The organism is Streptomyces sp. NPDC059037 (genome assembly GCF_042740015.1).
GTDB lineage: Bacteria > Actinomycetota > Actinomycetes > Streptomycetales > Streptomycetaceae > Streptomyces.
Genome location: NZ_JBHYIG010000022.1, coordinates 16,294 through 56,671, shown reverse-complemented (window position 1 = coordinate 56,671; position 40,378 = coordinate 16,294). Strand labels below are relative to the sequence as shown.

40 protein-coding genes, 1 tRNA gene and 1 pseudogene are annotated in these 40,378 nt (G+C 70.5%); 14 read left to right on the top strand and 28 right to left on the bottom strand.

Features of this window, described 5'->3' with window-relative positions; translation table 11 throughout:
• Positions 1-150 precede the first annotated feature (150 nt).
• Positions 151-2,145, top strand: coding sequence for a squalene--hopene cyclase (gene shc, locus ACFWY6_RS07660; RefSeq protein WP_384687332.1), 1,995 nt, complete (start codon positions 151-153; stop codon positions 2,143-2,145).
• Entirely contained in the window at positions 2,145-2,831 is a 687-nt protein-coding gene (locus ACFWY6_RS07655) for a 1-hydroxy-2-methyl-2-butenyl 4-diphosphate reductase (protein WP_384687331.1), read from the top strand. Before shc ends, ACFWY6_RS07655 begins: the two co-directional genes overlap by 1 nt.
• A gap of 86 nt (positions 2,832-2,917) precedes the next feature.
• Here ACFWY6_RS07655 and ACFWY6_RS07650 read toward each other — a convergent pair whose 3' ends face one another.
• Complete coding sequence (locus ACFWY6_RS07650; protein WP_384687330.1) at positions 2,918-3,478, bottom strand: DUF4383 domain-containing protein; 561 nt, start codon at positions 3,476-3,478, stop codon at positions 2,918-2,920.
• A 129-nt stretch (positions 3,479-3,607) separates the two neighbouring features.
• Positions 3,608-4,981 (bottom strand): hypothetical protein, encoded by a 1,374-nt coding sequence (locus ACFWY6_RS07645; protein ID WP_384687329.1) that lies wholly within the window; start codon positions 4,979-4,981, stop codon positions 3,608-3,610.
• On the opposite strand from ACFWY6_RS07645, the gene ACFWY6_RS07640 reads away from it, so the two are divergent.
• On the top strand, positions 4,914-5,078 hold the full coding sequence (locus tag ACFWY6_RS07640) for a hypothetical protein (protein ID WP_384687333.1): 165 nt from the start codon (positions 4,914-4,916) through the stop codon (positions 5,076-5,078). The genes ACFWY6_RS07645 and ACFWY6_RS07640 overlap by 68 nt on opposite strands.
• Before the next feature lie 238 nt (positions 5,079-5,316).
• Positions 5,317-5,388 (top strand) — tRNA-Val (locus ACFWY6_RS07635).
• A gap of 51 nt (positions 5,389-5,439) precedes the next feature.
• Here the strand turns inward: ACFWY6_RS07635 and ACFWY6_RS07630 are convergent.
• The 5 genes from ACFWY6_RS07630 to ACFWY6_RS07610 form a co-directional block, all read right to left on the bottom strand.
• Complete coding sequence (locus ACFWY6_RS07630; RefSeq protein ID WP_384687328.1) at positions 5,440-5,817, bottom strand: peptidase inhibitor family I36 protein; 378 nt, start codon at positions 5,815-5,817, stop codon at positions 5,440-5,442.
• Positions 5,818-5,889: 72 nt separating this feature from the next.
• Entirely contained in the window at positions 5,890-6,405 is a 516-nt protein-coding gene (locus ACFWY6_RS07625; protein WP_384687327.1) for a hypothetical protein, read from the bottom strand.
• Between the two features lie 6 nt (positions 6,406-6,411).
• Complete coding sequence (locus tag ACFWY6_RS07620; protein ID WP_384687326.1) at positions 6,412-6,792, bottom strand: hypothetical protein; 381 nt, start codon at positions 6,790-6,792, stop codon at positions 6,412-6,414.
• Between the two features lie 124 nt (positions 6,793-6,916).
• Positions 6,917-7,222: a hypothetical protein gene (locus ACFWY6_RS07615; RefSeq protein WP_384687325.1), complete on the bottom strand. Its 306-nt coding sequence runs from the start codon at positions 7,220-7,222 to the stop codon at positions 6,917-6,919.
• A gap of 40 nt (positions 7,223-7,262) precedes the next feature.
• Positions 7,263-7,610, bottom strand: coding sequence for a hypothetical protein (locus ACFWY6_RS07610; protein WP_384687324.1), 348 nt, complete (start codon positions 7,608-7,610; stop codon positions 7,263-7,265).
• Positions 7,611-7,804: 194 nt separating this feature from the next.
• On the opposite strand from ACFWY6_RS07610, the gene ACFWY6_RS07605 reads away from it, so the two are divergent.
• Positions 7,805-8,032 carry a DUF2277 domain-containing protein gene (locus tag ACFWY6_RS07605; protein ID WP_266867472.1) on the top strand — a complete coding sequence of 76 codons (228 nt, stop codon included), beginning with the start codon at positions 7,805-7,807 and terminating at the stop codon, positions 8,030-8,032.
• A gap of 21 nt (positions 8,033-8,053) precedes the next feature.
• Here the strand turns inward: ACFWY6_RS07605 and ACFWY6_RS07600 are convergent, their stop codons facing one another.
• Complete coding sequence (locus tag ACFWY6_RS07600) at positions 8,054-8,686, bottom strand: VTT domain-containing protein (RefSeq protein WP_361825539.1); 633 nt, start codon at positions 8,684-8,686, stop codon at positions 8,054-8,056.
• A 263-nt stretch (positions 8,687-8,949) separates the two neighbouring features.
• On the opposite strand from ACFWY6_RS07600, the gene ACFWY6_RS07595 reads away from it, so the two are divergent.
• Entirely contained in the window at positions 8,950-9,510 is a 561-nt protein-coding gene (locus ACFWY6_RS07595; RefSeq protein WP_384687323.1) for a superoxide dismutase family protein, read from the top strand.
• Between the two features lie 76 nt (positions 9,511-9,586).
• Here the strand turns inward: ACFWY6_RS07595 and ACFWY6_RS07590 are convergent, their stop codons facing one another.
• The 4 genes from ACFWY6_RS07590 to ACFWY6_RS07575 all read right to left on the bottom strand — a co-directional run bounded on the left by ACFWY6_RS07590 (position 9,587) and on the right by ACFWY6_RS07575 (position 14,606).
• Complete coding sequence (locus ACFWY6_RS07590; protein WP_384687322.1) at positions 9,587-10,036, bottom strand: DoxX family protein; 450 nt, start codon at positions 10,034-10,036, stop codon at positions 9,587-9,589.
• Positions 10,037-10,095: 59 nt separating this feature from the next.
• On the bottom strand, positions 10,096-12,066 hold the full coding sequence (locus ACFWY6_RS07585; protein WP_384687321.1) for an FAD/NAD(P)-binding protein: 1,971 nt from the start codon (positions 12,064-12,066) through the stop codon (positions 10,096-10,098).
• Positions 12,067-12,249: 183 nt separating this feature from the next.
• A complete protein-coding gene (locus ACFWY6_RS07580) occupies positions 12,250-13,890 on the bottom strand; it encodes an alkaline phosphatase D family protein (protein WP_384687320.1) in 1,641 nt (546 codons plus the stop codon).
• A 68-nt stretch (positions 13,891-13,958) separates the two neighbouring features.
• On the bottom strand, positions 13,959-14,606 hold the full coding sequence (locus tag ACFWY6_RS07575; protein WP_360762640.1) for an HNH endonuclease family protein: 648 nt from the start codon (positions 14,604-14,606) through the stop codon (positions 13,959-13,961).
• 502 nt (positions 14,607-15,108) lie between these two features.
• Here ACFWY6_RS07575 and ACFWY6_RS07570 point away from each other — a divergent pair.
• Both ACFWY6_RS07570 and ACFWY6_RS07565 read left to right on the top strand, forming a co-directional pair.
• The gene (locus ACFWY6_RS07570; protein ID WP_384687319.1) at positions 15,109-15,687 is read left to right on the top strand and encodes a TMEM165/GDT1 family protein; all 579 of its coding nucleotides are present in this window, start codon (positions 15,109-15,111) and stop codon (positions 15,685-15,687) included.
• A gap of 207 nt (positions 15,688-15,894) precedes the next feature.
• Positions 15,895-16,560: an HAD-IA family hydrolase gene (locus tag ACFWY6_RS07565; RefSeq protein WP_384687318.1), complete on the top strand. Its 666-nt coding sequence runs from the start codon at positions 15,895-15,897 to the stop codon at positions 16,558-16,560.
• Positions 16,561-16,665: 105 nt separating this feature from the next.
• Here ACFWY6_RS07565 and ACFWY6_RS07560 read toward each other — a convergent pair whose 3' ends face one another.
• A complete protein-coding gene (locus ACFWY6_RS07560) occupies positions 16,666-17,475 on the bottom strand; it encodes a peptidoglycan-binding protein (protein WP_384687317.1) in 810 nt (269 codons plus the stop codon).
• A gap of 152 nt (positions 17,476-17,627) precedes the next feature.
• On the opposite strand from ACFWY6_RS07560, the gene ACFWY6_RS07555 reads away from it, so the two are divergent.
• Positions 17,628-19,694 (top strand): DHA2 family efflux MFS transporter permease subunit, encoded by a 2,067-nt coding sequence (locus tag ACFWY6_RS07555; protein ID WP_384687316.1) that lies wholly within the window; start codon positions 17,628-17,630, stop codon positions 19,692-19,694.
• 26 nt (positions 19,695-19,720) lie between these two features.
• Here ACFWY6_RS07555 and ACFWY6_RS07550 read toward each other — a convergent pair whose 3' ends face one another.
• From ACFWY6_RS07550 to ACFWY6_RS07520, 7 genes and pseudogenes are all read right to left on the bottom strand, one after another.
• Positions 19,721-20,266, bottom strand: a complete 546-nt coding sequence (locus ACFWY6_RS07550) for a GNAT family N-acetyltransferase (protein WP_384687315.1) — start codon at positions 20,264-20,266, stop codon at positions 19,721-19,723.
• Between the two features lie 13 nt (positions 20,267-20,279).
• Complete coding sequence (locus tag ACFWY6_RS07545) at positions 20,280-20,927, bottom strand: LysE family translocator (protein ID WP_384687314.1); 648 nt, start codon at positions 20,925-20,927, stop codon at positions 20,280-20,282.
• Positions 20,915-21,070: pseudogene (locus ACFWY6_RS07540) on the bottom strand (antibiotic biosynthesis monooxygenase family protein); the annotation flags it as partial. The gene ACFWY6_RS07545 and the pseudogene ACFWY6_RS07540, both read right to left, overlap by 13 nt.
• A gap of 426 nt (positions 21,071-21,496) precedes the next feature.
• Complete coding sequence (locus ACFWY6_RS07535) at positions 21,497-21,751, bottom strand: PLD nuclease N-terminal domain-containing protein (protein ID WP_384687313.1); 255 nt, start codon at positions 21,749-21,751, stop codon at positions 21,497-21,499.
• A gap of 116 nt (positions 21,752-21,867) precedes the next feature.
• Positions 21,868-23,157, bottom strand: a complete 1,290-nt coding sequence (locus ACFWY6_RS07530) for a VanZ family protein (RefSeq protein WP_384687312.1) — start codon at positions 23,155-23,157, stop codon at positions 21,868-21,870.
• Positions 23,154-23,726 (bottom strand): HAAS signaling domain-containing protein, encoded by a 573-nt coding sequence (locus tag ACFWY6_RS07525; protein WP_384687311.1) that lies wholly within the window; start codon positions 23,724-23,726, stop codon positions 23,154-23,156. Before ACFWY6_RS07525 ends, ACFWY6_RS07530 begins: the two co-directional genes overlap by 4 nt.
• A 13-nt stretch (positions 23,727-23,739) precedes the next feature.
• Entirely contained in the window at positions 23,740-24,093 is a 354-nt protein-coding gene (locus ACFWY6_RS07520) for a PadR family transcriptional regulator (RefSeq protein WP_384687310.1), read from the bottom strand.
• Between the two features lie 897 nt (positions 24,094-24,990).
• On the opposite strand from ACFWY6_RS07520, the gene ACFWY6_RS07515 reads away from it, so the two are divergent.
• Positions 24,991-26,013, top strand: coding sequence for a hypothetical protein (locus tag ACFWY6_RS07515; RefSeq protein ID WP_384687309.1), 1,023 nt, complete (start codon positions 24,991-24,993; stop codon positions 26,011-26,013).
• Positions 26,014-26,480: 467 nt separating this feature from the next.
• On the opposite strand, the gene ACFWY6_RS07510 is transcribed toward ACFWY6_RS07515, so the two are convergent.
• Both ACFWY6_RS07510 and ACFWY6_RS07505 read right to left on the bottom strand, forming a co-directional pair.
• On the bottom strand, positions 26,481-26,798 hold the full coding sequence (locus ACFWY6_RS07510) for an antibiotic biosynthesis monooxygenase family protein (protein ID WP_384687308.1): 318 nt from the start codon (positions 26,796-26,798) through the stop codon (positions 26,481-26,483).
• A 31-nt stretch (positions 26,799-26,829) separates the two neighbouring features.
• Positions 26,830-27,237 carry a DUF1992 domain-containing protein gene (locus tag ACFWY6_RS07505; RefSeq protein WP_266867495.1) on the bottom strand — a complete coding sequence of 136 codons (408 nt, stop codon included), beginning with the start codon at positions 27,235-27,237 and terminating at the stop codon, positions 26,830-26,832.
• A gap of 159 nt (positions 27,238-27,396) precedes the next feature.
• Here ACFWY6_RS07505 and ACFWY6_RS07500 point away from each other — a divergent pair, with 159 nt between their 5' ends.
• Positions 27,397-27,789 (top strand): hypothetical protein, encoded by a 393-nt coding sequence (locus ACFWY6_RS07500; protein ID WP_384687307.1) that lies wholly within the window; start codon positions 27,397-27,399, stop codon positions 27,787-27,789.
• An 84-nt stretch (positions 27,790-27,873) separates the two neighbouring features.
• Here ACFWY6_RS07500 and ACFWY6_RS07495 read toward each other — a convergent pair whose 3' ends face one another.
• A complete protein-coding gene (locus tag ACFWY6_RS07495; RefSeq protein WP_384687306.1) occupies positions 27,874-28,542 on the bottom strand; it encodes an O-methyltransferase in 669 nt (222 codons plus the stop codon).
• Between the two features lie 179 nt (positions 28,543-28,721).
• On the opposite strand from ACFWY6_RS07495, the gene ACFWY6_RS07490 reads away from it, so the two are divergent.
• Positions 28,722-29,831: a serpin family protein gene (locus ACFWY6_RS07490; protein WP_384687305.1), complete on the top strand. Its 1,110-nt coding sequence runs from the start codon at positions 28,722-28,724 to the stop codon at positions 29,829-29,831.
• 140 nt (positions 29,832-29,971) lie between these two features.
• On the opposite strand, the gene proP is transcribed toward ACFWY6_RS07490, so the two are convergent.
• Positions 29,972-31,375, bottom strand: coding sequence for a glycine betaine/L-proline transporter ProP (proP, locus tag ACFWY6_RS07485; RefSeq protein WP_384687304.1), 1,404 nt, complete (start codon positions 31,373-31,375; stop codon positions 29,972-29,974).
• Between the two features lie 436 nt (positions 31,376-31,811).
• Between proP and ACFWY6_RS07480 the strand changes: the two genes are divergently transcribed.
• The gene (locus ACFWY6_RS07480; protein ID WP_384687303.1) at positions 31,812-33,872 is read left to right on the top strand and encodes a bifunctional glycosyltransferase 87/phosphatase PAP2 family protein; all 2,061 of its coding nucleotides are present in this window, start codon (positions 31,812-31,814) and stop codon (positions 33,870-33,872) included.
• On the opposite strand, the gene ACFWY6_RS07475 is transcribed toward ACFWY6_RS07480, so the two are convergent.
• The gene (locus ACFWY6_RS07475; protein WP_384687302.1) at positions 33,826-35,457 is read right to left on the bottom strand and encodes a hypothetical protein; all 1,632 of its coding nucleotides are present in this window, start codon (positions 35,455-35,457) and stop codon (positions 33,826-33,828) included. The genes ACFWY6_RS07480 and ACFWY6_RS07475 overlap by 47 nt on opposite strands.
• 143 nt (positions 35,458-35,600) lie before the next feature.
• On the bottom strand, positions 35,601-36,845 hold the full coding sequence (locus ACFWY6_RS07470) for a cytochrome P450 (RefSeq protein WP_384687301.1): 1,245 nt from the start codon (positions 36,843-36,845) through the stop codon (positions 35,601-35,603).
• 281 nt (positions 36,846-37,126) lie between these two features.
• Between ACFWY6_RS07470 and ACFWY6_RS07465 the strand changes: the two genes are divergently transcribed.
• On the top strand, positions 37,127-38,296 hold the full coding sequence (locus ACFWY6_RS07465; protein ID WP_384687300.1) for a steroid 3-ketoacyl-CoA thiolase: 1,170 nt from the start codon (positions 37,127-37,129) through the stop codon (positions 38,294-38,296).
• A gap of 151 nt (positions 38,297-38,447) precedes the next feature.
• On the opposite strand, the gene ACFWY6_RS07460 is transcribed toward ACFWY6_RS07465, so the two are convergent.
• Together ACFWY6_RS07460 and ACFWY6_RS07455 are read right to left on the bottom strand one after the other, a co-directional pair.
• Positions 38,448-38,927, bottom strand: coding sequence for a transglycosylase SLT domain-containing protein (locus ACFWY6_RS07460; RefSeq protein WP_384687299.1), 480 nt, complete (start codon positions 38,925-38,927; stop codon positions 38,448-38,450).
• Between the two features lie 321 nt (positions 38,928-39,248).
• The gene (locus tag ACFWY6_RS07455) at positions 39,249-40,109 is read right to left on the bottom strand and encodes an ECF transporter S component (RefSeq protein WP_384687298.1); all 861 of its coding nucleotides are present in this window, start codon (positions 40,107-40,109) and stop codon (positions 39,249-39,251) included.
• Positions 40,110-40,378: the final 269 nt, after the last annotated feature.

Here is a 40,378-nt window from a genome sequence, read left to right as displayed (position 1 = left end):
GGCGCGCGCCCCTATTTGGTGTTCTAAATACTGCTAGAATCACTACGGGGGGTATCGCCCGCCCGGGCGCGGCCGGGCGTTTCGGGGCGCCCGACGGCGGACCCACAGCAGACATAGCCACTGCACAGTGCACTGCACGAAGGGGAAGCCATGACAGCGACGACCGACGGAAGCACCGGAGCGGTGACGCCCCGCGCAGCCTCGGCCAGCAGGACCATCGGCACGACCGCCGCGACGGCAGGGGCGCTCGACGCCGCCACGCGCGCCATACAACGCTCCACCGAGTTCCTGCTCGCCCAGCAGGACACCCAGGGCTGGTGGAAGGGCGACCTCGACACGAACGTGACGATGGATGCCGAGGACCTGCTGCTCCGGCAGTTCCTGGGGATCCGGGACGAGCGGACCACCCGCGCGGCCGCGCTCTTCATCCGCGGCGAGCAGCGCGACGACGGGACCTGGGCCACCTTCCACGGCGGACCCGCCGAACTCTCCACCACCGTCGAGGCGTACGTCGCGCTGCGGCTCGCCGGGGACGCCCCGGACGACCCGCACATGGCGAAGGCCTCCGCGTGGATCCGGGACCAGGGCGGCATCGCCGCCAGCCGGGTCTTCACCCGCATCTGGCTCGCCCTGTTCGGCTGGTGGAAGTGGGACGACCTGCCCGAACTCCCGCCGGAGCTCATCTACTTCCCCAAGTGGTTCCCGCTCAACATCTATGACTTCGGGTGCTGGGCCCGGCAGACGATCGTGCCGCTCACGATCGTCTCCGCCAAGCGGCCCGTGCGGCCCGCGCCCTTCCCGCTGGACGAGCTGCACAGCGACGCGCGCCGGCCGAACCCGGGCAAGCCCCTTGCCCCCGTGGCGAGTTGGGACGGCGTCTTCCAGCGCCTGGACAAGGCGCTGCACCTTTACCACAAGGTCGCCCCGCGCAAGGTGCGCAAGGCCGCGATGAACACGGCCGCTCGCTGGATCATCGAGCGGCAGGAGAACGACGGCTGCTGGGGCGGCATCCAGCCGCCCGCGGTCTACTCGGTCATCGCGCTGCACCTGCTCGGCTACGACCTGGAGCACCCGGTCCTGAAGGCCGGGCTCGCCTCGCTCGACCGGTTCGCCGTCTGGCGCGAGGACGGCGCCCGGATGATCGAGGCGTGTCAGTCGCCGGTCTGGGACACCTGCCTCGCGACCATCGCGCTCGCCGACGCGGGCGTGCCCGCCGACCATCCGCAACTGGTCAAGGCCGCCGACTGGATGCTCGGCGAGGAGATCGCGCGCCCCGGTGACTGGGCGGTGCGCAGGCCCCGACTGGCCCCCGGCGGCTGGGCGTTCGAGTTCCACAACGACAACTACCCGGACATCGACGACACCGCGGAGGTCATCCTGGCCCTGCGCCGGGTCGAGCACCCCGACCGCGCACGCCTGGAGAACGCGATCGGCCGTGGCATGCGCTGGAACCTGGGCATGCAGTCGAGGAACGGCGCCTGGGCCGCCTTCGACGCCGACAACACAAGCCCGTTCCCCAACCGGCTGCCGTTCTGCGACTTCGGCGAGGTCATCGACCCGCCGTCCGCCGACGTCACCGGACACGTCGTCGAGATGCTCGCCGTCGAGGGCAAGGCACACGATCCGCGCACCCGGCGCGGCATCGAGTGGCTGCTCGCCGAACAGGAGGCGGACGGCGCCTGGTTCGGCCGCTGGGGCGTCAACTACGTATACGGGACGGGCTCCGTGGTCCCGGCGCTCACCGCGGCGGGCCTGCCGGCCTCGCACCCGGCGATCCGCCGCGCCGTCGGCTGGCTGGAGTCGGTGCAGAACGACGACGGCGGCTGGGGCGAGGACCTGCGCTCCTACCGCTACGAGGAGTGGCGGGGCCACGGCGCTTCCACCGCCTCGCAGACCGCCTGGGCACTGCTCGCGCTGCTCGCGGCCGGTGAGCACGACGGCAAGGCCGTGGAGCGGGGCATCGCCTTTCTCGCCGAGACCCAGCTGCCCGACGGCTCCTGGGACGAGCCGTACTTCACCGGCACCGGATTCCCCTGGGACTTCTCGATCAACTACCACCTGTACCGGCAGGTCTTCCCGCTCACCGCGCTCGGCAGGTACGTCAACGGAGACCCGTTCGCGGCGCTGTCCGGCAAGGGGAGCTGATGGCCAAAGCCCCGGCCCGTCCGGACCCCGCACCGCTGCTGATCGCCTGCGCGCTCGGCATCGAGCGCCTCGCCCTGCGCACGGGCGAACGCGGCGGCGCCCAGGGACGGGTCACCGTGCTCCGTACGGGCATGGGCTCCAAGAACGCCGAGCGGGCCGTCACCGGTGCGCTCGGCAAGGAGTCGCTGCACGACGCGTCCGTGGTGGCCACCGGCTTCTGCGCCGGGCTCGCCCCGGGCATGCACCCAGGTGACCTGGTCGTCGCCGAGGAGACCCGGTCCGCGCACGGCCGCACCCCGTGCGTCGGAACCGGACTCCTGGTCAAGGAGCTGGTGCGGGCCCTGCCGGGCCGCACCGTGCACACCGGACCGCTCATCGGCTCCGACCATGTGGTCCGCGGGCACGAACGCGCGGACCTGCTGGCCACGGGCGCGATCGCGGTGGACATGGAGTCCGCCGCGACGCTGCACAGCGCGGTGCGGGCCGGGCGGCCGCCCCCCCGCGCCCCCCCCCGCGCCCCGGGCCCGGCGCAGCACGCCGAGCGCGTCGACGCCGCTGAGGGAGACCTCGACGAGCGGTACACCGGATTCGACGAGTGCCATGACCGTCCGGAAGGAGCCCTCCGCGTCGCTGCCGCGCACGATGGCGACCAGGCGCCGGGCCCGCAGGGCGGCACTGAATGCTGAGGTGAGGTCGGGCATGGCCCCAGGCTCGCACAGGGGTTCAGGCGGCCGCCCGCGGGGTGACGTCCCTGCTCAGGGGTGCCGTGCGGTCAGTGCTTCGGGTTCGGATTCGCGTGCTCGGCGTGGCGTTCCGCCTCGGGGTGGCGCGACTTCCAGTACGGGTTGTCGTGTGGCAGGGCCGAGCCGACACGGCCGTACATCCCGAAGAGCATCAGCAGGACGCCGACCACAAAGCTGAACAGCACGTTCTGGATCTCGAAGGCGAGGAAGTTGTAGTCGCTCTCCAGCAGGGCGAGATTGACGAAGCCGCTGAGGACGAACAGGACGCCGAGGCTCATGTTCAGCGTCGAGGCGAAGTTGCCGCCGATCACCATGCCGACGAAGAGGAGCAGCCCGACACAGATCGACAGGACGCTCAGCGCGCCGTTCGTGTTCAGGGTGGCGACGGTGTCGCCCTCGGTGTCGAAGAACCCGATCCTGTCGATCAGGCCGAGGATGCCGAACGCGAGCAGGACGAGCCCCATCAGGCCGGCGCCGACGCGGTAGACGGTGCTGAGGCGGTGGTCGACGGGCAGATGCTCGTTCAGCGTCACATGCCGCCTGGGCTGCTTCGTCCCTTTCGTCCCCGGGTGAAGTACATGCGTGGCCATGTCCGCCTCCTTGGTGTGCGGGGAGGCCGCTTCGTACGTGGCACTGCGTGCGGATCGCCGCGTGCGTACATCCAGGATCCGCCTTCGGCGGCCGGACCGCCAACCACGGCTGCCGCCGCCCCGGGGCGGCTACGCCCCCTGCCCCCGCTCCTCCCGGATCTGCGTGACCACGCGGGCCACCGTCTGCCGCACGGCCTCGGTCTCGGTCAGGAAATGCCAGTAGTCCGGGTGGCGGCCCTCCAGGGACGCCACCGCGCGGTCCAGGCGGGCCACGGACTCGTCCAGCGGGCGGGCGTGCCGCTGCTCCGGGGTGTGGCGGCCCGCCATGGCCAGGCGCTGGGCGTCGCGGATCGCGAAGCGGGTGCGCTCGATCTCCTGCTGGGGGTCCTTCGCGACCGCGTTGAGCCGCCGCAGCCGGTCACCGGCGGCCGAGACCGCCTCGTCCGTCGAGTTCAGCAGGGCGCGGACCGTGGAGAGCAGCGATGTGGCGTCCGGCCAGCGCTGCTCGTCGCGCGCCTGCCCGGCCTCCTTGAGCTTGGCCTCGGCCTGCCGCACGTTCTCCGCGGCCTGGTCCGGTACGCGCTGCAGGTCCTGCCAGCAGGCCGCGGTGAACCGGCGGCGCAGCTCGCTGAGGATCGGGTCGACCTGGCCGCTGCGGGTGGTGAGCGCCTGCGCGCGCGTACGCAGCGACACCAGACGCCGGTCTATCTCGGCGGCCCGCTCGGGCAGCCGCTCGGCCTCGGCGCGCACGGCTTCGGCGTCCCGAAGGACGCGGTCGGCGCGCTGCAGCGTCTCCGGTACGCCGTGCTGTCCGGCTCCCTGATTGAGCTTGGTCAGCTCCGGCCCGAGGGCGGCGAGGCGAGCGGCGAGATCATCGGCCTTGAGCCCGGCGCCCCGTACGGCATCCAGCGCGTTGCTGGCGGCGAGGAGGGTCTGCCGGGCCCGCTCGACGGCCGGGGCGAGCCGGGCGAGCTGGGTCTCCGCCTTGTCGAGCAGCGGCCCGAGCCCCTGCTGGAACCGGTCGAGGTCCTGCTTGGCCTTGCCGAGATCGTCCTTGGCCTGCGTCAGCTCGGCCCGCGCACGGGCGGCGACTCCCGCTTCGAGATCATCCCGGTCGAGATCGTGCGCGTCCACGGCGCTGATGTACTGATGACTGACCTCGTCGATCCGCCGCCCCATGGCCTCGAAGTCCGATACGGCGCGCTGTGCGGCGGGCGACGAGTCGACGGCGACGATCGTCTCGATGGAGATCCGCAGATCGCGCTGGGCGGTGTCCAGCTCGTAGAACGCGGCGGCCGCCGCGTCCTTGGCGGCCTGCGCATCGGCACGCATGCTCTCGCCCCGCCCGCCGAACCACCGCCGGGTGCCGCCGCCGGCGAAGGCGGCGGGGAGGGCGATGGCGACAAGGGGGAGGGGCAGGAGGGCGAGAGCGACGATGTCACGGAGGGCGCGGCGGGAGCTTCGAGGGGAGGACGCCGGTCGGGAGTCCGGCCGCGGCCACACGCTCCCGCGGCGACGACGCGCGTGCGGCGTGCTCGACCTGCTGGACGTACTAGGCGTGCTCGGCGTACCCGGCGTGCTCGGCCTGCTGGACGTATAGGACTTGCTAGACGTGTCTGGCGTGTACGGCTGCGATGGTGTCGCCGTCACTATCCCTCTCCCGTGCTGTCGTCCGCCTTGCCCGGTGTCACATTCTCCCACCGGTTAATGACGAACACACGGGTCGGTTAGTTCGCGTCGCACCCCGTGACTTTGCCGCCTTCGCTGCGGGCGGACACCGGCCGCGGAACGCGTTTGGGAGGCACCCCCACCGGCAAGGTAGGCTGTCGAAACCTTCCGGGCGCGTAGCTCAGGGGTAGAGCGCTGCCCTTACAAGGCAGATGTCGGCGGTTCGAAACCGTCCGCGCCCACCGGGAAGAAGACCCCCAGCCGATCATGGCTGGGGGTCTTCGGGTTTCTGGTCAGCACTCCATCGTCCAAGTGTGGGAGTCGCCGCTGTCGTTGGCCCAGCCGCTGGGGGTGCCGATTTCCTGGCCGGGGGACAGGCAGACCGTGCCGAAGCCGACCAGGCCCGGGTTTTCGTAGACCCGGACGTGGTCCTTGATGCCGGGGCCGGAGATGCCGTGGTTCGCCCAGGAGGAGTCCTGGTCCTGGATCGGGTCCTCCCAGTCGTGGTCGTCGCCCGACCAGTTGGTGCGCTGGCCGCCGAAGCCGGCGTCCGTCCAGGCGCAGAACTGGCCGCTCGGGCACGAGGCCGCCTGCGCCGCGGTCGACGTGGTCACGGCCGTGCCGATGGCCAGGAGCATGGCGGCGAGCAGGGCCGTGGGCTTGCTGATCATGTGGGGGTTCTCCTTCTGAGGTGCTGAGGTTCTGAGGTGCTGACGTGCTGACGGTCGCTTTTCGTTGTGGTGTCAGGTGGACAGTTGGGTCGTGGCGTGGCGCAGGGCCCGTTCGCGCATGCTGTGCCAGTCGGACAGTTCCGTACGGTGCCGGGCGCGGACCCAGGCGAGGCTGCGGTGGCGGTGGGCCGCCTCCGGCTTGAGGTTGTTGGCGATCGTCGAGACCTGGAACCAGCGCCGCTGGTCGCCGTAGAGCGTGCGCTGTGCCGCGGCCAGGCAGCCGTCCGTGTGGGCGCGTACGGAATAGCCGGTGGGGAGCGTGAGTGAGAGCTCCGTTCGGCCCGCGCCGAACAGGGCGTCCGCAACGCGTTGGGAGTTCCTTCTGTCGGCCGGCGTCGCTGCCTGGCGTTCGCCCGCGCGGGGCGGGGTCAGGCCCTGGCGTTTCAGGCAGCGGTCCGTCAGTTGTTGTTGGGCCGCCTTGATGACGTCCTCGGGCGGCATCGCCGGGCGGGTGGGCGTGGTCGCGCAGCCGCCGAGCAGGAAGGTGCAGAGGAGCACGAAGAGGGGGCAGATGTGCCTCGTACGCATGGTCTGTCAGCCCGGCTCGCAGCCCAGCTTCTCGTGGCTCACGCCGTCGAGTCTGGTGGCCCAGGCCGTCCAGTTCTCGTCGTAGTCGTCCTTGCGGATCTCGCGGTAGACACAGCCCGCTCCCGGGCCGTAACTGATGGCGTAGACACTGCTGTTGGCGCGGGACTCGAAGGAGTAGGCGTTGCGCTGCGTGCCGTTCTCGGCCTCCGCGTAGCCGGGCGGGCCGTAGCACCAGCCCTGGCCCATCATGCCGGGCTTGGTCCAGAAGCAGACCTGGCCCGGTGCGGCGGCGGCTCGTGACGTGGGTGGTTCCGCGACGGCCGACGGCGTGAACGTGGTGCAGAGGGCCGTGAAAGCGGCGGTGACGGCGGCGGTCTTGAAGCGCATGCGGGTGGCTCCCCGAGGGCGGTCGATGCGTTGGGCATGACCTCAATCCCCGCCGTTTTCGCAGGTAAGCGCTGTGTCAGAGAGATAGACCCTGATAGGTGAACCGGTGAACCGGTGAGCGGCGTCAGCGGCCCGAGCCCGGATGCGTCCTGCGATACCTGCGGTCCCAGCGCTCCTGGCGTTCCTTGCGGAGGCGGTAGTCGCGGTACGTCTTCGGGTAGCCCCCTCCGCCTCCTCCGCCGCCGGAGTTCCCTCCAGCACCGCCCCCGCCGCCCGAGCTCCCTCCGGAGCCGGAGCCGCTCTTGGAGCCCGCGCGGTCGTACTGCTGGAAGATGAAGAAGACGAGTGCCGCTGCGGCCAGCCACAGGAGCGGTTGGTTGAAACCCAGGCCGATCAGGGCCAGGAGCAGGACGACCAGCAGCAGATTCATGGCAGCACCTCCTCGGCGTAGGGGGAGTCAACGCCCGCTGTCACCCCGTGTCAATGGCTTTCTCATGGACGTGTTTGAGGCGTGCGCGGGCCGCCACCGCGTCCGGTCCCGTCACCTCGTCCCAGAAGCGATGACAGGTGACAAAAACCGCCAACTCCCGCTCCCGCTCGCGGAGTTTCTCCACCTCCGCCTGTTCGTCCGGGGTCCAGCCCGGGGATGCGGGGCGCTCCACCTTGCGCCAGCCGTGGTCGTCGCTGAAGCCGTCCAGGGGCGTGACCGACCAGGGGAGCCGCTTCAGCAGGGCCAGGAGTTCGGCCCGGACCTGGTGCAGCTCCTCCTGTCCGGCGAGGAGGTCGCTCGGGAAGTCGTACGCAGGGGTTGCAGGCACGGCGTAATGGTACTCCTGTTCGATTTTCAGGGGCGAGTGATGCCACACGGGAAACGGGGGAACTTCCGGGCCGAGCTTCAGGGCCGAGCTTCAGGGCCGAGCTTCAGGGCCGAACTTCAGAGCCGAGCCGGGACGAACCAGGCCGATCTTCCGGGCCCTCGCCTCGACCGCCCCGGACGCGGCAAGCTGTAGGCATGTGCCGCAGCATCAAGACGCTCCGTCCGCCCGCCATCCCCGAGGACGCCACCGAGGAGGAGATCCGGGCCGCCGCGCTTCAGTACGTGCGCAAGGTCTCCGGATTCCGCGCCCCGGCCGCGCACAACCGCGAGGTGTTCGACCGCGCCGTCGACGCCGTCGCCGAAGCCACCGCCGAGCTGCTCGAAGGGCTCGAGATCCGCGGGGCGAGCAAGGCGAGCGCCTAGCCCCGCCTCAACGGCCCACTCCTAGTGCGCGGCAGCCCGCGGCCGCCGCACCAGGAACGCCGCCCCCGCGCCCGCGCCGAACAGCGCGACCAGGGAGACGCCCGTGGCCAGCCACGTCGCGCCGAGCCACTGCCCGCCGAAGTAGCCGAGCGCCACGCTGTACCCGGCCCAGGCCACGCCCGCAAGCGCCGACCAGGGCAGGAACTCGCGCACCTTGCGATGGGCCGCGCCGGCCGCGAGCGAGACGATCGAGCGGCCCGCGGGGGCGAAGCGCGCGAGGACCACGAGGGCGCCGCCGCCCCGTGAAAGGGCCGTGCCGAGTCGTTCCTGCGCGCTGGTGAGGCGGCGGGAGCGGGCGATGGCCCGGTCCAGACGCTCGCCGCCGCGCCAGGCGAGCCGGTAGACGGCGAGGTCGCCGATGACCGAGGCGGTGGCCGCGCAGAGCAGGAGGGCCAGGATGTCGGGGACCTCGTGCGTGACGTGCCCCGCGCCCGTTCCGGCCGCGCTCGTTCCCGCCGCTGCCGCCGCGGTGGCCGCCGTGATGACGAGGACGCCACTGGGCAGCACGGGGAGGACGATGTCGAAGAGCACGGAGAGTGCGACTACCGCGTAGATCCATGGGCTGCCGGTCAGTGCGCCCAGATTTTCCAGCACCGAAATTCCCCGTAACTCCCCGGTCGACGACTTGGCTGCCGCGACGTCGCGGGGGAGCGGCAGGGGCGGCTTGTGACAGCTGTACAGCGTACGCCGCGCCCTTCGCCGGAGATCCACGGGGGGCTCAGATGTTCGCTACATCACGTTCACCCGGCTGCCCCTCCCGGCGCGGCGCGCGGTGCCGAAGTCCCGTACGAAGGACCTGTATGGAGTGACATCGGCTGATGAGTACGAGAACTCATGGGTGCGGAAGGAGCTGGGTGATGGTGGCAGGAATGCTCGCCGGGACCGTGGCGGCGGCGGTGCTCGCCGCGGGCGGGGGCGTGGCGGGTGACGGAGCGGCGCACTGCTACCGGGTGCGGGTCGACGGGCAGTTCGCGCCGCCCTCGGCGTTCGTGCCCTCGCCCGCGATCACGTACGACATGGATCTGGTGCCCGCGGCCTCCTGGATCGGCGTCGAGCAGCACGGGAAGCCGGGCGGCAGCATGACGGTCACCCTCCGGGTGAAGGGGCTGAAGCCGGGATATGCGTACGGCGCCCATGTGCACCAGAAGCCGTGCGGTACCGAGCCGACCGCGGCCGGTAGTCACTATCAGCACCGCAAGGACCCGGTGCAGCCGTCGGAGGACCCGGCCTACGTCAATCCGCGCAACGAGGTGTGGCTGGACTTCACCACGGGCCCCGACGGCGCGGGCCGGGCGAGCGCCCGCCACAGATGGGAGTTCCGGCCGGGCGGGGCCGGGTCCGTCGTGCTGCACCGCGAGCAGGGCGGTGCGGGGGACCGCCTCGCGTGCTTCACGGTGCCGTTCGCCCCGCGCGCCTGAGGGTGCCGCCGGACGCGACGGAGCCCCCTTCCCCGTACGCGTACCGGGAAGGGGGCTCCGTCGAGCCGTGCGCGAGTTACGCGGCCACCGGCGTCCGCTCCGACGCCGTGTCGTCCTTGCGCTCGCCGCGCGCGGCGAAGAGGCGGTCGATGCCGAGCGCGCCGGAACCGGTGAAGACGAGCAGGAGCAGGGCCCAGCAGAACATCGCCGAGGCCTCTCCGCCGTTCTCCATCGGCCACAGGGCCTCCGGCTGGTGCACCTTGAAGTACGCGTACGCCATCGATCCGGACGAGATGAACGCGGCGGCGCGGGTGCCGAGGCCGATGGCGACCAGGCCGCCGCCGACCAGCTGGATGACGGCCGCGTACCAGCCGGGCCAGGTGCCCGCGTCGATCGTGCCGCCGCCCATCGCGCCGCCGAGCACGCCGAAGAGCGAGGCGGCGCCGTGGCAGGCGAAGAGCAGGCCGACGACTATGCGGAACAGGCCGAGTGCGTAGGGCTGGGCGCTGTTGAGACGTCCGGTCATGGTGGGGACTCCTTCGGTTTGGGGACGTGAACCGAGCGGAGGCCCAAGGTTAGGGGAACCTAATCGATGCTTGCAAGTTCAACATCTGGCCATTCGGACGATTCCGCTTCCGCCACCGCCGCCATCGCCGGGGCCGTCGCCGCCGTCCGCAGCGCCGCCCGCGCCACCGCGTCCGCGTCCGACAGGGTCACGGAGTCGACACCGGGCCTGGCCCCCGCCGCCGTCACCCAGTGCACGCCCTCCGTGGGCACGCCGAACGCGAACCGCCGTGTGTGCGCCCGGCCTTGACGGTCGATCAGACGGTACGGGCGGGGTGTTACGTCGAGACCTCCGGTTTCGTAACCGTCGACTGCATGGGGGCGGCACTGCCCCGTCCGCACGAGCCGCCCGAGCAGTTCGTCCGCGGTGCGGCGCACGTCAGGCTCCGGGAGCCGTGCCTCGATCAGTGTGGTGACGCGCACATCGGACCCCGGAACGTCGGGCGAGTGCGCGCGGAAGGTCCCGTCCGCGTCGGCCCGCACGTCCAGGCGCGGACCGAGCACGTCGAGGACGCCCGCCTCGATCAGCGCCGTCATCTCCTCGATGCGCCGCCGGGGCGGTCCGATCGAGAGGAAGGCGTTGAGCGGCGTGTACCAGCGGTCCAGGTGGGTGCGCCGGGAGGGGCCCGCGATGCCGCCGTGGTCGACGATCAGGCGCAGTTCGTTGCGCAGGTCGCGCAGCACGTCGAGGGCGGACTTCAGGGGGCTCGCGACATTGCCGAGCGCGGCCTGCGCGGTGTCCTCGCGCAGATACGTCAGGAGCCAGCCGCGGAAGTCGTCCGGCGAGCGGAAGGCGCGATCGGCGCACGGCCGCGCGAGGCGGTCCCAGGACCAGCGCGCGGCCTCGGCGATCCCGAACTCGTCCAGGATCAGGGCCTCTTGGGGACTGCGGTGCGGTACGTCGAGGAACGCGGCACGGAAGGCGGCGGACCGCTCGGCGGGGCGGACGAGCGCCGCGTAGTAGACCGTCTCGACCTCCTTCGCGACCAACGGCCATATCTCGTCGAGGAAGTCGGGGGCGCCGCCGCTGTCCGCGCGCTTGCGGAAGCGGGCTATGACGTCCGGGGTGAGCACGGCGGGATCGTGCCGCCCGTAGGCGCCCTTCGCGTTGTCGCCGCGCGCCTGATAGGGGATGCCGCGCCGCGAACCGGCGTACAGCTTCGGCTCGTGCCCCGACGGCCGGTAGCGCAGGTCGCCCGACGGCGCGGTCACGAAGCGTCCGCCGCGGCCCCGGGTCAGCAGCGCCATGTGGTCGAAGAAGTTCAGGCCGAGGCCGCGCAGCAGCACGCGCTCACCGGGGGCGATCGCCGAGAGGTCGACATCGGCGGGGTTGGCGGGCGCGATGTGCCGAAGGCCGTGCCGGGCGGCGTGTCCGGCGAGGAAGAGACCGTCCCGGTCGTCGACGGTGGGCAGATGCCCCTGCGCGAGCACGACGGCACCCAGCCCGCGGATCTCGCGCCCGTCTTCGAGTACGAGCAACTGGGCGCCGTCACCCGGGTCCTCGCCGCCGCTGCCCCCGGCCGGGTCCGCGTCGAGCCGCACGGCCCGCGCCGCGTGCACCTCGACGCGGACCCGGCCGGGGGCGCCGCGCAGGGTCTCGGCGAAGACCCACTCCAGATAGCGGCCGTAGCAGGAGCGGGTGGGGTAGTCGTCCGGGCCGAGCCCCGGTGCGTGTCCCGCGGCGGCCCACTCGTGCAGGCTCGGCCCGCGCAGGACGGGGCCCGCGCAGTCGACGCTCTCGTCGGTGAAGAGGGTGACCTGCGAGGCGACCGTGTTCATCAGCAGCTCGGACGGCTGGGCGGTCCGCCAGACGCGCCCCGGGCCCGGCGGCGACGGATCGACGACGTGGACCGTCAGCCGTGCACCGGGCGGCAGGAGTTCGGCGGCCGACGCGCAGAGGCGTTCCAGAACGCTGGTGCCGCGGGGTCCCGCGCCGACGACGGCGACAGCGACGTCCTGGTCCGGTGCGGTCGCTGCGGGTGCTGCGGACAAGGGCGTGACTCCGGGACGTAGAGGAGCTGGAAGCGGATGGTCCGCCCCCTCGGAGGTCGCCGGAAGCGGATGGTCCGCCTCATCATGCCGCCGGAAGCGGGGAAGTCGAACCCCGATGCGGAGGATCGTAGTCCGGGTGTGGGCCGTGTCACGCGGGGCCCGTGGGACGGGGTTCGCCTTTGCCTAGGAAAGTCGTGACTCCTCCGTCTGCTCCAGGCGCACCGCCCCGCGCACCGTCCGCGCCTGCTCCAGGCGCACGCTCGCCGAACGGCCGCGCAGCGTCAGCGTCATGAGCTGGTTGCCGAACCAAGGGCCGCCCGTTTTGCGCCAGTTGATGGCCGCCCGTGCCGTTCTGCCGTGCCGTACGAAGCGGCGGCCGAGGGCCCGGCCGACCTTGCTCCAGCCGAAGTGGAAGCCCATCTTTATCGACGCGTGGATGGAGTTGTGGACGGGGGAGCAGGTCAGCTGCAGCACGCGCGCATCCGGTCCGCCGCCGCCCGGCCAGGTCGGTTCCGCTATGTACGCGTGATGGACGTCGCCGGACAGGACGCAGACCGTCGCCGGGGCGCCGGCGCCGCTGCCCGCCTCGGCGATCAGCGACGTCAGCTCCTCGAACGACGCGGGGAACGCCGCCCAGTGCTCCAGGTCCGAGCGCCTGCGCAGGTTCTCGCCGAAGCGGGCCCAGCGCTCGCCCCGTTCGCCACGGCACAGCGCGGCGTTCCAGCCCTCCGCGTCATGGATGAGATGGGGCAGCAGCCAGGGCAGCGATGTGCCGATCAGCAGGTGGTCGCAGCCGCCTTCGAGCGCCTGCTCGCGCAGCCAGCGCGCCTCGTCCGGGTCGAGCATCGCGCGGTTCTGCTCGTCAAGGACACGGGCCGCGCGGGTGTCGACCATGAGCAGGCGTACGCGGCCGAAGTCCCGGCGGTAGCTCCACCGGGTCGCCGTCGGGTCGGCGTCCGACGCGGCGGCGAAGGCGCGCAGGGCGTCGGTGCCGTCGGGCGCCCTGCACACCGCCGCGTACAGCTCGCTCCGTTCGAGCTCGGCGGGCGGCAGATTGCCGAGGTGCTGGTGGACCCAGTACGACATCAGGCCGCTCAGGACGCGCTCGCGCCACCAGGGGGTCGCGCGCATCTCGGCGAGCCAGGCGGCGCTGGTGTTCCAGTCGTCTATGACGTCGTGGTCGTCGAAGATCATGCAGCTGGGCACGGTGGAGAGCAGCCATCGCACCTCGGGGTCGAGCCAGGACTCGTAATAGAGGTGGGTGTACTCCTCGTAGTCCGCGACCTGGTCGCCCGGGGGATCGGCGAGGCTCCGGCGGGCGGCGAGATAGCGGCGGGTCGCCTTGGACGTCTGGTCCGCGTACACCTGGTCGCCGAGCAGCAGCAGCACGTCGGGGCGCTCGCCGTCCGGGTCGGCGGCGATCCGGGCGGCCAGGGTGTCCAGGGCGTCGGGACCCACCGGGTCGTGCTCATCGCTCGGCGGGGCCGCCCAGCGGCAGGACCCGAAGGTGACCCGCAGCGGCTCCTCGTCGCCCTCGCCCGGCGTGCGGATGGTGCTCGGCGGGAACGGCGAGTCCGGCAGCGGCCACACCGGAGCGTCGGCGGCGCCGAGCCGCACCTCGTACGCCGTCTCCGTACCCGGCCGCAGTCCCGTGACCGGGACGATCGCGTAGTGGTGGCCGTCGATCTGAAAGGTGTGCGCCGTGCCCTTCGCACCGTCCGCGCACCGCACTTCGGCGGTGCACGGACGGTCGGCCTCGACCCAGACCGTCGCCGTCGAACCGTCGACATACCTCAGCAGCGGACCCAGGCGCAGCCGTGCCACGTTGATCACTCCCCTCCGTCGCCCCGTACGGTACGGAACGACGGAGGCTCATGGGGAGGTTCCGGGGATCAGCAGCCGTTGAGGATCGAGGACAGGGCGCTCTTCTCCTCCGGGTTCACCGTGAGGTCGTAGTGGTGCTTCACGTCCACCCACATGCGGGCGTAGTAGCAGTGGTACGAGGTGGTGGGCGGCAGCCACTCGGCCGGGTCCTGGTCGCCCTTGCTCTGGTTGACGTTGTCGGTGACCGCGATGAGCTGCGGACGGGTCAGGTCGTTGGCGAAACCTTCCCGCTGGTCGGTGGTCCAGCCGCTCGCGCCGGACTTCCAGGCCTCGGAGAGCGGCACGACGTGGTCGATGTCGACGTCGGATGCGGCGGTCCAGGTGCCGCCGTCGTAGGGGGATTTCCAGGTGCCCGAGGTCGCCGCACAGCTGGAGTCCTGCTCGACGTCCGTGCCGTCCCGCTTCAGGACGACCTCGCGGGTGTTGCAGGCGCCGGACTGGGTGCTCCAGTGCGGGAACTTCTCGCGGCTGTAGCCGTCGGACGAGCCCTCGGCCTGCTCGGTGAGCTGGCCGAGATAGGTGCGGGCTGTGGCGGCGGAGACCGGTTCCGGGGGAGCGGCCTGGGCGGGGCTGCCGGTGAGGAATGTCGCACCGGCGGCGAGGGCGGTGGCGGCGGTGAGAGTGGCGAGGCGTCGACGCGCGTAGACAGCGGACATGCGAACTCCCTTGATGTGGGGGGAAGTTGACCTATGGGGTGGTCATGGTGACGCGGTGGGGTTTCCTGCGGATGTGCGTCAGGTGACAGGGTCGCGTCAATCAGGTGGTCAGTTCAAGGGTTCTGGCGCCGTGTCATGAGCGTTCATGTGTACGGGAGTTGGTGCGGCCCGTGGGCGGGGGGTGGCGCGGCACCGGAATTCGTGACCTGGATCACGGACTCCAAGGGCCGAAAGGCCCTGGCCCGGGGCCGTCGGACGTCACGTACGATGTATGACGCAGAAGGGGAGTAGCTCTTCGCCGGACCGTCGACATACTGCTCAGCTCGTCTGAGCCGGCGCCCGGAGGCAGGCCCCGTCATCGACGTGGTCGGCCAGCGAGACCTTCGGCAAGCAGTGCCCGGCGTACACATCCGTGTGCGTCTGTTGTGCGCTGCCGTGCCGAGGTGTCGTACGCGAAGTACCGAATGCTCTCGGCGGGGCGGCCCCGACCGATTGAGGAATCTTGATCAGCATCAGCGTGATGGCGCTCGTCTTCGGCGTCGTCTTCCTTGCCGAGCTCCCGGACAAGACAGCGCTGGCCGGGCTCGTCCTCGGGACGCGCTACCGCGCCTCGTACGTCTTCGTCGGGGTCGCGGCCGCCTTCGTCGTCCATGTCGTGCTCGCCGTCGCGGCGGGCAGCGTGCTGACGCTCCTTCCCCAGCAGCTGCTGCAAGCGCTCACCGGTGTGCTCTTCCTCGGCGGCGCGGCGATGCTGCTCCTGAAGGGCGGCGAGGACGAGGAAGAGGTCCGCGAGCCCAAGGACCAGAGCTTCTGGAGGGTCTCCGGCGCGGGCTTCATGCTCATCCTGGTCGCCGAGTTCGGTGACCTGACGCAGATCATGACCGCGAACCTGGCCGCCCGCTACGACGACCCGCTCTCGGTGGGCCTCGGCGCGGTGCTCGCGCTGTGGGCGGTGGCCGGGCTCGGCATCGTCGGCGGAAAGGCGCTGATGAAGCGGGTTCCGCTGTCGCTCATCACCAAGATCGCGGCGCTGCTGATGCTGGGGCTCGGGGTGTGGAGCCTGTATGAGGCGATTGCCTGAGGGGGTCCTCCGGGGGGTCCGTCGGGGGTCCCGTCCGGGGTCCCGCCGGGGGTCCTGTCGGGGGTGTGACCTGGGCTGCTGGCGATCGGCGCCCCCTTTTTGTATCGTGTGGGAACAAAGTGGCTCCGCCCGTATTCCCTGACCGGCGGGCGGAGCCGCCTTGACTCTTCCTCTGCGGAATCTCTCTCTGCGCTCTGGAGTACGTCGATGACGGCTGCGAATGCCACGGTTCTGACCGCTCGAGCCCTTCTCCTGGACATGGACGGGACCCTCGTCAACTCCGACGCAGTGGTCGAACGCTGCTGGCGGCGCTGGGCCGAGCGGCACGGGCTCGACTTCGAGCACGTCATCAAGATCGTCCACGGGCGGCAGGGGTACGCCTCCATGGCGGTGCTGCTGCCGGAGCGGTCCATGGAGGAGAACTACGCGGAGAACCGCGTGATGCTGGCTGAGGAGACGGCGGACATGGAGGGTGTCGTGCCGGTGCCCGGCGCCGGCGCCTTCCTGGAGTCGCTTGCCGGTCTTCCGCACGCCCTCGTGACGTCCGCCGACGTCCCGCTGTCCACCGGGCGGATGGCCGCGGCCGGGCTGCCGCTTCCCGCGGTGCGGGTGACCGCGGAGAACGTGGGCGCGAGCAAGCCGGATCCCGAGGGGTTCCTCAAGGGGGCCGCCGAGCTGGGCTTCGACCCCGCGGACTGCGTCGTCTTCGAGGACTCGGGGGCGGGGATAGCGGCGGGGCGCGCGGCCGGTATGCGGGTCGTGGGGGTCGGCCCGCGGGCCGGGGAGTTCGCACCGACGGTGCAGGTCGACGATCTGACGCAGGTACGGGTGACCGCCGTGCCCGGCGGGGGGCTTGAGCTCAGCTTCGGGTGAGCGGGGGCGGGCGACTGCGGGGTAATCGGGTGGGTGGGTGGGAGAGGCCGTCGCGGCGCGACGGGGATCTGCTCACCGCGGGGTGCCGAGGAACCGGGCAGAGGGCTAAGGCGTGGTCTCGGCCTCCAGCGCAGCCCTCGTGGCCGCGCCGTACACGCCCTCGCCGTCCGCCTCATCGGTGCCCCGCGCCACCTGGAACCGGGTCAGGGCCGACGCCACCGGCGCGTTGAAATTGCCGTGGGCCTCACCCTCGTACAGAGAAAGCTGCTGAAGCCGTTCCTGGAGGTCCACGACCTCGGCGCCCCGGTCGCCCCGTCGCAGCACCTGACCCGAAGCCGGCGCTTGAGGCTTCACGGAGCCCGTGGCCCGCGCCGTGGACCGCGTCGCGGACGGTGCGGGCGTCGAGGCCGACGACGTACGCGATGGCGAGGGATCCGCGCTGCGGGACGCGGACGCCGAGGCCGACGCGGACCCCGAAGGCGTCGCGGAACCGGACGGCACGTCCACCGCGCTCGTCGGCGCGTCCGGCAGCGCCCGGTCCCGCCGCGGCTCGTCGTCGGAGGAGAACACCCCCGCGGCGAGGACGGCGACGGTCACCACGGCCACCGCCGCGCCCACCCCGGCGTACCAGGCCGTACGGCCCCGACGCGGCTCCGGTTCGCCGTCAACGCCGTACGAAACCTCCGGCGGCGGCAGATCGCCCTCCGGCGCCCGGGACGCGAACAGGCCCACATCCGCCGACCGGGGCGCGTCCCCGACCGGAGGCGCCACCACGGGCATGGGTTCCGTGGCTCCCGCCGCGGACTCCGGCAGCGTCACATAGGGACGGATCCGCAACGGATCGAAGTCCTCCGCGGCCGCCGCGTCCGCCGATGTCTGTCTGCGGCCGCCACGGCCGTCTGCTGCGCTGTCCACTCTTCGTACCCCACCCCTAGAGAACTCCAGAGATTATGCAGACCCCCGCTTCAACGAGCCATAACGGGTCACACGCACCAGGATGGAGAAGGAGGCCCCGCAAGGAGAACCCCGCGGAGAGCCCCTAGGTCAAGGACCCTCAGGAGGTGTCCATGACGCAGGACGTCACCGCCCGCCCGGCGGGGCCCGACCCCGTCCCCGGACCGCCGGACGAGCACGCGCACGGCGGCGTACTGGTCTCCATCGGTGCGCTGCTGCTCGGCATGCTGCTCGCCGCCCTCGACCAGACCATCGTCTCCACCGCCCTGCCGACCATCGTCAGCGAACTCGGCGGCATGGAGCACCTCTCCTGGGTCGTCACCGCCTACCTCCTCGCCGCGACGGCCGCGACGCCGCTCTGGGGCAAGCTGGGGGACCAGTACGGCCGCAAGAAGCTGTTCATGCTGGCCATCCTGATCTTCCTGATCAGCTCGGCGCTCTGCGGCATGGCGCAGAACATGCCGCAGCTCATCGGCTTCCGCGCGCTGCAGGGCATCGGCGGCGGCGGGCTGATGGTCCTGTCCATGGCGATCGTCGGCGACATCGTCTCGCCGCGTGAACGCGGCAAGTACCAGGGCCTGTTCGGGGCCGTATTCGGCGCGACGAGCGTCCTCGGCCCGCTGCTCGGCGGCCTGTTCACCGAGCATCTCAGCTGGCGCTGGGTCTTCTACATCAACCTGCCCATCGGCGTCGTCGCGCTCCTCGTCATCGCCGCGACCCTGCACATCCCGGTCCGCTCGCAGAAGCACACCATCGACTACCTGGGCACCTTCCTCATCGCCTCCGTCGCCACCTGCCTCGTCCTCGTCGCCTCGCTCGGCGGCACCACCTGGGACTGGGGCTCGCCGCAGATCATCGGGCTCGCGGTGCTCGGCGTCGTGCTCGCCGCGGCCTTCGTCTCCATCGAGCGCAAGGCGGCGGAGCCGGTCATTCCGATGAAGCTGTTCCGGGTCAGGACGTTCACCCTGTCCGCGATCATCAGCTTCGTCGTCGGCTTCGCGATGTTCGGCGCGATGACCTACCTGCCGACGTTCCTGCAGGTCGTCCAGGGTGTGTCGCCGACCATGTCGGGCGTGCACATGCTGCCGATGGTGGTCGGCATGCTGATCTCGTCGACCGCGTCCGGCCAGATCGTCAGCCGCACGGGCCGCTGGAAGGTCTTCCCGGTCGCGGGCACCGGCGTCACGGCCCTCGGCCTGCTCCTGCTCCACCAGCTGAACGAGCACAGCAGCACGGGCGAGATGAGCGCCTACTTCTTCGTCTTCGGCTTCGGGCTCGGCCTGGTCATGCAGGTCCTCGTGCTCATCGTGCAGAACGCCGTCCCGTACGGAGACCTGGGCGTTGCGACATCCGGCGCGACGTTCTTCCGCTCCATCGGCGCCTCGTTCGGTGTCGCCATCTTCGGCACGATCTTCGCCAACCGGCTCGTCAGCAAGCTCTCCGACGCCGTCGCGGGCCAGGAACTGCCGCCGGGCGTCAGCGCCGACTCCCTCACCGCCGACCCGCGCGGCATCTCCGAACTCCCGGCGGCCCTGCGCCCGGAAGTCCTGCACGCCTACTCCTCGTCCATCACGGACGTCTTCCTGTACGCGGCGCCGGTCGCCCTGGTCGCCTTCGTCCTCGCCTGGTTCCTGCACGAGGACAAGCTGCGTGGCTCGGTCACCGCGCCCGACACGACGCAGACCCTGGCCAGCAACCCCGTCGAGCGTTCCTCGTACGACGAGGTGGCGCGGGCCCTCTCGGTCCTCGGCACGCGCGAGGGCCGCCGCAAGATCTACGAGACCATCACCGAGCGCGCGGGCTACGACCTGCTGCCCGCCGCCAGCTGGCTGCTGCTGCGGATCAGCCGCCACGGCCATGTGGAGCCCGCCGCGCTAGCCGAACGCAGCACCGTGCCGCTGACCGTGATCACCGCGGCGTCCCGCCAGGTCGAGGAGCGCCGTCTCGCCAAGCGCGAGGGCATGGGTCTGACCCTGACGGACACGGGGCGTGCGGCGGTCGCCAGACTCTCCAAGGCCCGCGAGGAGTCCCTGGCCGAGCTCCTCGGCGACTGGTGGGGCCCGGACCGGCCCACCGATCTCGTCCAGCTCGTCGAAGAACTGGGCGCCGAGATGTGCGGCTCGGACACCGAACGGCCGCACGACGGCAGGCCACTACAGCGCGGGGTGTGGGCCGACTGAGCGGCGGGCCGCACCCCGCTCCGGCCTCAACCGGCCACCGGGGCAAGGTCCTTGGCGTACCAGATCTCGGCGTACATCCGCTCGGCCAGCGGCTCGGTCTCCGCGTACCCGTGCCGCGTGTACAGCGCCCGCGCCTCGACCAGATCGAGCCGCGTGTCGAGGACGATCCGCCGCGCCCCGAGCGCACGCGCGGCGTCCTCGGCGGCGGCCAGCAGCACCCCGGAGCCCCCCTTGCCGCGCAGCCCCTCACGTACGAAAACCCTCTTCAGCTCGGCGACCCCGTCCCCCGCATCGACCATGCGCACCCCGGCCGTGCCCGCGGGCTCGCCTCCGTACCGGGCGACGAGCAGCACCCCGTGCGGCGGCCGCAGATCGTCCCCGGCCTCCGCGGCGACCTCACGCTCCAGCTCTTCGGGATCGGTCGTACGCCCCTCATGGAGCAGGTAGTAGCGGTCGCTGACCTCGGTGTAGTACGCGCGCCACAGGGCGCGGGCGCCAGGGGAGCCGACTGCTTCGGGGGCGACGGTCCAGGAGGCTGGGCCCGCGGTGCTGAGCTGCTCGGTGTGGTTCATGGGGGCCATTTCCTTAGTCCTTGCGGCCCGTCGCCGCGATGCTGACGCCGAGTCCGATCATGGTGAGCCCGCCGATCCCGCCGACCGTCGAGAGCCGCTTCGGCGAGTGGGCGAACCAGCCCCGCGCGGTGGCCGCGACCAGGCCCCAGACACTGTCGCAGGCCACGGCGATGGCATTGAAGACGAGGCCGAGCAGCAGCATCTGGGCCATGACGTGGCCCTGCTCCCGGTCGACGAACTGCGGCAGCACGGCCGCGAAGAAGACGATCGTCTTGGGGTTGGCCACGCCTACCGCGAACCCTTCCCACAACGTACGCAGGCCGCTGTGCGCAGGCGCGTCGCCGGTGAACGCGGCGTGCAGCGAGGCGCGTTGGCGCACCGCCTTGACTCCCAGATAGATCAGGTACGCGGCGCCGAGCAGCTTGAGCGCCGTGAAGACGACGACCGAACGCTCCACCACGGACCCGACGCCGAGCGCCACGGCCACGACGAGTACGTACGCGCCGATCGTGTTCCCCACCACCGTGGTCAGCGCGGCCCGGCGCCCCTGCGCCAGCGCCCGCCCGATCACGAACAGGACGCTGGGGCCGGGAATCACGATCAGCAGGAACGACATGGCCGCGAAGGCGAGTATCCGGTCGGAGGACATCATGCGGCCCATCGCACCACGGAGGCGGCACGCGCGGGTATCGCTTTTCCGGCTTGGGCCGGCGTGTGCGGCCCTTCCATCCACGCCTCGAAGGACTCCTCGTCGCGCCACCGGGTGTGGACCAGGTAGTCGTCGGTGCCCTCGATGGGGCGCAGGGGGCGCGGATGTGCCTTACGGGCCATGAGCGATGACGACTTAGTCTCTCGCGCACAGTGGGGAGACCTGCAGGGGTAGAACTGGGCGGTTCTCGTGCGCTTGTCCACGGACGAGGGCGAGGACGACGAGGTGCCGGCCGCGGAGCCCGGTGAGCTCGGAGAGGGCACCCGGCGACGAGGTCCGATGACGGGCCGCGACATAACCCGTGCCCCTGCGGATGACTCGCAGTAGCCCGCACTGCACTCTGAGCTTGGGAATCAGGGGGCTTTCGTGGCCCCGTGCCTTCCTGGCCAGGGAAGATGCCGCAGATGGGGCGGGCGCGCCTGTTGAATTTCTGCCCTTTGCCGACCGCTGTTCACCCCAAGGGGGTACTTCCGGCGGTGTGCTGGTGGGCCGGGCAGATCGTCGATGGGGCGCCCTGGGAATCAGGCAACGCCTGGCTGACGCTCGGCGTTGCGGCGACCGACGAGGAACCAGAGCAGGCACCCGAAGAAGGGGACCATCAGGGCGAACACGAGCCAGACCAGCTCCATCCCGCCGGTGAGGTCGGACCTGACGATGCTGAGCAGGGCGCCGAAGTACAACGCGAGAACGCCGAGGGCCGCGACCCCCATTGCGCAGGCGATCACTATGTCGCCCGTAGGGGCAAGGGCCATCTGGTGTGTGAGCTGTGTCTGCATGTTCTCTCTTCTTGCCGGCGGGGGGATTGCCGGGGTTCGTCGGTCGGGCTGGATGGGTGGTGACCGGTGGTGGGGGCGAGTGGCGCACCGGGTGGGTGGGTGGAGGTGAGAGGCGGTTACCCGCCCGCGCGGGATCCATCGGCCACGGCCACCGGCGTCTGCGGCTCGGTCGGCTCGGGCGCCTCCGGGCTGGTGCGTGCTCGCGTGTGGGGGAGGGCGTGGTTGCGGATGCCGGAGAGGATTTCGTGCGGGCCCAGGCCCTCGGGGTGGCGGCGGATGGCCCTCACGTAGATACCGATCAGGGCCAGGCAGAGGGCCGGGGGCAGCAGCAGGACGAGTCCGTACGTCGGGTCGGCTGCGAGGGGGTAGGCCACCTCCGCCGCCCGGTCCGCGATGTCGATCAGCATCGAGGGTTTGGCGGAGCCGGCGAGGAGCACGCCGGCGGTGAGAGTGAGGACCGCACACCCGCCGAGATATGCGAGCAGCAGAAGAGGGCTCGTCACCAGGGTGCGCAGCGCGAGCCGGGCGGGGCTCGGTCGTCCGCCTTCCGGCGTGACCAGTCTCAGCAGCAGGACGTGCTTGCCCGGCGTGGCGCCCGTCAGCCATGGGATGAGGACGAACCACAGCCCGAGGGCGGCCGGCGGCGCCAAGAGCCCCGTCTCCGCGCCGAGCACGAAGCCCCCGACGACCGCGATGACCGGGGTGAGCAACACGACGCCCGTTACGTCCAGCAGCAGGGCGACGAGACGGCGTCCGAAGGGGACCTTGCCGGCGGCGAGCGGGGCGAGCGCGCGGTCGTCCAGGGTGTTCAGCTCGGGCAGTGCCCGGGCCGGCGGTCCGGCGATTGCCCAGCCTATGGCGGCGCCTGCCGTGTTGGCGATGAGGTCGTCGACGGCGAAGAGGCGGTAGGGGCACTCGTAGAGGCCCCACAGCCCGGTGTACTGGGTCAGTTCGAAGAACAGTGAACCGGCGAATCCGGCCGCGGTGGCTGCGGCGAGGCCGCGGCGGAAGTGGATCCGTACGAAGACCCCCAGCGGCAGCAGAAGGATCAGGTTGAACACGGTCTGCCAGAAGGCCGAGTTGTGCAGGATGAGCGCGCTGAGGGTGACGTGGTGGTGTGCTTCCTTCCAGATGTCGGAGAAGGCGACGCCTGGCGTGAGCTGGGGGTGGGCGAAGGCCGGGTACGCCTTGCAGACGTCCACCGAGGACTTCGGCAGGGGCACGATCGTCATGCAGAAGGCGGAGAGCGCGTAGTACAGGCCGCCGTACAGCGACAGCACCCGCCAGCGGGTCATGACGCCGTGCCGCCGGTAGAGGACGATCGCCGTCGGCACGAACATCAGGAGCGCCGGCGCAGGGAAGATCAGCGCAGCCGTACGGATCGGCAGAAGGTACGCCCCTGTCACGACCGGCGCCTCGCCGCCATCAGCAGATAGACGCCGGCGGCTGCCGGGAGCACCAGGGCGACCAGGCCGACCGGGATGAATGCTGCTCCGAAGCCGAGGTGCACATCGCCCGCGGCGACCACGGACTGCGCCACCGCGAACAGCAGCGGCACCAGGGCGGCCACCGTCCCGATCACCTTGTCCCGCTTGCGCCACTGCCGTGCGGACCACAGCCACCAGAGTGCGCCGATCGCGGGGATGCAGCCCAGCAGGGGGAAGGGGGTGAGGAGCGTCAGGGGCCCTGCCATCGCCAGCAGTACCAGGAGGGCGAGGGTGCTCCCCAGGCTCGCCTGCGGTGCGGGGTGCTCCTCGCCGAGTGCGGTGGCGGCGATCGTGCGCGGGTCGCCGAGGCGTGCGAGTACGGCGCGGATCTCGTCGTCGCCGGAGGCGGACTCTTCCGCGAGGGCCACGGCGATGTGTTCCTCCAGGTCGGCCAGCAGCTCGTTGCGGCGTTCCGGGTCGAGTCCGGCCGTTTCACGGGCCACGGCGGCCAGGTACTTCTTCACCAGCGGGTGCTCGGTGATCGTCATGAGGGGGCTCCTGTCAGTCGGTGATGAAGTGGTCGACCGCGTCACGGAAGTGCGGCCAGATCGCGGTGAACTCCTTCAGCGCCGCATGCCCCGGCGGTGTCAGCTCGTAGTAGCGCCGGGGTGGCCCGCTGGGGGACTCCTGCCAGTGGGTCTCCACCAGGCCGTCACGGCGTAGCCGCGACAGCAGGGGATAGATGGTCCCTTGGCTGGTGACCATGACATGGGCCGCGCCGAGGGTTTCGAGCAGCTCGACGCCGTAGCGCGGGCCGTCCCGCAGGATCGCGAGCACGCAGTACTCCAGCACTCCCTTGCGGAGCTGGCTCTCCGCCTTGCTTGCGGCGGGCTTACCTGCAATGTCAGGTTCCATGCATTGCATAGTACCTGGTTATCTCTAGACGCCCAAAGGTGATGTCGGTGCGCCGAGGCGCGGGGCCCGGTCCGTCGGGGGTCTGCAGATCCGCAGTGACCTGGCCGCCGAGCCCGCTCGCTCCGCGCCGGTGGCGGCGGCCGCAGCCGGGCTACGAACCCGGCCTCCGGGCTGGGTGGCAGCCCTTTCCTCGTTGCGTGACCGAACCATGACGGCGCGGCCGGTCTTGTGACGGCTGCGACCGTGGTCGGGGCCGCCCTCCCCGCTTCGACGCGGGCGTCGCCGTCCTGGACCTCGACGAGATCGACCTCGACGAACTCATCCGCAAGACACTCGGTCTGCGCCACTGGCAGGACCGGGTCGGCGTCGACGCGCCACCTTGCCTGCGGGCACGGCTGGACCCACGCCGCATCGACGTCGTCCTCGCTATCCGGCATCAAGCCCGAGGACATCCGAGTCCGCGTGCACCGACCCGCGAACGCAGGGCCGCTCACGGAGGTGTGTGCCAAATGGGCGGCGCTGGACCGGCGTTGCGGGTGCACGGCCGTGACGGCGGGTGTTCTCCCGGGACTGGGCGACGCCGAGGAAACGCGGGTATGACAGGCGACTGAACGCGCCGCAGTGCGCAGTTGGCGTCCTCGACCCGTCATGCGGCTGAGGGGCATCCGTTACAAACGTTACGGACGAACGCAATAGTAACTCTCTAGGTTCTTTGCCGCGGCCACCTCAACTCGGAACGCCAACTCCGTTGTTACGTCATCGCACATATCGGCAGACCTTGACGCTTTCCGCTCTGGGGATGTCGGCCTGGCGAGATGCGTCAAACCCGGTGCGCCGCACTCCCCCCACGAATCGGCGCGGCCCCAAGCGGCCGACGCCCGACTGACAGGAGACCGTGTGTCAACGCAACTGCAGACCGAGCCCACTCCGGCCCGGCGCAAGAGCAGTCTGGTGGCCGGGGCACTCGCCACCGCGTTCCTCACCGGCATATCCGTGATCGGCACCCAGACCCCCGCTTTCGCCGACGACGGTCAGACCGCGAAGGTCGCCGACGGCACCTACGAGTCCGATCAGGACGTCCTCGCCGCGATGGAGAAGACCGATCCGGTCAACTCCTCGGAATCCTCCATGGGTTACCCGGCCGGGGTGGACAAGGACAAGGACGGCAACGTCAAGACGTTCACGCTGGCGGACGTGCAGAGCAAGTACGCCCCCGAACAGGCCGTCAAGGACGCCCAGGCGGCTGCGACGCAGTACGCGGCCGACGAGAAGCACTCCGCGCCGCTGCGGGAGAGCGCCAAGCACCTGGCCGACGGATGGGCTGACGCGACGAAGCCCAGCGGCAACGACATCCGCCAGAACACCAAGGACGACAAGCTGTCCGGCGGGCAGAGCGCCGCGCAGTACTGCAACATGACCAACCAAGACCCACAGAGCCCGTCTTACGGTCAGGCGGCGCCCTGCATGTTCGTCGGGAAGGTCGACGAGAAGTACCCGCAGCGGGGCGCCAGCGACGGCCTCACGGGCGAGGGCAAGCTCACCTACAAGGTCACGGCGTCCGTCGCCGATGAGCAGAGCACGACCGAAGGCTGGCAGGTGGGCGGCAAGATCACGCCCACGATCAGCGGCGACGGCGGATCGGCCGCCGGCGAGGCCAGCTTCACCTACAGCTACAGCTCCACCTCCACCACCAAGGTGCAGAACACCCGGGAGTCGGACGTCGAGATCAACGTGCCGGCGGGCAAGAAGGGCGTTCTGGAGGGCCGGGCCAACGGCGCCACCTACACCGGCTACATCGTCGTCCGCGACCTTGACAGCAGCAACGAGGAGCACGTCGTAGCCATTCCGGCGCGGGTCTTCATCCAGGCCCCCGGCAGCAGCAGCGCGGTCACCTGGGTCAAGCGGCTCACCGCCGCTTAACACGCCGGCCGCAGAGTGCGGTGCCGGATGCGCGCTGATACGTGATGAGGGCAGGGCCGCCGTACGTCGGCCCTGCCCTTGGTGACTGGGCCGACGCGAGGGCAGGCCTCTGCCGCCCTTCCCTGGCCCGCGGCCCGGTTCGGGGACCTGCAGATGCTGCTCGCCACGCAGTCTGCGTGCGAGACGGGTGCGCCACTCCGGCGCCCCAGGGTGACTCCGGACGACTCATGCACCAAGACCCGCGAACTCCTTCGACTTCTGGAGCATCCCCTCAGCGACCTCCTCAGCCGTCGCGCCCGCAGCCTAAGTTCCCCCGAACCGCTCTGTGACGCTTTGCGCCCTCTACCGCAGCCGTCACGGAAGAGCCCGCGCGGCCACAACCAACCGTGTTGCAACTTGACCGGCTACGTTCGTGGTGGTGCGCATGTTCTGGCGTTTCGCCTGGCGATGAACTACCGCTGAGAGAGCTACTGGCTCTTGGGCGCTGCCTGCTGCACAACCTCGAAAGACCACACCGCGGCGCTGCTCGACGCCGGCTTCGGCCGGTCGCCGCCGCCCTGGTGGGCCGACTTCATCGGCCCTTCCATCCACGCCTTGAAGGACTCCTCGTCGCGCCACCGGGTGTAGACCAGGTAGTCGTCGGTGCCCTCGATGGGGCGCAGCAGCTCGAACCACTCGAAGCCGTCGGAGCTCTCCACGGCGCCGGCGCGGGACGCGAAGCGCTGTTCCAGGACCTCACGCTGCTCGGCGGGCACGGTCAGGACGTTGATTTTCACGATGCTCATGAGCCCATCCTCGCGCATGCCCCGCGTGGGATCAGTCCGGGTGGCGTTCGCGCCAGGTGCGGGCGATCTCGTCGACGTCGAAGGGCTTCAGGCCAAGCGGCGGGCCCGGTGGCGGTCTGCGCAGGGCCTCGGTGATCTTTTCGTTGAGGTCGGTCACGAGGCGGCGCGCCATGCTCTCGGACGGGGCGTCCGGCGCGGCGGCCAGCACGTCCTCGGCCTCCTTGCGCAGGGCCAGGGTCGGGGGGAGGTGGGAGACGCCCTCGCGGACCATCTTCTGCTTGATCCACCACTGTTCGTCGTACGACGTGGTGTCCAGGCCTTCCGGCAGCGGTTTTCCGCGGCCGGGCAGCGAGGCGAAGTCGCCGCGCTGCTCCGCCTCGCGGATCTGCTTGTCGATCCACGACTCGAAGGTGACTTCCGGTGGCTTCCGTTCAGTCATGTGTCCATTGTTCCAGCCAGGACCCTGTTTCGGGGAGACGGTGCGGTCGCGCGACGGTGCGACTTAGGATGCGGCGGCGCGGTGCGTGGGGTGTTTCCGGCGGCCGTGCGTTCGATCAACGAGTTCGTTCAACGAGAGTTCGAGAATTGAGGAGCGTACGTGCTGGAGCTCACCATGGCCTCCGTGTCAGGGGCGGACGCGGGCGCCACCGCGGGCATGCTCATGGCTGACGCGCCGAGTGAACCGGGTGCCGTGCTGCGGGTCGGGCGCGATCGCGGTGTGTGCCGTCTTGTGCCGCCCGACGACTGGCTGTTCGTGTCGCGTACGCATCTGGAATTCCGCTGCGGCGCCGACGGCGACTGGTCCGTCACCTGGCTGCGGGGGTCGCATCCGGATCCCTCGTCGGAGGTGCGCGTGACGGTGGACGGTGTGGCGCGGCCCATCGAGTACGGCGGGACCGCCGTGCTGCCCCGGGGTGGGTCCGGCGAGGTGGTCATCCAGGACCGGTCGGGGCCGCGCAGCGTGAACGTCGGGTTTTATCAGGAGGGTTGAGGCGGTGGGGCTCGGCGGCGGGGCTCGGTGGCGTGCTCAGCCCAGGACTCAGTCCCAGACTCAGCCCAGGACTCGGGCCAAGACTCAGTCCAGGACTCGGGCCAGGGCGAAGCCGTCGTAGCCCTTCGCGCCCACCGTCTGCAGTGCCGTGCCGGTCAGCTTCGGGTGCCGGGCGATGAGTTCGAGCGCCTCGCGGGTGCCCTGGATGCTCGGCTCGGTGCTCGCGGCGTCGGTCACCGCGCCGCTCCGCACGACGTTGTCGACGATGATCAGGCTGCCGGGGCGGGTGAGCTTGATCGACCACTCCACGTAGTGCGGGTTGTTGGCCTTGTCCGCGTCGATGAAGACCAGGTCGAAGGGCTCGGGGTGCTCGACGTTCAGCGCGGCCAGCGATTCGAGGGCCGGGCCCATGCGGACCTCGGTGATCTTGTCGAGGCCTGCGCGTGCGAGGTTGCCGCGGGCCACTTCGGCGTGGACGGGGGAGTACTCCAGGGTGATCAGCCTGCCGTCCGCGGGCAGGGCGCGGGCCAGCCAGATCGTGCTGTAGCCGCCGAGTGTGCCGATCTCCAGGATGCGGCGTGCGCCCTGGATCTGCGCGAGGAGCTGGAGGAACTTGCCTTGGTTCGGCGCCACGTTGATCTGCGGCAGACCGGCGGCGTCGCTGTCCCGCAGGGCCGCGGTGAGCGCCTCGTCGGCGGGGGTGAGCAGGTCGGTGAAGTAGTGGTCGACTGCGGTCCACTGCTGCTGGGACATGGGTGATCGGCCTTTCGGGGTGCGGAGTTGGGGTCGCCTCTGTCTTTACTGTCTTTTGTGTGTCTAGTTAGTTTTGCTAAGGATGCTAGCGGGGTGGGGGGCTAATGTCAGTGGTGACTCGCATACTGGGGGCGTTGGGCCGAGTTGGTGGTCTGCGGACTGCGGGGGTTGAGATGGAGATGACGTACGGGACCGGGCAGAAGGTGCCCGCTGCGGCGATCCGGGGCCTTGCCGACCGGTGGCTTCCCCTGATGGCCGAGCCGGGGGAGGACGGGGCGCCGGGGGATTTCGTCTGTTCGCCCGCGGGGCTGTGGCTCGCGCTGGCCGCCGTCGCGGTGGGGGCGCGCGAGGAAACCGCCGGTGAGCTGCGGGAGTTGCTGGGCGTCGCCGACGTGGAGGCCGCGGGCGCGGTGACGGCCGCGGCGCGGGCGCTCGCCGGCACGGACGCCGTTGCGGTCGCCACGCGCGTGTGGAGCCGGGTGCCGGTGTACCGGGCCTATCGGGAAGCGCTGCCGGACGTCGGGTTCGGGCCGATGGAGCCGGATGAGATCGACGCGTGGGTGCGCGAAGCCACGGGCGGTCTTGTCGAGCGGCTGCCGGTGGTGATCACTCCGGATGTGCTGCTTGTCCTGGTCAACGCGCTGGCGCTGAAGGCGCGTTGGGAGATTCCCTTCGAGGCGGCGGGCACGCGCGACCAGGACTTCACCGACGCGCTGGGCGTGCGGCACCGGGTGCCGACGATGCACCGGCCCGTTCCGCTGAACGGTGCGTGGACGGTGGGCGGGGCGAGCGTCGTCGAGCTGCGCTGCCGCGCTGAGGGCGGCCGTGCGCCGGCCCGGGTGCGCTTCGTGCTCGGCGAGCCGGGCGCGGGGCCGGCCGAGGTGCTGCCGCTGGCGTGGGCGCCGGAGGGGCGGTGGACCGGGATCGACGCGGAGCAGATCAATATGGCGCTGCCCCGGATTTCGCTGCGTACGCGGGTCGATGCGACGGAGCAGTTGGCGGCGCTGGGGGTGCGGTGGGCGATGAGCGAGGGGGCGGACTTCTCCGGGATGTCGCCGGAGCGGCTCGCGATATCGCAGGTGGTGCAGGAGGCCGTGGTGAAGGTGGCGGAGGAGGGGGTTGAGGCGGCTGCGGTCACTGCGGTGCCGATGGCTCCTGGTGGCGTGCCCTATGTCCCTCGACGGATCGAGTGGATCGCCTTTAACCGGCCGTTCGGGGTTGTTGTGCTTGATGGGGCGGGGGAGGTTCCGTTGTTCACGGCTTGGCAAGCTGGGGTGCCGGTGGGGTAGGGGCGGTCTTCTTTCCCCAACCCCGCCCCTTCCCGAAACCTTCCGGCTGCGCCGGCCTGTGCGTACTGGAGAATCACCGGCTTCGCCGAGTTCGTCCTCAAACGCCGGACGGGCTGGAAGATGCGCCGGGACAGGCTGGGTTACTGCGTCGCAGACGGGCTGGAAGATTCCACCGCGGGCAGTGAGCCCGGCAAGGGCTTGCCCGCGCTTTCGCTCATGAACCACACCGCGATGCCGCCCACCACCGCCGCCGCCATCATGTAGTACGCGGGCATCATCATGTTCCCCGTGGCTCCGATCAAAGCCGTCACCACCAAGGGAGTTGTGCCGCCGAAGACCGATACGGAGATGTTGAAGCCGATCGAGAGCGAGCCGTAGCGGACCCTCGTCGGGAACAGGGCCGGGAGTGCCGACGGCATCGATGCCGTGAAGCAGACCAGGAGCAGGCCGAGCGCCGCCATGCCCAGGCCGATCGCCCAGAGCGAGCCCTGGCGGATCAGGAGCAGGGCGGGGATGGACAGGAGCAGGAAGCCTGCGCAGCCTGCCGCGATCACGGGGCGGCGGCCCACCCGGTCGGTCAGCGCGCCCGCGAACGGCTGGACACACATCATCAGGGCCATCACCGCCAGGACGACCAGGAGGCCGTGCGTCTCGTCGTACTTGAGCTCGCTCGTCAGGTAGCTCGGCATGTACGACAGCAGCATGTAGTCCGTGACGTTGAAGACCAGGACCAGGCCCATGCAGAGGAGCAGGGCCTTCCACTGGCCGGTCACCATCTCGCGCAGCCGCACCTTCGGGCGGGACTGCTCGTCCTTGTGCGCCTTCGCGAGCTCCGCAGCGAACGCCGGGGTCTCCTCCAGCTTCATCCGGAGGTAGAGGCCGATCAGGCCCATCGGGCCCGCGATCAGGAAGGGGATGCGCCAGCCCCAGGAGAGCAGGTCCTCGGAGGAGAGAAGCGCCGTCATCAGGGTGACCAGGCCCGCGCCGCCGATGTAGCCGGCCAGCGTGCCGAACTCCAGCCAGCTGCCGAGGAAGCCCCGCTTCTTGTCGGGGGAGTACTCGGCGATGAACGTGGAGGCGCCCGCGTACTCGCCGCCCGTCGAGAAGCCCTGCACCAGACGGGCGAGCAGCAGCAGGACCGGGGCGCCCACACCGATCGTCGCGTACGAAGGGATCAAGCCGATCGCGAAGGTGCCAGCCGCCATCATGATCATGGTGAGGGCGAGGACCTTCTGGCGGCCGATGCGGTCGCCGAGCGGGCCGAAGACCATGCCGCCGAGCGGGCGGATCAGGAACGCCGCCGCGAAGGCGCCGAAGGTGGAGAGAAGCTGGGCCGTGGGGTTGCCCGAGGGGAAGAAGACCTTGCCGAGCGTCACGGCGATGTAGCTGTAGACGCCGAAGTCGAACCACTCCATCGCGTTGCCGAGTGCGGCCGCCTTCACCGCGCGCTTGACCAGCGCCGGGTCGACGACGGTGACCTCCGCGGGTGCGTGCGCGGACGGCGGGGCCTGGGTGCGGGGTGCGACGGGTGCGGCGGTCGGCAAGGGTTCGCTCGCCTGCCTCTCGGTTGACGACAAGGACAGAGCCGCCCGGCAAGAAGGGGGCGGCTCGAAAAGCGACCATAGGTGCAGGCAGCATCATTACGGGCGGTGTCCGGTCCGCAGCGCACCGCACGGAAAGTGCCGCTATCCAGGTCAAATGCCCCTGCGTCCGGTGGTGGCGAGAAGGCCCGTTTGTGATCTATGTCGCGGCTCGGGTGCGGAACCGCGCCAGGGAGTCGAGCCCGTCATCTTCTGGACAGTGAGGGGTGAGATATCGGCCATGCGGACGAAAGGTTTGGTTAGGAAGTACGCGCAAAAGCCGGTAGAAAGCGGAGTGGCTGCCAGGTGAAATGGGGGTTGCGCGCGTCTCACCCGACGGGCGCGGCGCCCATGAGCGACGGAGCAGGGACGACGAGCGGGGCGGGAGGGCAGACGGCACGTGGCGAACATTGAGCACAGGGGACCGGGAAACGCCTTTGGGGCAGGCGCGTCCGGTACACCCAAGGCGCGAATCAGGGCGATCCGTGCCGCCCTCTGGATGATCGCCGCCATACTCGCGGTACGGCAGCTGGCCGATGTCGTGCGTACGCCGAAGGGTGAGCGCCTGACCGACCTGGAGACCTGGATCGGTCCTGACGGCGTCCTGCATGTGAACGGCTCGCTCTACGACGCGGACAAGTTCACCGGTACTCCCTTCGCCGGACTCGTGCTCAAGCCGTTCGCCCGCGCGGCCGAACAGGCGCTCGGCTGGGGCTGGACGTTCGGCACCCTGATCCTCGTCGCGGTGCTCGGCCTCGTCGCCGCCCGCGCCCTGCCGCAGCCCGTGTCCCGGCGCATCTCGCTGCTCGCCGCGCCCGTCGCGATCTGCCTCCTGATGCTGTCGCTGCCGGTGCGCAACACCCTGCATCTGGGCCAGACCAGCATCATTCCCGTCCTGCTCGTGCTGCTCGGCTGCTTCGCCGTCCGCGGCGAGCGGGCCAGCGGCATCCTGATCGGCATCGGGGCGGCGCTGCAGCCGACCGTGCTGCTGTTCGCCGCCCTGTTCTGGTTCACCGGCCGCAGGCGCGCGGCCGCCGCCACCGGTTCCACCTTCCTCGCCTGCACCGCGCTGGCCTGGGCCGCGATGCCGCACGACTCGTGGGCGTACTGGGTGCACCACCTGGCTGGCGCGGGCCTGGGCGCGCGCCCTGACGGTCTCGCCAACCAGTCGCTGCACGGGGCGCTGCTCCGGTTCGGCCTCGAAGGGCCGCTGGAGATCGGCCTCTTCGTGCTCCTGAGCGCGGCCGTGATCTTCCTCGGCCTGCGCCGCGCCGTCCGCTACGCCCAGGACGGGCAGCTGCTGCTCGCCGTCGCGATCACCGGCTGTGTCGCGGTCGCGGTGTCCCCGACGACCTGGCAGCACCAGCTCCTGTGGGTGCTGCTCGCGGTGGTCGGCCGGGTCGGCAAGAAGCAGTCCGACCGGTACATGTGGCCGGTGGCCGTGATCCTGGTGTCGACGCTGCCGGCGAAGATGATGCTGCCGAACATGCCGGTCGTGGAGCCCATCCGCGACAACCTCGTGCTGATCGCCGCGCTCGCCGCCGCCACCGTCGTGCCCTTCCTGTCCCGTACGGCACCGCAGTACCAGACCCCCACCCCCACCGACTACGCCGCGCCCGTGCCCGCGCGCTGGAGCCGGGTGCCGCTCATGCCGTTCTGGCGGCGGGTCACGACCCGGCCGAACCTGCTCCTCGAACTGCTCCTGATCCGTGTCGGCTACTCCGCCTATCAGCAGGCGCGGCTCGCGGCGACCGGCGGCACCATCTCGGGCGGCCGGGCCACGGCCGAGCAGCACGGCGAGCAGATCTACTCGATCGAGCAGTTCCTGCACATCGACATCGAGCACTGGGTCAACCACGCGGTGGTGAAGGTCAGTTGGCTTGAGGAGTTCTTCAACTTCTACTACACGTCGTTCCACTTCGGGGTGCCGCTGACCATTCTCGGCGTCCTCTATGTCCGCCGCCCCGCCGACTATCGCTGGGCGCGCTCCGCGCTCGGCTTCGCCACGGTCCTCGCGCTCGTCGGGTTCTGGCTCTACCCGCTGGCACCGCCGCGCCTGATGCCCGACCTCGGTTTCATCGACACGGTGCACGGCGTGCAGGACTTCACGCAGCCGGACTACGGCACGCTGACCGCGCTCACCAACCAGTACGCGGCGATGCCCTCGCTGCACTTCGGCTGGTCCCTGTGGTGCGGCCTGGTGATCGCGATCCTCGCGCCGAAGTGGTGGATGAAGGCGCTCGGCCTGCTGCACCCGCTGTTCACGGTCTCCGCGATCGTGGCGACCGGCAACCACTGGGTCCTTGACGCGGTGGGCGGCGCGACCGTCGTCGGTGCGGGCTTCGGCCTCGGCTATCTGCTCGCCGGGCCCCGCGTACGAAAGACCCTGAAGGTGGCGACGGGGGCCGAGCCGGTCATCGACATGACGAAGGACTCGGCGAAGGACCGTACCCCGAGCTGATCCGGTAGGTCCCCGGCGCGGACACCGTGAGCCGGGTGAACTCGCCGTGCCGCTTCAGGCAGGCCCCCTCGGCCCGGAGCCACGGCGAGTACACCAGGCGCAGCGTCACCGGCTCCCGGGTGGGGACGTTGACCACCATGTCCGAGCCCGTGGACCGGACGACGGACGCGGGCGCGGACACCATCGGCACGGCGTTCTCCACCCGGAAGATCCGCCAGTGTGCGTCCTTCCACACCGGCTTCAGCCAGTCGGGACCGCTCTCCACGAGCGCCGCCTCGTCCTCGGCGAACCCGTCAGGCTTGCCCGAGGGAAGCACCACATAGCCGACCGCCCACTTGTCGAGCCACGCCCGGTAGGTGGCGGCCGAGAAGGATCCGTCGTAGAAGAGCCTGCCGCGCTCGACGTCGAGCTGGCGGTTCCAGCCGCGCGCCATGTTCACATGCGGGGCGAGGGCCGTGGCCTCGCGGTGGTTGCGGGCGGGGACCACCTCGACGCGGCCCCGGTCGGCACCGAGCCGCTCCAGCTCGCGCACCACGCCATGGGTGTCGACGGCCCACTTGGGCACGGCCGTCGACACCGTCAGATCGTCCGCCGTCTTCTGCGCCACCCAGGCCGTGGACAGCACGAGCGCGATCGCGAGCACGGTCCTGCGTATGCGGTCGAGCGAGGGCGCGAGGAGCGCGGCGAGCAGCACGGCGGGCGCGAGCAGCTCGGCGAGGCGCTCCACGTTCGTGCCGATGGGCGAAGGGACGAGATACGTGAGGACCGTGCCGACCGCGTACACGGCGGCACCCCACCGCAGCACCCGCCACCGGCGCGGCGCCGCCACGACGACCGCGAGGCTGAACACCACGGGCGGGAAGATCCGGTCGAAGGGCATCAACTGCTCGCCGGTGAACGGGAAAAGCACGGTCGTCGCCCCCACGACCACCACCGGCGGCGCGAGCAGCGCCGCGGCCCGCTTCCAGTCGCGTACGAGGAAGAAGCCGGCGCCCGCGACCAGCAGGAACAGGCCGGCCACCGGGCTGGACATGGTGGCAAGCGCCCCGAACGCGACCGCGGCCCACACCCGGCGCTCCCGCACGAGCGCCAGGCAGGCGGCGAACCCGAAGGCGAGCCCGAGTGCGAAGGTCGTGCGCCCCGACGCGACGTTGCACCACACGGCGAGCGAGGCGAGCACCGCGGGGCACAGCGGGCGGCGGACGCCGGTGCGCGCGATGAGCGCGGCGACCAGCCAGGCACCGGCGACGCCCGCCGCCACCGTCACCGTCTTCACGCCCAGCGCGGCCATCAAGTAGGGAGAGATCAGGCTGTAGTTGGCGGTGTGCATGCCGCCGTACCAGAACAGGCCGTACGCGGCCGCGCCGTGCTCGGAGGCGAACCGGGCCCAGGCCTCCTGCGCCGCCAGATCGCCGCCGCCCGTGGCGAGGAAAGCCGCCCACACCGCGTAGAGCGGCAGGGTGGGGACGGTGGCGAGGAGAGGCACCCTGTTGCGCCGCGCGAAGGCACGCAAGGACCCGTTCCGCTCGGTGGGTGCGCTGCCCGACGGCACGAGAGAGATATCGGCGGAGACCACAGCCACCATTTCCGTTTGAGGACTTGGACGACTTGGAGAGGCACGGTTCACCTCTCAAGACGCCGCACGCGACGGAAACGTTGGTTCCCTGGGCCAGGGGGAGGCAGGGGCAGGGCGTAGGAGGGAGTCGCCCCTGCCTCCCTGGCGGCGGGTCAGCCGGTGCTGACCTGCAGTTCCTTGACTCCGTTCAGCCAGGCCGAGCGCAGTCGCCGGGGGTCGGAGACCAGACGCAGATCGGGCAGGGCGTCGGCGATCGCGTTGAAGATGAGGTTGATCTCGACGACCGCGAGGGACTTGCCGAGGCAGAAGTGCGGGCCGCCGCCGCCGAAGCCTAGGTGCGGGTTCGGGTCGCGGGAGATGTCGAACTTCCCGGGCTCGTCGAAGACTTCGGGGTCGTTGTTGGCCGAGGAGTAGAAGAGGCCGACGCGGTCGCCCTTCTTGATCTGTACGCCGCCGAGCTCGGTGTCCTGGGTGGCGGTGCGCTGGAAGGAGACGACGGGGGTCGCCCAGCGCACGATCTCCTCCGCCGTGGTCTGCGGGCGCTCGCGCTTGAAGAGCTCCCACTGCTCGGGGTGGGTGAGGAAGGCGTGCATGCCGTGGGTGATGGCGTTGCGGGTGGTCTCGTTGCCGGCCACCGCGAGCAGGATGACGAAGAAGCCGAACTCGTCGCCGGAGAGGTTGCCTTCGTCCTCTGCCGCCACCAGCTGGCTGACGATGTCCTTGGCCGGGCACTCCTTGCGGGCGGCGGCGAGGTTCATCGCGTAGCTGACGATCTCCATGGCCGCCTCGGTGCCGACCTCCTCGGTGATCGCGTACTCCGGATCGTCGTACGCCGCCATCTTGTTGGACCAGTCGAAGATCTTCGTCCGGTCCTCCTGGGGTACGCCGATGAGTTCGGCGATGGCCTGGAGGGGCAGTTCGACGGCGACGTTGGTGACGAAGTCGAAGCTGCCGCCGGGGGCGGCGTTCGCGAGGGCCGTCTCGACGATGGAGTGGGCGCGGGTGCGCAGGGCGTCCTCGAGCGAGCGTATGGAGCGGGGCGTGAAGCCGCGCTGCACGATCTGGCGGACCCGGGTGTGCTCGGGCGGGTCCATGTTGAGCATGATCAGCTTCTGGACCTCGATCTGGTCGCGGCCGATCGTCTCGTTGAAGCGGATGACCGCGGTGTTGAGGTTGGAGGAGAACAACTCCGGGTGTGTGGAGACGTACTTGACGTCCGCGTGCCGTGTGACGGCCCAGTAGCCCGCGTCGTCGAAGCCGGAGATGCCGCGCGGCTGGTCGATCCAGCGCACCGGTTCCGTCCGGCGCAGCTGGGCGAACTCCGGGAGAGGCACGCGGTCTTGAAGGAGGTCGGGGTCGGTGAAGTCGAACCCGTCGGGCAGCGCTGGACAGGGCATCGGCAACTCCAGGAGTTCAGTTCTGTGTTCTGACGGTCCATCAGGAGATGTACCGCAAGGTAGTAACGGGTTCTATAAGTGGCAAGGCCCGTGACCGGTCCGTTCCCCAAGCTCTCAAAGAGCAGGGGAGGCCCCACTGTGCAGGTCGTGCGCAAGGTACGTGCAAGACCCTTGCGGCGCCGGGGTGCGGCTCAGCAGACTGCTTGCAGAACTAGAACGCGTACTAGTTCTCCGCGCGGGTGCCGGGACGCCCCCGCGGGATGTGGATGGAGAGGACGCTCATGGCCGCGGAACCTGTCATCGTCGAAGCCGTACGCACCCCCATAGGTAAGCGCGGAGGAGCGCTCGCCAATCTCCACCCCGCCTATCTGCTCGGCGAGACCTACCGTGAACTCCTCGGACGCACCGGCATCCACGCCGACTGCGTCGAGCAGATCGTCGGCGGCACCGTCACGCACGCCGGTGAGCAGTCCATGAATCCGGCGCGCACGGCGTGGCTCACGATGGGTCTGCCGTACGAGACCGCGGCGACGACGGTGGACTGTCAGTGCGGCTCGTCGCAGCAGGCGAGCCACATGGTCGCGAACATGGTCGCGGTCGGGGTCATCGACGTGGGGATCAGCTGCGGCGTCGAGGCGATGTCACGGGTGCCGCTGGGGTCGGGCTCCAAGCACGGTCCCGGCAAGCCGTTCCCCGACGAGTGGAACGTGGACCTGCCCAACCAGTTCGAGGCGGCCGAGCGCATCGCCCGTAAGCGGGGCCTGACGAGGGAGAACGTGGACTCGCTCGGGCTCATCTCGCAGGAGCGCGCCGCCGTCGCCTGGGCCGAGGAGCGCTTCAAACGCGAGACCTTCGCCGTCCAGGTGCCGACGACGGAGGAGGAGCAGGCCGCCGGGCAGGGCATGTGGCGCCTGGTCGACCGGGACGAGGGTCTGCGCGACACGACGATGGAGGGCCTGGGCGGGCTCAAGCCGGTGATGCCGACCGCCGTGCACACGGCGGGCAACTCCTCGCAGATCTCCGACGGCGCGGCGGCGATCATGTGGGCGTCGAAGCGGATGGCACGGGCGCTGAAGCTGAAGCCGCGGGCGCGGATTGTTGCGCAGGCGCTGGTGGGGGCCGATCCGCACTATCACCTGGACGGGCCGATCGACGCGACGCGGGCGGTGCTGGGGAAGGCCGGGATGTCGCTCAAGGACATTGATCTTGTGGAGATCAATGAGGCGTTTGCTTCCGTGGTGCTGAGTTGGGCGCAGGTGTTCGAGCAGGACCTGGAGAAGGTGAATGTGAACGGGGGTGCGATCGCACTGGGGCACCCCGTGGGCGCGACGGGGGCTCGGCTCATCACCACGGCCCTGCATGAGCTGGAGCGACGGGACAAGGAGTTCGCGCTGATCACGATGTGCGCGGGGGGTGCGGTGGCTACGGGGACGATCATTCAGCGGCTGTGAGCACCGAAAAACAAAGATGTCCTCAAACGCCGGACGGGCTGGAAATTCCAGCCCGTCGAGGGGGTCCCCCCTGCTCTTTAAGAGCTTGGGGGAGTTTGAGGACGAACTCGGCGGAGCCGGTGATGTTCCGGTCCGCCGGAGAGGCATCGGCTCAGTACCAGCCGTTGGCCTGCCAGAAGTTCCAGGCCTCGGCAGGGCTGCCGTAGCGGTCGTTCATGTAGTCGAGGCCCCACTTGATCTGGGTCTCGGGGTTGGTCTTCCAGTCCGAGCCTGCCGAAGCCATCTTCGAGCCGGGCAGGGCCTGGACCAGGCCGTAGGCGCCGGAGGAGGCGTTCGTCGCGGTGGGGTTCCAGCCACTCTCGTGCTCGACGATCTTGCTGAACGCCTGGTACTGCGCGGCATCCGGGATCAACTTCTTCGCGATCGCCTGTGCCGAGGAAGGCGCCGCGGCCGGAGCGGCGGCCGGAGCGGCAGCCTTCGCGGCGGTCGGGGTCGCGGCCTGGGCCGGACCCGCGGCGATCAGCATGCCGGTCGTGGCGGCGGCGACGGCGACACCGGCGAGGGCCTTCTTCGGGGCGGCGATACGGCGGAGGAGCGAGGCGGACAAAGCGTGACCTTCCGTGGGGGACATGGTGTCGCAAGCACGCCTTGGCCATGGAAAGTGGCGGGGGGAATGCGTAAGCGCCTTGGACCCGAAGGTCGTCGGCGCTGTGCGACTCGATCCAGAGAAGCAGGGCTGTTGCGTCTCCGCAATGCCCCCTTTTGCTAGTTGCTGTCGTACTTGAACGGAACGCCCCCTCTGTGACGTGGCTCTCAATCCGCAGGTCAGGGCAGGGATTGACGCGTGCGCGTCAAGCGAAAACCGGTACGAAACGGACTAGTAGAGGACCAAAGGCCTGTGGGCCGCCTCACCGTGCGCGGGCCCTTTCTGTGACGGAGAGTCAACGGCCGCCTACGCCTTGGGCCCCTCGAATGTGACCTGGGCCTCGAAAGCGGCCCGCCGCGTGGCCCGGCGCAGCGCCTTGAGGACGGCCGGACCGAGGGCGAGACTCAGCAGGACGGTGACCACGGCGCGGGGCAGGTCCCAGCCGAGTGAGGTGGCCAGGCAGTACGCGATGAAGCGGCCCAGGTTGTCGCCGACGGGGTCCCCGGGGACAAAGGAGACGCCCGTCGCCAGGCCGCCCAGGTAGGGCCAGCCCTGCAGGTTCATGACCGTGCCGTAGAGGACGGAGGACACCGCCCCGTAGGCCGCGAGCAGCCACAGTTCGCGGCGGCCGCGGAGGGAGTCGGGCCCCGGCAGCAGCCCCGCGCCCATGCAGACCCAGCCCATGGACAGCATCTGGAACGGCATCCACGGGCCGACGCCCCCGGTGAGCAGCGCCGAAGCGAACATCGACACCGCCCCGAGCACGAATCCGAAGCCCGGCCCGAGCACCCGGCCGCTGAGCACCATCAGGAAGAACATCGGCTCGATCCCGGCGGTCCCCGCACCCAGCGGCCGCAGCGCCGCCCCGGCCGCGGCGAGCACGCCGAGCATGGCGATGGCCTTCGCGTCGAGCCCGACGTCCGCGATGGTCGCCACGACCACGGCGAGCAGCAGCGGAAGCAGCGCCGTGAACAGCCAGGGCGCGTCCTGCGCGTGCGCGCTCAGCCCCGAGCCGCCGCCCGCGATGAGCGGCCACCCGAAGGCGACCACTCCGACGGCGCTGACCAGCGCGAGGGCGCCGATGGAACGGGGGCCAAGCCGGATGGGACGAGCCTGCCGCTCGGGCCCGACGGGCCCCGGCCTACCGCCCGGGGATGCGGGGCTCACGGCTGCGCTCCTTCTGGAGGCATGCCGCCGGGCAGGTCTGGGCGTGTGCTCGGGTCTGTGCCTGGGTGTGGGTGTGTGGTCGGGTCCGGGTCTGCGCCTGGGTGCGAGTCTGCGCCTGGGTGCGGGCGTGTGGTCGAGTCCGGGTCCGTGCCCGGGTCCGCGCTTGCGCTTGAATCCGGGTCCGTGCCCGGGTCCGGGCGTGTGCTCGAGTCCGGGTCCGTGCCCGGGTCCGGGCGTGTGCTCGAGTCCGGGTCCGTGCCCGGGTCCGG

What these genes read in the sequence shown, in the direction of transcription:
- shc (WP_384687332.1), top strand. Translation starts at nt 151, where the DNA reads ATGACAGCGACGACCGACGGAAGCACCGGAGCGGTGACGCCCCGCGCA.
- ACFWY6_RS07655 (WP_384687331.1), top strand. Translation starts at nt 2,145, where the DNA reads ATGGCCAAAGCCCCGGCCCGTCCGGACCCCGCACCGCTGCTGATCGCC.
- ACFWY6_RS07650 (WP_384687330.1), bottom strand. Translation starts at nt 3,478, where the DNA reads ATGGCCACGCATGTACTTCACCCGGGGACGAAAGGGACGAAGCAGCCC.
- ACFWY6_RS07640 (WP_384687333.1), top strand. Translation starts at nt 4,914, where the DNA reads ATGTCACGGAGGGCGCGGCGGGAGCTTCGAGGGGAGGACGCCGGTCGG.
- ACFWY6_RS07630 (WP_384687328.1), bottom strand. Translation starts at nt 5,817, where the DNA reads ATGATCAGCAAGCCCACGGCCCTGCTCGCCGCCATGCTCCTGGCCATC.
- ACFWY6_RS07625 (WP_384687327.1), bottom strand. Translation starts at nt 6,405, where the DNA reads ATGCGTACGAGGCACATCTGCCCCCTCTTCGTGCTCCTCTGCACCTTC.
- ACFWY6_RS07620 (WP_384687326.1), bottom strand. Translation starts at nt 6,792, where the DNA reads ATGCGCTTCAAGACCGCCGCCGTCACCGCCGCTTTCACGGCCCTCTGC.
- ACFWY6_RS07615 (WP_384687325.1), bottom strand. Translation starts at nt 7,222, where the DNA reads ATGAATCTGCTGCTGGTCGTCCTGCTCCTGGCCCTGATCGGCCTGGGT.
- ACFWY6_RS07605 (WP_266867472.1), top strand. Translation starts at nt 7,805, where the DNA reads ATGTGCCGCAGCATCAAGACGCTCCGTCCGCCCGCCATCCCCGAGGAC.
- ACFWY6_RS07595 (WP_384687323.1), top strand. Translation starts at nt 8,950, where the DNA reads ATGGTGGCAGGAATGCTCGCCGGGACCGTGGCGGCGGCGGTGCTCGCC.
- ACFWY6_RS07590 (WP_384687322.1), bottom strand. Translation starts at nt 10,036, where the DNA reads ATGACCGGACGTCTCAACAGCGCCCAGCCCTACGCACTCGGCCTGTTC.
- ACFWY6_RS07575 (WP_360762640.1), bottom strand. Translation starts at nt 14,606, where the DNA reads ATGTCCGCTGTCTACGCGCGTCGACGCCTCGCCACTCTCACCGCCGCC.
- ACFWY6_RS07565 (WP_384687318.1), top strand. Translation starts at nt 15,895, where the DNA reads ATGACGGCTGCGAATGCCACGGTTCTGACCGCTCGAGCCCTTCTCCTG.
- ACFWY6_RS07555 (WP_384687316.1), top strand. Translation starts at nt 17,628, where the DNA reads ATGACGCAGGACGTCACCGCCCGCCCGGCGGGGCCCGACCCCGTCCCC.
- ACFWY6_RS07550 (WP_384687315.1), bottom strand. Translation starts at nt 20,266, where the DNA reads ATGAACCACACCGAGCAGCTCAGCACCGCGGGCCCAGCCTCCTGGACC.
- ACFWY6_RS07545 (WP_384687314.1), bottom strand. Translation starts at nt 20,927, where the DNA reads ATGGGCCGCATGATGTCCTCCGACCGGATACTCGCCTTCGCGGCCATG.
- ACFWY6_RS07535 (WP_384687313.1), bottom strand. Translation starts at nt 21,751, where the DNA reads ATGCAGACACAGCTCACACACCAGATGGCCCTTGCCCCTACGGGCGAC.
- ACFWY6_RS07525 (WP_384687311.1), bottom strand. Translation starts at nt 23,726, where the DNA reads ATGACGATCACCGAGCACCCGCTGGTGAAGAAGTACCTGGCCGCCGTG.
- ACFWY6_RS07520 (WP_384687310.1), bottom strand. Translation starts at nt 24,093, where the DNA reads ATGGAACCTGACATTGCAGGTAAGCCCGCCGCAAGCAAGGCGGAGAGC.
- ACFWY6_RS07510 (WP_384687308.1), bottom strand. Translation starts at nt 26,798, where the DNA reads ATGAGCATCGTGAAAATCAACGTCCTGACCGTGCCCGCCGAGCAGCGT.
- ACFWY6_RS07505 (WP_266867495.1), bottom strand. Translation starts at nt 27,237, where the DNA reads ATGACTGAACGGAAGCCACCGGAAGTCACCTTCGAGTCGTGGATCGAC.
- ACFWY6_RS07495 (WP_384687306.1), bottom strand. Translation starts at nt 28,542, where the DNA reads ATGTCCCAGCAGCAGTGGACCGCAGTCGACCACTACTTCACCGACCTG.
- ACFWY6_RS07490 (WP_384687305.1), top strand. Translation starts at nt 28,722, where the DNA reads ATGACGTACGGGACCGGGCAGAAGGTGCCCGCTGCGGCGATCCGGGGC.
- ACFWY6_RS07475 (WP_384687302.1), bottom strand. Translation starts at nt 35,457, where the DNA reads ATGGTGGCTGTGGTCTCCGCCGATATCTCTCTCGTGCCGTCGGGCAGC.
- ACFWY6_RS07470 (WP_384687301.1), bottom strand. Translation starts at nt 36,845, where the DNA reads ATGCCCTGTCCAGCGCTGCCCGACGGGTTCGACTTCACCGACCCCGAC.
- ACFWY6_RS07465 (WP_384687300.1), top strand. Translation starts at nt 37,127, where the DNA reads ATGGCCGCGGAACCTGTCATCGTCGAAGCCGTACGCACCCCCATAGGT.
- ACFWY6_RS07460 (WP_384687299.1), bottom strand. Translation starts at nt 38,927, where the DNA reads ATGTCCCCCACGGAAGGTCACGCTTTGTCCGCCTCGCTCCTCCGCCGT.